General features: G+C 70.2%; 54 protein-coding genes and 4 tRNA genes (2 of these 58 cut by a window edge). 49 read left to right on the top strand and 9 right to left on the bottom strand.

Going from position 1 to position 56,423, the window contains the following annotated elements; genetic code table 11:
- The 3 genes from aztC to htpG form a co-directional block, all read left to right on the top strand.
- A protein-coding gene (gene aztC, locus LY12_RS24190) for a zinc ABC transporter substrate-binding protein AztC (RefSeq protein ID WP_253859774.1) crosses the window boundary here: on the top strand, positions 1-185 show its 3' end. Its footprint begins 751 nt before the window's first position; 185 of the gene's 936 nt are visible here — the last part of the coding sequence; its start codon lies off the left edge, out of view; the stop codon is at positions 183-185.
- Positions 186-252: 67 nt separating this feature from the next.
- Complete coding sequence (aztD, locus tag LY12_RS24185; RefSeq protein WP_253859773.1) at positions 253-1,446, top strand: zinc metallochaperone AztD; 1,194 nt, start codon at positions 253-255, stop codon at positions 1,444-1,446.
- Positions 1,447-1,652: 206 nt separating this feature from the next.
- Positions 1,653-3,605: a molecular chaperone HtpG gene (gene htpG / locus LY12_RS24180; protein WP_253859772.1), complete on the top strand. Its 1,953-nt coding sequence runs from the start codon at positions 1,653-1,655 to the stop codon at positions 3,603-3,605.
- Positions 3,606-3,702: 97 nt separating this feature from the next.
- Here the strand turns inward: htpG and LY12_RS24175 are convergent, their stop codons facing one another.
- On the bottom strand, positions 3,703-4,878 hold the full coding sequence (locus tag LY12_RS24175) for an ROK family transcriptional regulator (RefSeq protein ID WP_253859771.1): 1,176 nt from the start codon (positions 4,876-4,878) through the stop codon (positions 3,703-3,705).
- 150 nt (positions 4,879-5,028) lie between these two features.
- On the opposite strand from LY12_RS24175, the gene LY12_RS24170 reads away from it, so the two are divergent.
- From LY12_RS24170 to LY12_RS24070, 22 genes are all read left to right on the top strand, one after another.
- On the top strand, positions 5,029-6,567 hold the full coding sequence (locus LY12_RS24170) for a sugar ABC transporter ATP-binding protein (RefSeq protein WP_253859770.1): 1,539 nt from the start codon (positions 5,029-5,031) through the stop codon (positions 6,565-6,567).
- A 181-nt stretch (positions 6,568-6,748) separates the two neighbouring features.
- On the top strand, positions 6,749-7,708 hold the full coding sequence (locus tag LY12_RS24165) for an ABC transporter permease (protein ID WP_253859815.1): 960 nt from the start codon (positions 6,749-6,751) through the stop codon (positions 7,706-7,708).
- 55 nt (positions 7,709-7,763) lie between these two features.
- Positions 7,764-8,807 (top strand): substrate-binding domain-containing protein, encoded by a 1,044-nt coding sequence (locus tag LY12_RS24160; protein ID WP_253859769.1) that lies wholly within the window; start codon positions 7,764-7,766, stop codon positions 8,805-8,807.
- A gap of 38 nt (positions 8,808-8,845) precedes the next feature.
- Positions 8,846-10,033 (top strand): Gfo/Idh/MocA family protein, encoded by a 1,188-nt coding sequence (locus LY12_RS24155; protein WP_253859768.1) that lies wholly within the window; start codon positions 8,846-8,848, stop codon positions 10,031-10,033.
- Complete coding sequence (locus LY12_RS24150; protein WP_253859767.1) at positions 10,033-11,034, top strand: sugar phosphate isomerase/epimerase family protein; 1,002 nt, start codon at positions 10,033-10,035, stop codon at positions 11,032-11,034. Before LY12_RS24155 ends, LY12_RS24150 begins: the two co-directional genes overlap by 1 nt.
- Before the next feature lie 87 nt (positions 11,035-11,121).
- Positions 11,122-12,081, top strand: a complete 960-nt coding sequence (locus tag LY12_RS24145) for a sugar phosphate isomerase/epimerase family protein (protein ID WP_253859766.1) — start codon at positions 11,122-11,124, stop codon at positions 12,079-12,081.
- A gap of 110 nt (positions 12,082-12,191) precedes the next feature.
- Positions 12,192-14,312 carry a PQQ-dependent sugar dehydrogenase gene (locus LY12_RS24140; RefSeq protein WP_253859765.1) on the top strand — a complete coding sequence of 707 codons (2,121 nt, stop codon included), beginning with the start codon at positions 12,192-12,194 and terminating at the stop codon, positions 14,310-14,312.
- 99 nt (positions 14,313-14,411) lie between these two features.
- Entirely contained in the window at positions 14,412-15,566 is a 1,155-nt protein-coding gene (locus LY12_RS24135; RefSeq protein WP_253859764.1) for an inositol-3-phosphate synthase, read from the top strand.
- Positions 15,563-16,444 carry an SCO3242 family prenyltransferase gene (locus LY12_RS24130; protein WP_253859763.1) on the top strand — a complete coding sequence of 294 codons (882 nt, stop codon included), beginning with the start codon at positions 15,563-15,565 and terminating at the stop codon, positions 16,442-16,444. Before LY12_RS24135 ends, LY12_RS24130 begins: the two co-directional genes overlap by 4 nt.
- Complete coding sequence (locus tag LY12_RS26190; protein ID WP_308292168.1) at positions 16,441-17,301, top strand: sugar phosphate isomerase/epimerase family protein; 861 nt, start codon at positions 16,441-16,443, stop codon at positions 17,299-17,301. The genes LY12_RS24130 and LY12_RS26190 overlap by 4 nt, the downstream gene beginning before the upstream one ends.
- Entirely contained in the window at positions 17,298-17,981 is a 684-nt protein-coding gene (locus LY12_RS26185) for an EboA domain-containing protein (protein ID WP_308292167.1), read from the top strand. Before LY12_RS26190 ends, LY12_RS26185 begins: the two co-directional genes overlap by 4 nt.
- Positions 17,981-18,841 carry a TatD family hydrolase gene (locus LY12_RS24120; RefSeq protein WP_253859762.1) on the top strand — a complete coding sequence of 287 codons (861 nt, stop codon included), beginning with the start codon at positions 17,981-17,983 and terminating at the stop codon, positions 18,839-18,841. The genes LY12_RS26185 and LY12_RS24120 overlap by 1 nt, the downstream gene beginning before the upstream one ends.
- A gap of 9 nt (positions 18,842-18,850) precedes the next feature.
- On the top strand, positions 18,851-20,017 hold the full coding sequence (gene eboE / locus LY12_RS24115; protein ID WP_253859761.1) for a metabolite traffic protein EboE: 1,167 nt from the start codon (positions 18,851-18,853) through the stop codon (positions 20,015-20,017).
- The gene (locus LY12_RS24110; protein ID WP_253859760.1) at positions 20,014-21,393 is read left to right on the top strand and encodes an alkaline phosphatase family protein; all 1,380 of its coding nucleotides are present in this window, start codon (positions 20,014-20,016) and stop codon (positions 21,391-21,393) included. The genes eboE and LY12_RS24110 overlap by 4 nt, the downstream gene beginning before the upstream one ends.
- 289 nt (positions 21,394-21,682) lie before the next feature.
- Positions 21,683-22,138, top strand: coding sequence for a hypothetical protein (locus tag LY12_RS24105; RefSeq protein WP_253859759.1), 456 nt, complete (start codon positions 21,683-21,685; stop codon positions 22,136-22,138).
- Complete coding sequence (locus LY12_RS24100) at positions 22,138-23,733, top strand: putative T7SS-secreted protein (RefSeq protein WP_253859758.1); 1,596 nt, start codon at positions 22,138-22,140, stop codon at positions 23,731-23,733. The genes LY12_RS24105 and LY12_RS24100 overlap by 1 nt, the downstream gene beginning before the upstream one ends.
- Positions 23,734-23,772: 39 nt before the next feature.
- Entirely contained in the window at positions 23,773-24,303 is a 531-nt protein-coding gene (locus tag LY12_RS24095; RefSeq protein ID WP_253859757.1) for a hypothetical protein, read from the top strand.
- Complete coding sequence (locus LY12_RS24090; RefSeq protein ID WP_253859756.1) at positions 24,300-24,800, top strand: YbaB/EbfC family nucleoid-associated protein; 501 nt, start codon at positions 24,300-24,302, stop codon at positions 24,798-24,800. Before LY12_RS24095 ends, LY12_RS24090 begins: the two co-directional genes overlap by 4 nt.
- A gap of 85 nt (positions 24,801-24,885) precedes the next feature.
- A complete protein-coding gene (locus tag LY12_RS24085; protein WP_253859755.1) occupies positions 24,886-25,596 on the top strand; it encodes a hypothetical protein in 711 nt (236 codons plus the stop codon).
- Positions 25,597-25,770: 174 nt separating this feature from the next.
- Positions 25,771-26,781, top strand: coding sequence for a YdcF family protein (locus LY12_RS24080; RefSeq protein WP_253859754.1), 1,011 nt, complete (start codon positions 25,771-25,773; stop codon positions 26,779-26,781).
- Between the two features lie 121 nt (positions 26,782-26,902).
- Positions 26,903-28,246, top strand: coding sequence for an NADP-specific glutamate dehydrogenase (gdhA, locus tag LY12_RS24075; protein ID WP_253859753.1), 1,344 nt, complete (start codon positions 26,903-26,905; stop codon positions 28,244-28,246).
- 257 nt (positions 28,247-28,503) lie between these two features.
- Positions 28,504-29,118: a class I SAM-dependent methyltransferase gene (locus LY12_RS24070; RefSeq protein ID WP_253859752.1), complete on the top strand. Its 615-nt coding sequence runs from the start codon at positions 28,504-28,506 to the stop codon at positions 29,116-29,118.
- Positions 29,119-29,311: 193 nt separating this feature from the next.
- On the opposite strand, the gene LY12_RS24065 is transcribed toward LY12_RS24070, so the two are convergent.
- The 4 genes from LY12_RS24065 to LY12_RS24050 all read right to left on the bottom strand — a co-directional run bounded on the left by LY12_RS24065 (position 29,312) and on the right by LY12_RS24050 (position 30,165).
- Positions 29,312-29,386, bottom strand: a tRNA-Val gene (locus LY12_RS24065).
- 1 nt (position 29,387) lies between these two features.
- Positions 29,388-29,459: transfer RNA gene (locus LY12_RS24060), tRNA-Cys, on the bottom strand.
- Positions 29,460-29,513: 54 nt separating this feature from the next.
- Positions 29,514-29,586: transfer RNA gene (locus tag LY12_RS24055), tRNA-Gly, on the bottom strand.
- A 153-nt stretch (positions 29,587-29,739) separates the two neighbouring features.
- On the bottom strand, positions 29,740-30,165 hold the full coding sequence (locus tag LY12_RS24050) for an SsgA family sporulation/cell division regulator (protein ID WP_253859751.1): 426 nt from the start codon (positions 30,163-30,165) through the stop codon (positions 29,740-29,742).
- Between the two features lie 451 nt (positions 30,166-30,616).
- Here LY12_RS24050 and LY12_RS24045 point away from each other — a divergent pair.
- The 4 genes from LY12_RS24045 (at position 30,617) to LY12_RS24030 (ending at position 34,413) form a co-directional block, all read left to right on the top strand.
- Positions 30,617-30,688: transfer RNA gene (locus tag LY12_RS24045), tRNA-Val, on the top strand.
- 399 nt (positions 30,689-31,087) lie between these two features.
- The gene (locus LY12_RS24040; RefSeq protein ID WP_253859750.1) at positions 31,088-31,699 is read left to right on the top strand and encodes a malonic semialdehyde reductase; all 612 of its coding nucleotides are present in this window, start codon (positions 31,088-31,090) and stop codon (positions 31,697-31,699) included.
- Between the two features lie 100 nt (positions 31,700-31,799).
- A complete protein-coding gene (gene thrS, locus LY12_RS24035) occupies positions 31,800-33,839 on the top strand; it encodes a threonine--tRNA ligase (protein ID WP_253859749.1) in 2,040 nt (679 codons plus the stop codon).
- Positions 33,829-34,413: an HIT family protein gene (locus LY12_RS24030; RefSeq protein WP_372493624.1), complete on the top strand. Its 585-nt coding sequence runs from the start codon at positions 33,829-33,831 to the stop codon at positions 34,411-34,413. Before thrS ends, LY12_RS24030 begins: the two co-directional genes overlap by 11 nt.
- Positions 34,414-34,486: 73 nt before the next feature.
- Here LY12_RS24030 and LY12_RS24025 read toward each other — a convergent pair whose 3' ends face one another.
- The gene (locus tag LY12_RS24025; RefSeq protein ID WP_253859748.1) at positions 34,487-35,494 is read right to left on the bottom strand and encodes a LacI family DNA-binding transcriptional regulator; all 1,008 of its coding nucleotides are present in this window, start codon (positions 35,492-35,494) and stop codon (positions 34,487-34,489) included.
- A 140-nt stretch (positions 35,495-35,634) separates the two neighbouring features.
- Between LY12_RS24025 and LY12_RS24020 the strand changes: the two genes are divergently transcribed.
- From LY12_RS24020 to LY12_RS23990, 7 genes are read left to right on the top strand one after another with little or no spacing between them, the layout of a single operon-like run.
- Positions 35,635-36,636: a zinc-dependent alcohol dehydrogenase gene (locus LY12_RS24020; protein ID WP_253859747.1), complete on the top strand. Its 1,002-nt coding sequence runs from the start codon at positions 35,635-35,637 to the stop codon at positions 36,634-36,636.
- Positions 36,629-37,147, top strand: a complete 519-nt coding sequence (locus LY12_RS24015) for a TRAP transporter small permease (protein WP_253859746.1) — start codon at positions 36,629-36,631, stop codon at positions 37,145-37,147. Before LY12_RS24020 ends, LY12_RS24015 begins: the two co-directional genes overlap by 8 nt.
- On the top strand, positions 37,144-38,418 hold the full coding sequence (locus LY12_RS24010; RefSeq protein WP_253859745.1) for a TRAP transporter large permease: 1,275 nt from the start codon (positions 37,144-37,146) through the stop codon (positions 38,416-38,418). The genes LY12_RS24015 and LY12_RS24010 overlap by 4 nt, the downstream gene beginning before the upstream one ends.
- Before the next feature lie 31 nt (positions 38,419-38,449).
- Complete coding sequence (locus LY12_RS24005) at positions 38,450-39,472, top strand: DctP family TRAP transporter solute-binding subunit (protein ID WP_253859744.1); 1,023 nt, start codon at positions 38,450-38,452, stop codon at positions 39,470-39,472.
- Positions 39,473-39,523: 51 nt separating this feature from the next.
- Entirely contained in the window at positions 39,524-39,949 is a 426-nt protein-coding gene (gene aroQ, locus LY12_RS24000; RefSeq protein WP_253859743.1) for a type II 3-dehydroquinate dehydratase, read from the top strand.
- Positions 39,946-40,977: a Gfo/Idh/MocA family protein gene (locus LY12_RS23995; protein ID WP_253859742.1), complete on the top strand. Its 1,032-nt coding sequence runs from the start codon at positions 39,946-39,948 to the stop codon at positions 40,975-40,977. Before aroQ ends, LY12_RS23995 begins: the two co-directional genes overlap by 4 nt.
- Before the next feature lie 14 nt (positions 40,978-40,991).
- On the top strand, positions 40,992-42,824 hold the full coding sequence (locus LY12_RS23990; protein ID WP_253859741.1) for a bifunctional sugar phosphate isomerase/epimerase/4-hydroxyphenylpyruvate dioxygenase family protein: 1,833 nt from the start codon (positions 40,992-40,994) through the stop codon (positions 42,822-42,824).
- A gap of 236 nt (positions 42,825-43,060) precedes the next feature.
- Here the strand turns inward: LY12_RS23990 and LY12_RS23985 are convergent, their stop codons facing one another.
- A complete protein-coding gene (locus LY12_RS23985) occupies positions 43,061-43,606 on the bottom strand; it encodes a YceI family protein (protein ID WP_253859740.1) in 546 nt (181 codons plus the stop codon).
- A 245-nt stretch (positions 43,607-43,851) separates the two neighbouring features.
- Here LY12_RS23985 and LY12_RS23980 point away from each other — a divergent pair, with 245 nt between their 5' ends.
- The 6 genes from LY12_RS23980 (at position 43,852) to LY12_RS23955 (ending at position 48,450) form a co-directional block, all read left to right on the top strand.
- Complete coding sequence (locus tag LY12_RS23980; protein WP_253859739.1) at positions 43,852-44,412, top strand: MarR family winged helix-turn-helix transcriptional regulator; 561 nt, start codon at positions 43,852-43,854, stop codon at positions 44,410-44,412.
- A 201-nt stretch (positions 44,413-44,613) separates the two neighbouring features.
- Positions 44,614-45,222: a phosphatidylinositol phosphate synthase gene (gene pgsA, locus LY12_RS23975; protein WP_253859738.1), complete on the top strand. Its 609-nt coding sequence runs from the start codon at positions 44,614-44,616 to the stop codon at positions 45,220-45,222.
- Complete coding sequence (locus LY12_RS23970; protein ID WP_253859737.1) at positions 45,219-46,145, top strand: phosphatidylinositol mannoside acyltransferase; 927 nt, start codon at positions 45,219-45,221, stop codon at positions 46,143-46,145. Before pgsA ends, LY12_RS23970 begins: the two co-directional genes overlap by 4 nt.
- 5 nt (positions 46,146-46,150) lie before the next feature.
- Entirely contained in the window at positions 46,151-47,293 is a 1,143-nt protein-coding gene (locus LY12_RS23965) for a glycosyltransferase family 4 protein (RefSeq protein WP_253859736.1), read from the top strand.
- The gene (locus tag LY12_RS23960; RefSeq protein ID WP_253859735.1) at positions 47,290-47,820 is read left to right on the top strand and encodes an NUDIX hydrolase; all 531 of its coding nucleotides are present in this window, start codon (positions 47,290-47,292) and stop codon (positions 47,818-47,820) included. The genes LY12_RS23965 and LY12_RS23960 overlap by 4 nt, the downstream gene beginning before the upstream one ends.
- Positions 47,821-47,850: 30 nt before the next feature.
- Complete coding sequence (locus tag LY12_RS23955; protein ID WP_253859734.1) at positions 47,851-48,450, top strand: XdhC family protein; 600 nt, start codon at positions 47,851-47,853, stop codon at positions 48,448-48,450.
- A 6-nt stretch (positions 48,451-48,456) separates the two neighbouring features.
- Here LY12_RS23955 and LY12_RS23950 read toward each other — a convergent pair whose 3' ends face one another.
- On the bottom strand, positions 48,457-50,580 hold the full coding sequence (locus LY12_RS23950) for an elongation factor G-like protein EF-G2 (RefSeq protein WP_253859733.1): 2,124 nt from the start codon (positions 50,578-50,580) through the stop codon (positions 48,457-48,459).
- A gap of 187 nt (positions 50,581-50,767) precedes the next feature.
- Here LY12_RS23950 and pdxS point away from each other — a divergent pair, with 187 nt between their 5' ends.
- Positions 50,768-51,685, top strand: a complete 918-nt coding sequence (gene pdxS, locus LY12_RS23945; RefSeq protein ID WP_308292166.1) for a pyridoxal 5'-phosphate synthase lyase subunit PdxS — start codon at positions 50,768-50,770, stop codon at positions 51,683-51,685.
- Positions 51,686-52,168: 483 nt separating this feature from the next.
- Positions 52,169-52,597, top strand: a complete 429-nt coding sequence (locus LY12_RS23940; protein WP_253859732.1) for a type II toxin-antitoxin system VapC family toxin — start codon at positions 52,169-52,171, stop codon at positions 52,595-52,597.
- A 42-nt stretch (positions 52,598-52,639) separates the two neighbouring features.
- Here LY12_RS23940 and LY12_RS23935 read toward each other — a convergent pair whose 3' ends face one another.
- Positions 52,640-53,176 (bottom strand): helix-turn-helix domain-containing protein, encoded by a 537-nt coding sequence (locus LY12_RS23935; protein WP_253859812.1) that lies wholly within the window; start codon positions 53,174-53,176, stop codon positions 52,640-52,642.
- Positions 53,177-53,402: 226 nt separating this feature from the next.
- On the opposite strand from LY12_RS23935, the gene LY12_RS23930 reads away from it, so the two are divergent.
- The 5 genes from LY12_RS23930 to LY12_RS23910 form a co-directional block, all read left to right on the top strand.
- On the top strand, positions 53,403-54,140 hold the full coding sequence (locus LY12_RS23930) for an AzlC family ABC transporter permease (RefSeq protein WP_253859731.1): 738 nt from the start codon (positions 53,403-53,405) through the stop codon (positions 54,138-54,140).
- On the top strand, positions 54,137-54,460 hold the full coding sequence (locus LY12_RS23925) for an AzlD domain-containing protein (RefSeq protein WP_253859730.1): 324 nt from the start codon (positions 54,137-54,139) through the stop codon (positions 54,458-54,460). Before LY12_RS23930 ends, LY12_RS23925 begins: the two co-directional genes overlap by 4 nt.
- A gap of 211 nt (positions 54,461-54,671) precedes the next feature.
- Positions 54,672-55,307, top strand: coding sequence for a pyridoxal 5'-phosphate synthase glutaminase subunit PdxT (gene pdxT, locus LY12_RS23920; protein ID WP_253859729.1), 636 nt, complete (start codon positions 54,672-54,674; stop codon positions 55,305-55,307).
- The gene (locus LY12_RS23915) at positions 55,304-56,056 is read left to right on the top strand and encodes a YebC/PmpR family DNA-binding transcriptional regulator (protein ID WP_253859728.1); all 753 of its coding nucleotides are present in this window, start codon (positions 55,304-55,306) and stop codon (positions 56,054-56,056) included. The genes pdxT and LY12_RS23915 overlap by 4 nt, the downstream gene beginning before the upstream one ends.
- A 183-nt stretch (positions 56,057-56,239) precedes the next feature.
- A protein-coding gene (locus LY12_RS23910; RefSeq protein ID WP_253859727.1) for a DUF4262 domain-containing protein crosses the window boundary here: on the top strand, positions 56,240-56,423 show its start. 353 nt of this gene lie beyond the right edge of the window; only the first 184 of its 537 coding nucleotides appear in the window; the start codon lies at positions 56,240-56,242; its stop codon lies beyond the right edge, outside the window.

The following is a 56,423-nucleotide window of genomic DNA, read 5'->3' as shown; positions in this document are numbered from 1 at the left end:
TCTTCGCGGATTCGTCGCAGCCGGACCGGCTCGCGCAGGTGCTCGCCGACCGTGCCGGCGTCGACGTGCAGGTGCGGTCGTTGTACTCGGAATCGCTCACCGGTTCCGACGGGGGCGCACCGACCTACCTCGCCATGATGCGCGCCAACACCGAGGCCATCGTCGACGGCCTCACCGGCGCATGACCCTGCGCGGCGCATCGAGCGGCGCCGCGGCCACGAACCCCGGTTTTTCACACCAGAAGGAGAGAAGATGAGGAACACGGCCCGGACCAGGAGAATCGCCGCGGCGTCGGCGGCGGCCGCGATGTTCGCGGTGAGCGCCTGCGGCACGGACCAGCAAGCGGGCCAAGGCGGGGGAGCCGGCGGTCAGCAGAGCGGCGGCGGCGACATCGCCGAGCCCGTGGTCACCACCTACGACGGGGGTATCTACGTCCTCGACGGCGAGACGCTCGAGGTGAAGGCCGACATCCCGCTGGAGGGGTTCAACCGGATCAACCCCGCGGGCGACGACCGGCACGTCATGGTGTCCACATCGGAGGGTTTCCAGGTGCTCGACGCGGTGGGCGGGCAGCTCACCGACGTCACGTTCGGCGGGGCCGAACCCGGCCACGTCGTCCGGCACGCGGGCCGCACGGTCCTGTTCACCGACGGCACGGGGCAGGTGCGCAGCTTCGACCCGCACGACCTCGGCGACGGCAAGCCGTCGACGGAGGAGTACACGACCGAGGAACCGCACCACGGCGTGGCGGTCGAACTCGACAACGGCGGCATGCTCGTCACGCTCGGCAACGAGGAGGAACGCAACGGCATCGCGATCCTCGACGAGTCCCGTTCCGAGGTCACGCGCAACGAGAACTGCCCCGGGGTGCACGGCGAGTCGGCGGCCCAGGGCGGGGCCATCGCGGTCGGCTGTGAGGACGGCGTGCTGATCTACCGTGACGGGAAGATCACGAAGGTGGACAGCCCGACCGACTACGGCCGGATCGGCAACCAGGCGGGATCGCCGGAGTCGCCGATCCTCCTCGGCGACTACAAGAAGGACGAGGACGCCGAACTGGAGCGGCCGGAGCAGATCTCGCTCGTCGACACGGAGAACGCGAAGCTCCAGCGGGTCGACCTGCCCTCGAGTTACACCTTCCGCTCGCTCGCGCGGGGCCCGGAGGGCGAGGCGCTGGTGCTCGGCACGGACGGCAAGATCCACGTCGTCGACCCCGACAGCGGTGAGCTGACCGAGTCGATCCCCGTCCTCGACGAGGAATGGTCCGAGCCGCTCGAGTGGCAGGAACCGCGGCCTGCGATCTTCGTCAGGGGCGGCACCGCGTACGTGTCGGACCCGGAGGAGAAACAGCTCCACGCCGTGGACCTCGAATCCGGTGAGACGACCGCGACGGCCGACCTGGAGGCCGCCCCGAACGAGCTGAGCGGGGTGGTGCACGCGCACTGACGGTGCGCCGACCTCCGCCCTTCCCCGGGAGGGGCCTCGCGCGGAACCCGGCGGGCACCGACCGCCGGGTTCCGCTGTGTCGGTTCCGTCGCGTGGGAAGACCAGGGGCGTCGTCGGTGCGATTCCCCCGTCGGTGATGATGGAGGCGGCACATTCGCCAACGTCACATCACGAGTCATGTCATCACCCAAGGGGGTCCATCGCCGATGGCGGAGCAGGCAGTGGAGTCGGAGCAGGCCGAGACGCACGAGTTCCAGGCCGAGGCGCGGCAGCTGCTGCGACTGATGGTGCATTCGATCTATTCGGACAAGGACGTGTTCCTGCGGGAGCTGCTGTCCAACGCGTCGGACGCGCTGGACAAGGTGCGGCTCGAGTCGATGGTCGACAAGGATCTGGAGGTCGACACCGACGACCTGCACATCCAGCTGGAACGCGACCCGGCCGCGCGGACGCTGACCGTGCGCGACAACGGCATCGGGATGTCGCGCGACGAGGTCGTCGGCCTCATCGGCACGATCGCCCGGTCCGGCACGGCCGAGTTGCTCGAGAAACTCAAGTCCGCCCAGGAGGCGCAGGGCAGCGACCTCATCGGGCAGTTCGGTGTCGGCTTCTACTCGGCGTTCATGGTCGCCGACAAGGTCACGGTCGTGACCCGCAAGGCGGGCGAGACCGTCGGCACCCGGTGGGAGTCCGAGGGCGAGGCGACCTACACGATCGCCGACGTGCCCGACGCCCCGCAGGGCACCGCCGTGACCCTGCACCTCAAGCCCGTCGACACCGACGACGGCATGCACGACTACACCGACACCGGCGTGCTGCGGCGGATCGTCACCCGCTACTCGGACTTCCTGGCCTGGCCGATCCGCATGGAGGTCGAGCGGGTCCAGCAGAGCGAGGACGGCGAGTCCGAGGAGACCGTCGTCGAGCCGGAGACGCTCAACTCGATGAAGGCGCTGTGGGCCCGGCCGCGCAGCGAGGTCACCGACGCCGAGTACAACGAGTTCTACAAGCACATCAGCCACGACTGGGCGGACCCGCTCGAGACGATGCGGCTGCACGCCGAGGGCACGTTCGAGTACCAGGCGCTGCTGTTCCTGCCCTCGCGTGCGCCGATGGACCTGTTCACCCGCGAGGCGAAGCGCGGCGTGCAGCTCTACGTCAAGCGCGTGTTCATCATGGACGACTGCGAAGAGCTGATGCCCGAGTACCTGCGCTTCGTCAAGGGCGTCGTCGACGCGCAGGACCTGTCGCTGAACGTCTCGCGGGAGATCCTGCAGCAGGACCGGCAGATCCGCGCGATGCGGCGCAGGCTCGCCAAGAAGGTGCTGTCCACCGTGGCCGGTCTGGTCAAGTCCGAGGAGTCCGAGGACAGGGACAAGTACCGCACGTTCTGGAGCCAGTTCGGCACGTGCGTGAAGGAAGGGCTGGTCACCGACCCGGACAGCAGGCAGGACATCCTCGAGATCGCCTCGTTCGACTCGACCCGCTCGGCCGACGAGCAGACCACTCTCGCCGAGTACGTCGAGCGCATGCCCGAGGGCCAGGAACACATCTACTACCTGACCGGCAAATCCCGCGAGATGGTGGAGAAGTCGCCGCACATGGAGGCCTTCACCAGCAAGGGTGTCGAGGTGCTGATCCTCACCGACCAGGTCGACGAGATGTGGGTCGACTCGGGTGCCGAGTTCCAGGGCAAGACGTTCCGGTCGATCGCCAAGGGCGAGGTCGACCTCGACGGCAACGACGAGGCCGACGACTCGGCCGACGAGGCCACGAAGGAGCAGTTCGCGGGCCTGCTGGAGTGGCTGCGCGAGACTCTCTCGGACGAGGTCAAGGACGTGCGCCTGTCGTCGCGGCTGACGACCTCGCCCGCCTGCATCGTCGGCGACGAGGGCGACTTGAGCCCGGAACTGGTCCGCATCTACCGCCAGTTGGGTCAGCCGCTGCCGGACGTCAAGCGCATCCTGGAGATCAACCCGGAGCATGCGCTCGTGACCGGGCTGCGCGAGTCGCACGCGAAGAACGCCGACGACCCGTCGTTGCCAGAGGTGGCGCAGCTGCTGTACGGCACCACCCTGCTGGCCGAAGGGGAGGAGCTGCCGGACCCGCACAAGTTCGCGCAGCTGCTCGCGGGCAGGCTGGCCTCCGGGCTCGGCTGACCGCGGCCGCGGCCGAACACCGTACGCACCGCACGAAGGGCGGGCCGGGGACTTCCCGGCCCGCCCTTCCGACGAGGGTGCCCGTGCGCCGCGGCGCTCACTGCGTGAGCAGCGACTCCACCTGGCCGGCTGCGAGGGCATGATCGATCACCATGAACGCCGCACCGGATACGCCGGCCTCGTCGCCGGAGTGCAACGGCACGATGCGCAGATTCTGCGTCGCCAGCGGTAGGGAACGTTGGTAGACGGCTTCCCGTACTCCGGCGATCAGGTGTTCGCCCGCCAGCGAGAGCGCGCCGCCGACCGCGAGTACGGACGGGTTGAACAGGCTGACCGCCGTCGCGAGTACCTCTCCGATGTCGCGGCCGGCTTGCCGGATGTGCTGCAACGCGGGCACGGAGCCGTTGCGGGCCAGCGTGACGACGTCGGCGCTGTTCGTCGCGGGGACACCCGCCTCGGTCAGCTTCGCGGCGATCGCCGCACCGCTGGCGACGGCTTCCAGGCATCCGACATTGCCACAGCGGCAGCGGACGTCGGTGTCGTGCGGCACCCGGACGTGCCCCATGTCGCCTGCCGCACCCTGCGATCCCCGGTGCAGCCGGCCGTAGCTGATCAGGCCGCTGCCGATGCCGGTGGCGACCTTCACGAAGATCATGTGGTCGTACTCCGCCCAGTGGGCGCGGTACTCGCCGAGCGCCATGATGTTGACGTCGTTGTCCACCAATGTCGGCGCGCCGAGCTCCGCGCGCACGAACGCGGGGACGTCGAACCCGTCCCAGCCGGGCATGATCGGCGGATTGGTCGGCTTCCCCGACAGGTGCTCGACCGGCCCGGGAAGTCCGATGCCGACGCCGAGCAAATCGCATTCGTCCCGCCCGGCCTGGGTGAGCAGCGCGCGCCCGCGGTCGCACACTTCCCGGAGCACGATCTCGGGGCCCGCGGCGATGTCGAGCACCTTGTCCTCCTCCACCAGTACGCCGCCCGCGAGGTCGGTGACCGCGAGCTTGGCGTGTGTCGCGCCGATGTCGGCGGCGAGCACCACCCTGGCCGCCGGGTTGAAGGCGACCGTCGTCGGTGGACGGCCGCCGGTGGAGTTGGCCTTGTCGCTGAACTTCAGCAGACCTGAGCTGAGCAGGGTGTCGATGCGCTCGGCGACGGTCGAGCGCGCCAGGCCGGTCTCGGCGGACAACTCGGCGCGGGTGCGTGGCCGCCCGTCGCGCAGGAACTGGAACAGCGCCGCCGTGCCTGCCGGTGACAGCTCGCCCCGAGTCATGTGATCGCCTTCCTTCCCCTCAGCAGCAGAATGCGCTACTTCGACACTAGAACACCCCCGACTTCTCACGTCGGACATACGGCCATTTGGATGTAAATCAGTGAACTTCTGATTGACGGTCATGCAAAAGTGCGCCTAGAGTCCACCGTCATGAGCTCAAGGGAGAGCGAGATCACAGCCGAGGTGGGGCAGGAACCCCTGCTGCGGATGAGCGGCATCGTCAAGCACTTTCCCGGTGTGAAAGCGCTGGACGGCATCGACCTCGAGGTGCGGGCGGGCGACGTTCATTGCCTGCTGGGTCAGAACGGCGCAGGTAAGTCGACGTTGATCAAGGTGCTCGCCGGGGCGCACCAGCCGGACGGCGGCACGATCCGCTGGCAGGGCGAAGACATCCGCATCGTCAACCCGCAGGCCGCGATCGACCACGGGATCGCCACGATCTACCAGGAGCTCGACCTGGTCGACGGGCTGACCGTGGCGGAGAACATCTACCTCGGGCACGAGCGCGCGCGATGGGGAGTCGTCGCGCGCACCGACGCGAACCGCTCAGCTGCTGAGCTGTTGCGTCGTCTCGGTCATCCCGAGGTGGCCCCCGATGTCGAGGTGGGGCGACTGCCGGCGGCGGGAAAGCAGATCGTGAGCATGGCCCGTGCGCTGTCGCACGAGGCGGAGCTGATCGTGATGGACGAGCCGTCCGCCGTGCTGGACCAGGAAGAGGTCGCACGGCTGTTCGGCGTGATCCGCGAGCTGGCGGCGCAGGGTGTGGCGATCGTCTACATCTCGCACCGGCTGGAGGAGATCCGCGAGATCGGCGACCGCGTCACGGTGCTCAAGGACGGGCGTACCGCCGCCACCGGACTCGCGGCGGCGGAGACGCCGACGTCGGAGATCATCCGGCTGATGACCGGCCGGTCGATCGAGTACGTCTTCCCGGAGCGGCCGGAGCGGCAGCTGGGCGACACCGTGCTCGAGGTGTCGGGGCTGAGCAGGCCGGGGGAGTTCCACGACGTGTCGTTCACCGTGGCCGCCGGGGAGGTCGTCGGCCTCGCGGGGCTGGTCGGCTCCGGCCGCTCGGAGATCCTGGAGACGATCTACGGCGCGCGCAAAGCCCAGGAGGGCACGGTGTCCGTCGCAGGACGCCGGTTGCGCGCGGGCCGGGTCGGCGCCGCGGTGGCCGCGGGCGTCGGTCTGTGCCCCGAGGAACGCAAGAGTCAGGCACTCGTGCTGCACGAGTCGGTGGCGCGCAACATCTCGCTCGCCAGTCTCGGCCGCTTCGCCCGAGGCGGTTTCGTCAAGCGTCGTGACGAGCGGCGAGCGGCCGACGACCAGGTTCGCGCTCTTGATGTGCGGCCGGCTGACGTGGAGCGGCACGCGGGCACGCTCTCCGGCGGTAATCAGCAGAAGGTCGTGCTGGCGCGCTGGCTGCTGCGGCAGTGCCGGGTGCTGGCGTTGGACGAACCGACACGCGGTGTCGACGTCGGCGCGCGGTCGGAGATCTACGCGCTGATCAGGGACCTGGCGGCCGGCGGCATCGCGGTCGTCGTCGTCTCCAGCGAGATCGAGGAGGTGATCGGGCTGTCCGACCGGGTCCTGGTGATCTCCGACGGCGCCCTGCTCCACGACGGTCCCGCCGATGAGATCGACGAGCACCAGGTGCTCGACATGGTGATGGAAGGAGACGCGGCATGAGGACGGTTCACAGGTCCGAATCGTCGGGCGCCATGCCGCCCCGGGCCGAATTGCCCGGGGCCGAGTTGCCGGTGCAACGCACGTGGCGAGGGAGGGCGGCATGACGACCGCGTCCGACGAGAGAACCGGCGCCGGCACGCCCGGCGGGCACACCGAAGGGCCGTTGAGCCGGGTCACCGCGATGTTCTCCGGTCCTGCCGGGCGCAACCTGGGTCTGGTGTTTGCGCTGCTGCTGCTGTGCATCGTCGGTGTGATCACCGCGGGCGATCGGTTCGTCAGCTTCGACAACATGATGACGATCCTGCGTCTCGCGTCGGTGATCGGCGTGGTGAGCGTCGGTATGACGTTCGTGATCACCGGCGGCGGTATCGACCTGTCGGTCGGTGCGATCGTGGCGCTGTCGTCGGTGTGGGCGTCGACCCTCGCCACGCAGACGCTCGCCGAGGACACCCACTGGATCGTCATGGTCACCACGGCGTTGCTGGTCGGTGGGGGCTGCGGCCTCGTGAACGGGATACTCATCGCCTACGGCAGGATGGCCGCGTTCATCGTGACGCTGGCGATGATGGCCGGGGCGCGCGGTCTCGCGGAGATCATCGCGCAGAAGCGCACGCAGGTCGTCACGGTCAGCGACTTCGTCGACGTCATCGGCGGCAGGGTGTTCGGCATCCCGGTGCTCGTCATCATCTTCGCGGTGGTCGCCGTCGCGGGCTGGATTCTGCTCAACCGCACCACCTTCGGCCGCCGGACCCTCGCCGTCGGCGGCAACCCGGAGGCCGCGCGGCTGGCGGGCATCAACGTCAAGCGCCACACCACGCTGCTGTACGTCCTCGTCGGTGTCGCCTGTGGACTCGCGGCGGTGATGCTGCTGGCGCGCACCACGGCGGGCACGTCGACGCACGGCATGCTCATGGAGCTCGACGCCATCGCGGCCGTCGTCATCGGCGGGACGCTGCTGTCCGGTGGTCGCGGCACCATCGTCGGCACCGTCTTCGGTGTGCTGATCTTCACCACGCTCACCAACGTCTTCACGCTCAACAACCTCGACACGTCCACCCAGGCCGTCGCGAAGGGCGTGATCATCGTCGTCGCGGTGCTGCTCCAACAGCGCGTCGCGGCCCGCAACGGCTCCCCGCCGTGAACCGCGCGACTCCCTACGCGAAACCCAACCGGAACCCACTCCCGAGGAGAGAACCATGCCGCACCGCAGCAGCAGACTCCTTCGTGCCACCGGCGCCGTCGCGGCGCTCGCCCTGCTCTCCACCGCCTGTACGAGCAACGAACCGGCGTCGCAGGAGACCAACACCGATCCGAGGGCGGTCAGCTCGAACGACGACCCCGGCAAGGAAGTCGTCATCGGATTCTCCGGCCCGGAGGCGGACCACGGCTGGCTGGGTGCGATCAACTCGACCGCCGTCGCCGAGGGCAAGAAGTACGAGGACGTCACGCTCCGGGTCGCGGAAGGCACCGACGACCCGAGCGTGCAGATCAGCCACATCGAGACGTTCATCAACGACGGCGTCGACGCGATCGTGCTGCTGCCGACGGACGGCGCGGCGCTGACCAAGGTCGCCACGCAGGCGATGGACGCGGGCATCCCGGTCGTCAACGTCGACCGCGAGTTCTCCAGTGAGTTCGCCGCCCGCACCACGATCCTCGGTGACAACTACGGCATGGGCGTCTCGGCCGGCACCTACGCCTGCAACCTGGTCAAGGAGAACGACCTCGGCGGCGACGCGGTCGTGACCGAGATCGCGGGCACCGACTCGCTGCCACTGACCCAGGACCGCTCCGCCGGGTTCAAGGACGCACTGAAGGAGTGCGACCAGAACGTCGACCACCGGGTCGCGGCGGATTTCACCGTGCAGTCCGGTGAGCAGGCGGCATCCAACCTGCTGCAGGCCGTGCCGGAGATCGACATCATCTGGAACCACGACGACGACCAGGGCGTGGGTGTCAAGGCCGCGTTCGACAACGCCAGCCGTGACGAGTTCTTCTTCATCGGTGGTGCCGGCTCGAAGAACGCGATGCGCTGGATCCAGCAGGGCGAGATGGAAGCCACCGTGCTCTACCCGCCGACACAGGCCGCCGACGGTGTCCGCCTCGCGCGGCTGCTCGCCCAGGACAAGGGCATGTCCGACCTGGTGCAGCACGAGGTGCCGCGCCGGATCGTGCTGAACGCGCCCGTCGTCACGAAGGAGAACGTCGAGGAGTACCTCCCGCTCGGGTTCGAGTCCTGAGATCGCACCACACCCACGAACCGCCCCAGGGAGGGCTGATGACGCACGCGGACAGCGCACCGATCGGGATCGGCATGATCGGCTACGCCTTCATGGGGATGGCGCATTCCCAGGGGTGGCGGGGCGCCAAGAGCTTCTTCGACCCGAAGCTCGAACCACGGCTGGTCGCGCTCGGCGGGCGCGACCGCGCCAAGGCCGAGGAGATGGCCCGCCGGTTCGACTGGCAGAGCGTGGAAACCGATTGGCGCGCACTGATCGCGAGGGAGGATGTCGGCCTCGTCGACATCTGCACCCCCGGTGACACGCACGCCGAGATCGCGATCGCCGCGCTCGCGGCGGGCAAGCACGTGCTCTGCGAGAAGCCGCTCGCCAACTCGGTCGACGAAGCCGAGCAGATGGCCAAGGCCGCCGAACAGGCCCACGCCGAGGGCGTCCGGGCGATGGTCGGATTCACGTACCGGCGCGTTCCCGCACTCGCGCTTGCCAGAAAACTCGTGCGCGACGGCCGGATCGGCGCGCTGCGCCACGTCAGGGCGCAGTACCTGCAGGACTGGCTCACCGACCCGGCCGCGCCGTACTCCTGGCGGCTCGACGCCACCAGGGCGGGCTCCGGCGCGCTCGGTGACATCGGCGCTCACGTGATCGACCTGACCCAGTTCCTCACCGATGAGCACATCACCGGGGTCAGCGCCGCGCTGGACACCTTCGTCACCGAACGCCCGCGACCCGACGGGGACGGCACCGGGCAGGTCACCGTGGACGATGTGGCGGTGTTCCTCGGCCGGTTCAGCGGCGGCGCGATGGCCACCTTCGAGGCCACCCGCTACGCCGCAGGCCGCAAGAACGCCATTCGCATCGAGCTGAACGGGACCGAGGGCAGCCTCGCGTTCGACTTCGAGGACATGAACACCCTGTGGTTCTACGACGCCTCGGCGCCGGCGGAGACGCAGGGCTTCACCCGGATCCTCGTCACCGAGCCGACGCACCCGTACCTGGGTGCGTGGTGGCCGCCCGGCCACCTGCTCGGCTACGAACACGGCTTCTCGCACCAGGCCGCCGATCTGCTCACCGCCATCGCGGACGGCACCGACCCCGAGCCGTCGTTCGCCGACGGGCTGCGGGTACAGCGGGTGGTCGCCGCGGTACAGGCCAGTGCGGCGGCCGGCAGTCAGTGGGTCGCCGTGGATGAATCGAAGGCAGCAGGCACGACGAGAGAGGTGGCGTGATGGCACGACCGGTCACTCTGTTCACCGGGCAGTGGGCGGACCTGCCGTTCGAGGAGGTCGCGAAGCTGGCCTCGGAGTGGGGCTACGACGGACTGGAGATCGCCTGCTGGGGTGATCATCTCGACGTCTGGCGCGCGGTGGAGGACGAGTCGTATCTCCGGTCCAGGTTGGACATCCTGGACAAGTACGGGCTCGGCGTGTGGGCGATCTCCAACCACCTCAAGGGACAGGCGGTCTGCGACGACCCGATCGACGCGCGCCACAAGGCGATCCTGCCCGAGCGGATCTGGGGCGACGGCGAGCCGGAGGGAATCCGGCAACGTGCGGCCGAGGAGATGAAACACACCGCGCGGGTCGCCGCCCGGCTCGGCGTGAACACCGTCGTCGGCTTCACGGGTTCGGCGAGCTGGAAGTACGTGGCGATGTTCCCGCCGGTACCCGCCGAGCTGATCGAGGCCGGATATCAGGACTTCGCCGACCGGTGGAACCCGATCATGGACGTCTTCGAGGCAGAGGGCGTGCGGTTCGCGCTCGAGGTGCACCCGTCGGAGATCGCCTACGACTACTGGTCCACCGTGGCCACCCTCGACGCGATCGGGCGCCGGGAGTCGTTCGGCCTGAACTGGGATCCGAGCCACATGGTGTGGCAGGACATCGACCCCGCCGGGTTCCTCGTCGACTTCGCGGACCGGATCTTCCACGTCGACTGCAAGGACACCAAGCGCAACACCGGAAACGGCCGCAACGGCAGGCTCGGCTCGCACCTGCCGTGGGGGGATCCCCGGCGTGGCTGGGATTTCGTGTCCACCGGACGCGGCGACGTGCCGTGGGAGGCGTGTTTCCGCGTGCTGAACTCCATCGGCTACGACGGTCCGATCTCGATCGAGTGGGAGGACGCGGGCATGGACCGGCTGCGGGGCGCTCCCGAGTCGCTGCGCTACGTGCGCGAGCAGCTGTTCGACCCGCCGGACGCCGCGTTCGACGCGGCGTTCAGTTCCTGAACCTCGACACCGCCGCGCGCCTCGCCTCGCGTGCGGCTGCACCCAATCCTGACGTCTCCAACGAAGTAGTACGGAAAAGGAGGGTTCATGTGTTACGGATTCGATGGTGAGAGCGCGGTCCGCCGCGCGCTCGGTGAGCGCGGCCTCAGCAGACGAGGTGCGTTGCGGACCGCACTCGGCGGTGCGGTCGGTGCCGGCCTGCTCGCCGCCGGCGTCGCCGCACCCGCGGCGCAGGCCACCGTCAAGGGCACCGGCCGGCATCGGGTGCCGCCGGGGTTGATCAGCATGCAGCTGTATACCGTGCGTTCCGCCCTGCAGGGTGAGCCGGGCTTCGACGCGACGTTGCGGATGCTGGCCGACACCGGTTACCCGAAGGTGGAGCAGGCGCTCGGCTACTTCGGCCGCACCGCGCGGGAGCTGCGCGCGTTCTACGACAGCATCGGCGTCTCGGCGACGTCCGGCCACGACGGCATCAGCGACAGTGAGCAGGCCCTGCACACCAAGATCGACAACGCGCTCACGCTCGGCCAGTCGTACATGGTGGTGCCCTACCTGAACTCGTCCGACAAGGCCGACTGGCAGCGGTGGGCCGAGCGGATGAACCACGAGGCCGACGTGGCCCGGTCGGCCGGCCTGCACTACGGCTACCACAACCATGCGCACGAGTTCACGATCGACCTCGGTGGCGGCGTCACGCCGTGGCAGGTGCTGACGTCCGAACTGGACCCGAAGCTCGTGCACCTCGAGATCGACATCTACTGGGTGGTCCGCGGCGGCATCGAGAGCGGCGACGGGGCGCGCGACCCCGAAGGCTTCGCCATCGACACGATGCGGGCGGCGCCGCAGCAGGTGCTGCAGTACCACGTCAAGGACCGGCACGCCCACGACGGCGACATGGCCGACCTGGGCACCGGCCACATCGACTTCGCCCGCATTTTCCGCGCGCACTCCGTGCGGGAGTACATCGTCGAGAACGACACCCCGGACGTGAGCGTCCCCCGGACCTCCGAGGTCGGCTACTCCTACCTGCGCAACCTGCGCTTCTGATTCCCCTTTTCCGTTGATCGGCCGGTCGTCACCGGCGCCGATCCGATCCCAGTGGCGTGCGGTCACCTCAGCCGCGCGTCTGGTCTCCACCTATCCGAGGAGAGTTCGTCATGCGCAAAACTCTCGTCGCGGCGGTCGTGACCGCCGTGACAACCGCGTTACTGACAGCGCCAGGACTGTCCACGGCGGAGGAAGCTCCACCGCCGCCGCCGGACTCGGAGTTCCAGAAGGTCGTCCTCGACGACACCCCGGGCGAGCCGATGGATCTCGCCGTGCTGCCGGACGGCAGAGTGCTGCACACCACGCGGCCGGGCGAGGTGCGGATGCACAACCCGGACACCGGCCGCAACATCGTCGCCGCCGACGTCGACGTCTACGAACACGACGAGGAGGGGCTGCAGAGCATCGCCATCGACCCCGGCTTCAACGGCACGACGAACCGCTGGGTCTACCTCTACTACTCGCCGCCGATGGACACCCCGGTTGACGATCCGTCCACACCGGACGTCAATGAAGGCGATGCGCCCGAGTTCGGGGCACCGGAGGACTTCGCCCCGTTCGAGGGCGTGATCAAGCTGTCGAGGTTCCAGCTCAACGGCGACACCCTGGACCTGTCGAGCGAGCAGCAGATCCTCGACGTCCCTGTCGATCGGGGTATCTGCTGTCATGTCGGCGGCGACATCGCGTTCGACAGCGACGGAAACCTCTACCTCGCCACCGGCGACGACAGCAACCCGTTCTCCTCGGACGGCTACGCGCCGCTCGACGAGCGGGACGGCCGCAACCCGGCCTACGACGCGCAGCGCAGCTCGGCCAACACCAACGACCTGCGCGGCAAGGTGTTGCGGATCGATGTCGGCGCGGGCGGCTCGTACACCGTCCCGGACGGCAACCTCTTCGAGCAGGGCACACCGAAGACGCGTCCGGAGATCTACCTGATGGGGCTGCGGAACCCGTTCCGCATCGACGTCGATCCCCGGACGGACGCGCTCTACGTCGGCGACTACTCGCCGGATGCGGCCACCGCCGACCCGGACCGCGGCCCCGCAGGGACCGGCAAGTGGTTCGTCGCGACCGAGCCTGGCAACTACGGCTGGCCGTACTGCGCCACCGCCGAGCTGCCCTATGTGGACTACGACTTCGCCACCGGCGAGTCCGGCGACGCCTTCGACTGCGCGGCGCCGGTGAACGAGTCGCCACACAACACCGGGCTCACGGAGCTCCCGCCGGTGGAGCAGCCGCAGGTCTGGTACGACTACGAGCAGTCGTCGCAGTTCCCCGAGCTCGGCACCGGCGGCATCGGGCCGATGGCCGGTCCCGCGTACGACTTCGACCACAAGAACCGCCGTGGCCGCGCGCCGGTCGGCTGGCCGAAGCACTACGACGGCATGCCGCTGTTCTTCGAGTGGACCCGCGACTACCTCAAGGGATTCCACCTCGACGACTCCGGCGCGGTGAGCGGCATGGAGGACGTGACGCCGTCCATCCCGCTGTCCGGACCGATGGCGATGGAGTTCGGCCCGAACGGTGCGCTCTACATGCTCGAGTACGGCAAGGGCTACTTCGGAGAACTCCCGGGGGCGGCGCTGTCGCGGATCGACTACATCGGACCGAACGGCAACCACAGCCCGGAGGCGGCGGCCACGGCCGACGTCGACAACGGGCAGGTGCCGCTGACGGTGTCGTTCTCCAGCGACGGCACCGAGGACGCCGACGGCGACCGGCTGCGCTACGCCTGGGACTTCGACGCCGACGGCGAGGTCGACTCGCGGGAGCCGAACCCGACGCACACCTACACCGAGAACGGGGTCTACAACGCCTCGTTGCAGGTGACCGACGTCGGTGGCAAGCACCGGGGCAAGACCGGCGTCGCCGAAGTGGAGATCGTGGTCGGCAACCAGGAGCCGGTGGTGGAGTTCGGCACGCCGGTCGACGGGCAGCAGTTCTCCTTCGGCGACGTCGTCGAGTACGAGGTCAGCGTGACCGACGACCAGCCGGTGGACTGCTCGCAGGTCGAGGTGACCTACATCCTCGGCCACGACGATCACGGCCATCCGCAGACAACCGCGTCCGGTTGCTCCGGCTCGATCGAGACCAGCCAGCCGGAGGGTCACGACCCTGAGCACGACGAGTTGCACGGCGTGTTCAACGCGACCTACAGCGACCCGGGCGCCGACGGTCTGCCGTCGCTGACCGGCAGTGACGAGGTCGTGCTCGAACCGGCGGAGTAAGCGCGCACCGCTCCTGGCGGAACGTGAGTCGTTGTGGTCGCTGCGACGGCCACAACGACTCACGTTCCCAGAACCCAACCACCCCAGGGAGGCCGGAGGATGGCACCGAAGACCGGACTGTGGTTCATCGGCGCGCGCGGGTCGGTGGCCACCACCGCTACCGTCGGCGCGCTCGCGCTGACAGCGGGGCTGACGCGGCGCACCGGGTGCGTCACCGACCTCGCCGAGGTGGCGGCCGCCCGGCCGCCCGCCGTGGCCGACCTGCTGATCGGCGGCCACGACGTCGCCTGCGACACGCTGCCGAAACGCGCCGAGGCGCTGGCCGGCGGCGGGGTGTTCGGCATCGAGCTCGCGCGGGCGGTGCACGACGGGCTGACCCAGGTGGACTCCCGCATCCGGCACGGCGTCACCGGCGAGGAAGAGACCCAGCGGGACGCCATCGAGCGCGTCAGCCGCGACCTGGCCGGGTTCCGTGCGGCGCACGCGTTGGACCACGTGATCGTCATCGACGTCGCCACGACGGAACCGCCGATCGAGCTCACCCCCGAACTGTCCGATCTGGACACCCTGGAACGGGCGTTGGCGGCGGGCGAATCGCCGTTGCCGCTCAGCTCGCTCTACGCCTATGCGGCGCTGCGGGCGGGGTGCCCGGTCGTCGCGTTCACGCCGAGCCCCGGCCCCCGGCTTCCCGCGCTGGCTCAACTGGCCGAGCGGGTGGGGCTGCCGTGGGCGGGTTCGGACGGCAAGACCGGTGAGACGCTGGTCAAATCGGCGCTCGCGCCGATGTTCGCGACCCGCGCGCTCCGGGTGCGCTCCTGGGCGTCGTACAACCTGCTCGGCGGGGGAGACGGTCGGGCACTGGCCGATCCGGTGACGGCGACGAGCAAGACGGCGTCCAAGGGCAAGGGGCTGACCGAGATGCTGGGCGAGCCGGTGGACGGCCCGCTGCACATCGACTACGTCGACGATCTCGGTGACTGGAAGACGGCATGGGACATGGTGTCGTTCGAAGGATTCCTCGGCACGAAGATGTCGATGCAGTTCACCTGGCAGGGCTGCGATTCCGCGCTCGCCGCGCCGCTGGTGCTCGACCTCGCCCGGCTGGTGGCACGCGCCCGGCAGGTCGGGGAATCCGGTCCGTTGGGCGCGCTCGGCTTCTTCTTCAAGGATCCCGCCGGGGGCGGCGGGCACGACCTGGCCGGCCAATGGCGTGCCCTCGTCGAGTGGTGCCAGCGAATCGGAGGTGACCGATGAAGACCCGGGACGCGGTCGAGTTGGTACGGCTGCCGGCCGTACTGACCATCCCCGGTGACAGCCTTGCCGGCGGGGCGGCGGCGGGCTGGCCGTACGGTAAGCGTGGCTGGGCGATGCCGGCCGCCTCGGCGTGCTTCTACCTGGCGGGCATGGCGCTCAACGACTACGCCGACCGCTCGCTCGACGCCGTGGAACGCCCCGAGCGCCCGATCCCGTCCGGCAGGGTGCGTCCCGGCGAGGCACTCGCGCTGGCGGCCGGGTTGACCGGGGCGGGCCTGGGCATCGCCACTGCCGTGGGCGGCCGCGCCGCCGTGCGGGTCGCGGTGCCGGTCGCCGCCGCGGCGTGGACGTACGACCTCGCCGCGAAAGACACCCCGGCCGGACCCGCCGTGATGGCGGCCGCGCGGGGGTTGGACGTGTTGCTCGGAGCTGGGGGTCGACCGCGGAGGGCGGCACTGCCGGCCTCCGCGGTCGCCGGGCACACGCTCGGTGTCACCAGCCTGAGTAGGGGTGAGGTGCACGGTGGATCGCGGCGCACCGGCCTGGCGGCACTCGCCACGACGGCGTCGGCGGCCGGTGCGGCTGCGGCCGCCGCGCTACCTCGACGTCGCGGCCGGCGCGCCCACGACACGCGACGCGCCGTCGCCGGCGCCGCGTTCGCCGCCACGTACGCGGGCACCGTCGGCCGTGCGCAGGCCCGCGCCGCGCGCAACCCGGACGCCGCCACGGTACGCACCGCGACCGGCGCAGGCGTGCGAGGCGTTATCGGATTGCATGCCGCTCTCGTGGCGGGGACCGGGGCGATCGGGCTCGCCGCGGGACTCCTGGCCGCTGGACCGATCGCGCGGCTGGCCTCGAAGGTGGTGTCGCCGACATGACCCTGCGCTTCGGCTACGGCACCAACGGATTCGCCGGACACCGCCTGGACGACGCCCTCGGCGTGATCGCCGATCTCGGCTACGACGGTGTCGCGCTCACCCTCGACCATCCGCATCTCGACCCGTTCGCGCCCGACCTCGCCGCCCGCACCGACGACGTGCGCCGCCGGCTTGCCGCGTACGGGCTCGCCGTCGTCATCGAGACGGGCGCCCGCTACGTCATGGACCCGTGGCGCAAACACGAACCGACGCTGGTGTCCGACGTCGGCCGCGAGCGCCGGATCGACTACCTGCATCGCGCGATCCGCGTCGCCGCCGATCTCGGCGCGGAGGCGGTGTCGTTCTGGTCGGGGACATTGCCCGAGGGCGCCGGCGCTCTACAGGGCTGGCACCGGCTCACCAGCGGCGTCGAGCAGGTGCTGGCCGAGGCCGAACGCCGGGACGTGCGGTGCGCGTTCGAACCGGAGCCGGGCATGTTCGTCGACACCCTCGACGGGGTGTTGGACCTGCGCCGCAGGCTCGGCGAACCCGAACACCTCACGGTGACCGTCGACGTCGGACACTGCGTCTGCAACGAACCCGCCCCGCCGCAGGACCGCATCCGTGACGTCGGGCCGCTGCTGGGCAACGTGCAGATCGACGACATGCGACCCGGGGTGCACGAACACCTGGAGTTCGGCGACGGCGACGTCGACCTGCCCGCCACGCTCCGCGCGCTGCTCGCCGTCGGTTATCAGGGCCTGGTCAGCGTGGAGCTGCCCCGGCATTCCCACGCTGCACCGGCCGTGGCCGCGCGTTCGCTCGACGCGTTGCGCACCGCGCAGGCGGCGGCCCTCGCGGCGGAGGTGACGCCGTGACCGACCTGCTGGACGACGTGCTCGGCACCGAGGGCAGGGCCAGGCTGACCGAGCTGACCGGCGAGGTGACGTCCACCCCGGCGCGGATCGCGGTGCTGTTCCCCGCCGTGGCGCGCGCCGTCGGCAGGGGACCGGCCGACCCGGACGACCCCGACGGCATGGTCACGCCTCGGATCGAGGACCAGGCCAGGGTCGCGTTGCTTCGTGCCGCGGCGCAGGCCTGGAATCGGGATGCCCTCGTGACGGAGATCGGCGCGCTGTACCGGCATGGCGACGCCGACGAGAAACGCGCCGTGCTGAGGGCTGTGGACCACCTCGACGTGGGGAACGCCGCGCTCGACCTGGTAGGGGACGCCCTCCGTGGCAACGACACCCGGCTCATCGCGGCGGCCCTCGGGCCGTACGCGGCCAAGCACCTCGACCCGCACAACTGGCGGCACGGCGTGCTGAAGTGCCTGTTCACCGGCGTTCCGCTGGCGGCGGTGTCCGGCTTCGCGGAGCGTGGCGACGCCGAGTTGGCCCGGATGGTTGAAGGCTTCGCCGCCGAGCGTCGTGCGGCGGGCCGTGACGTCCCGGCCGACGCGACCTGCCTGCTCAACCGGTTGACCTCGAAACGCCCGGACCTCGATGGGGGAACTGTCCCCGACCAGCAACGCGTGCGGCACGACCAGGAGGACTGATGCGCATCTTCGACCCCCACATCCACATGACCTCCCGCACCACCGACGACTACGAAGCCATGTACGCCGCCGGGGTCCGCGCCGTCACCGAACCGGCTTTCTGGCTCGGCCAGCCGCGCAGCAGCGCCGCGTCGTTCTACGACTACTTCGACGCGCTCGTCGGCTGGGAACGGTTCCGTGCCGCCCAGTTCGGCATCCGCCACCACTGCACGATCGCGCTCAACCCGAAGGAGGCCAACGACCCCCGGTGCGCCGAGGTGCTGGACGCGCTGCCGCGCTACCTCGCCAAGGACGGCGTGGTGGCGGTAGGCGAAGTCGGGTTCGACTCGATGACCGACGACGAGGAGAAGGCGTTCGTCCGGCAGCTCGACCTCGCCGGGGAGCACGACCTGCCGGTGCTGGTGCACACCCCGCACCGCGACAAGGTCGAGGGCACCCGCCGCACCCTGGAACTGGTCGCGGCGTCCGGGCTGCCACCGGAACGGGTGCTGGTCGATCACCTGAACGAGGTCACCGTCGACATGGTGGCCGGGTCCGGCTGCTGGCTCGGGTTCTCCATCTACCCGGACACCAAAATGGACGAACGTCGCATGGTCCGGATCCTCGCCGACCACGGCCTGGACCGAATGATCGTCAACTCCGCCGCCGACTGGGGCCGCAGTGACCCGCTGAAGACCGCCAAGACCGGGCAGGCGATGCGCGGCGCCGGGTTCAGCGAGGACGACGTCGACCGCGTGCTGTGGCGCAACCCCGTCGCGTTCTACGGCCAGAGTGGACGGCTGCTCCTCGACCCGGTCGATATCGATCAGACCGCGACGTTCGAGGGCAACTCGGTGCTGCGCGGCCAGCGTCCGGCGTGAGGGGGCGGCATGCGCTTCGCTCACCCTGATGGCCGCCGCGTCCATCTCGCGTACTGCACCAACGTCCATCCCGCCGAGGACATCGACGGCCTGTTGCGACAGCTCCAGGTGTTCGGCGGCGGCATCCGCGCGGAACTCGACGTCGACCGGCTCGGCGTCGGACTGTGGCTGCCCGCGCCGCTGGCCGCGCATCTGGCCGACCATCCGGATCTGGACCGGCTCCGGGCCACTCTGGACGACCACGGCCTCGAGGTCGTCACGCTGAACGCCTTTCCGTACCAGGGGTTCCACGACCCGGTGGTGAAGAAGGCGGTGTACAGCCCCGATTGGGTGGAGACGCGGCGGCTGGAGTACACCCTGACGTGCGCACGGGTGCTGGCGCGGCTGCTTCCGGACGACGCCGCGCGCGGGAGCATCTCGACGGTGCCGCTGGCGTGGCGGGCGCCGTGGTACTCCGACCGGCGCCTGCGGGCACGCGAGCTGCTGGACCGGCTGGCGGAAGGGCTCGCCAAGCAAACCGCCGAGACCGGCAGGCCGATCCGGGTCGGGCTGGAACCCGAGCCCGGCTGCGTGGTGGAGACGGTCGACGACGCGATCGAACAGCTCTCCGGCATCGACACCGACCACATCGGACTGTGCCTGGACGCCTGCCACCTCGCGGTGGCGTTCGAGGACCCGGCGTCGGCGGTGCGGCGGCTCACCGATGCCGGACTGCCGATCGTGAAGACCCAGGCCTCGGCGGCGCTGCACGCCGCGACACCGGGTGACGTAGCCACCCGGCAGGCGTTGTCGTCGTACGCCGAGGACCGATTCCTGCACCAGGTGCGCGAACGCGGGCCGTCGCGGGTGGCCGAACGCGACGACCTGCCGGAAGCCGTCGACGGTCGCCGCGCGTTGCGAGGCACCGGGCCGTGGCGCGTGCACTTCCACGTGCCGATCCATCGACGTCCCGAACCACCGCTGGAGTCCACACAGCACGAACTCGGCGAGACGTTGGACGCCCTGCTCGGCGGGCCGGCCGCGCTGACCGACCACGTCGAGATGGAGACCTACACCTGGTCGGTGCTGCCGGAGGCGCAGCGCCCGAACACCGACGCCGAGCTGGTCTCCGGGCTCGCCGCCGAACTGCGCTGGGTCGCCGACCGGATGCGGCGAGCCGGATTGGAGACCACATGAGTACGAACAAGGTTTTGCTGCTCAACATCGTCGGACTGACACCACGGCTGCTCGCGCACGCGCCACGCCTGCGCGCGCTCGCCGCGGACGGCTGGCAGGCGCAGCTCGACACCGTGCTGCCCGCCGTCACGTGCTCGGCGCAATCCACGATGCTCACCGGACGTCCGCCGCGCGAGCACGGCATCGTCGGCAACGGCTGGTACTTCCGCGATCTCGGCGAGGTCTACCTGTGGCGCCAGCACAACCGGCTGGTGCAGGGCGAGAAGGTGTGGGAGACCGCCCGGCGCGCCGATCCCGGCTACCGCGCGGCCAACGTGTGCTGGTGGTACGCGATGGGCGCCAGCACCGACTGGACCATCACGCCGCGCCCGGTCTATCACGCCGACGGCCGCAAGTCGCCGGACTGCTATGCGCGCCCGCCGGAGCTGCACGACGAGCTCACCGAGGAGCTGGGCACGTTCCCGCTGTTCAATTACTGGGGCCCGACGGCGTCGTTGCGTTCCAGCGAATGGGTGGTCGGGGCGTCCCGGCGGCTGCTGCCGGACGCGGACCTGACGCTGGCGTACGTCCCCCACCTGGATTACGACCTGCAACGCCACGGCCCGGACAGTCCGCAGGCGCTCGCCGCCGTGCGCGACGTCGACCGCACCGTCGCGCCGCTGCTCGACGACGCGCGGGCGTCCGGCGCGACGGTCGTGGTGGTGAGCGAGTACGGCATCACGCCCGCGTCCCGGCCCGTCGACGTCAACCGGATGCTGCGGCAGTCCGGACTGTTGGAGGTCTACACCCAGGAGGGCATGGAGTACCTGGACCCGTGGACGTCGCGGGCGTTCGCGGTGGCCGACCACCAGGTCGCGCACGTCTACGTCGCGAACCCGGCCGACGTCGCGTCGGTGGCGAAGCTGTGCCAGGACCTGCCCGGTGTGGACCTCGTGCTGGACCGCGAGGCGCAGGCGGACTACGGCATCGACCACGAGCGCGCGGGCGAGTTGGTGTTGGTCGCGGAGCAGGGCGCGTGGTTCACGTACTACTACTGGCTGGACGACGCCCGCGCCCCGGACTTCGCCCGCGGCGTCGACATCCACCGCAAGCCCGGTTACGACCCGGCGGAGCTGTTCCTGGACCCGGCCGATCCCACGGTGAAGGCACGGGCGTTGCTCGGGCTGGCGAGGAAGAAGCTGGGCCTGCGGTACACGATGAACGTCGTGCCGATGGACGGGCGCTGGGTGAAGGGCACGCATGGCCGGCTGCCCGACGACCCTGCCGAGGGCCCGTTGTTGTTGTGCAGCGACCCGGCAACGCAGCGCGACCGCATCGCGGCCGCGGACGTCCGGGATCTGGTGCTGGAGTTGGCCGGGGTGACGGAAGCGACGTGACGAGACTTCCTACCTGCTGAGACTGCACGCCGGCCGGCTCGGACTCGGACCGCGGCTCGCCGAACCGCCGGGTGCGGGCCCGCGGGCCGGTCGGGGAGGCGGGCCGGGGACATCCCGGCCCGCCCTTCGTGTGTGCAGCAGGGAGTGGTTTGCCCGAGTTGGCGGAAATTTACCTGTGGACGGGAACCGGGCGGTGCCGTGCCGCGTCATGGGTTACGTACGAGCGGTGGCGAGCGCGGCCCGTGCGGCTGCCGGCGGCGCCACCGAACAGGTGAAGGAGTTGGGGACCATGACAGGCTTCGATGCCGTTCCTGACGAACTGCGCGGGACCGCGGGACGGATCGGTGAGACCGCAGGGGGCGCGGCCGGACTGGTCTGGCAGGGACCGAGCGGCGACTACGGGAACGACGCGGTGCAGCAGGCGTGGCAGCTCTACATCGAGAGCATGCGCAAGCGTGTCGAGACGTTGAAGGGCAAGGCCGAGGAACTGGGGGGCCAGCTCGGGTCGGCCGCCGCCCAGTACCTCGAATCCGATGACGACACCCGGTCGTCGCTGGACACGCTGGGCAACGCGGTCGAGAGCGCCGCGGGCGGTATGGCGGCAGGCGGAGCCGTGGGCGGCGCGGTCGGCGGTGCCGTGGGCGGTATCGCGGGCGGCCTCGGCGGCGCCGTGGGAGGCGCGGCCGCGGGGGGCATCAGCGCCGTCCTCGACGGCGGTGCCGGTAGCGAGGGACAGGAGCGGTGATGGCGGAACTGGGGCAGACCGACGACCCGAAGGCGCTCATTCCCGGCGAACCCGAGGTGATCTCGTCCGATCTCGGCTCGTTGGTCGATCCGATCAACGTCGCCGACGAGATCGGTTCGACGCTCGGCACGATCGACCCGGCCGGCTGGGTCGGGGACGCGGCGACGACGTTCCGGTCGGTCTTCGCCGAGGAACCGCCCAAGTGGGGGCAGGCCGCCGAGGCCGTCGGGCAGGGCGGCGAGCAGTTGGCGAACTACGCCGACATCCTGACCTGGGGGCAGGGCGAGGCGCAGCGTGCGATCGAGCTGTACCACCAGGCGAGGGCGGCCAGCCGGGCGGCGAAGGCGCAGTACGACGCGCAACGTGCGCTGGGCCCGATGGTGGGCGGCCCGATGGTACCGTTCGAGGACCCGGGCGGGCCCGCCATGGCGGAGGCGCAGCAGATCCTCGACGCTGCGAGGAAGGCCGTCGCCGCGGAAGGCGGCGTCGTGGCCATGGCGCTCGGCATGACCCACGACGAGGAGGGCCGGTTCCAGCACAAGTTCGGGGAGCAGGAGTTCGGCGCCGACAACCGGCAGACGCAGCGGCAGTTCAACCCGGAGACCGGCCAGTGGGAGGACGTCGACACCGGCGGCTGGCAGACGGATCAGAACGGCAACAGCAGCTACCAGAACACGGTCGGCGACGAACCGGCCGACAAGCTCATGCACGACGGCGCCAGGGAGCTGTTCGACAGCCTGGGCATCGACCTGCCAGGCCCCGGCATGCTCGGCATCGACCCCGTGCGCCACGAGGTCGGTGACGACGTCGAGGTCGCGGGCGGCGAGTTCGACGTGGGTGCCGAGTACGGCGACATGTCGGCGGGTGCTTCCGGTTCGGGTTCGGTGCTCGGTGCCGGCGCCGGGGCGTACGCCGAGGTCACCGAGGACGGTTTCGCCGCCGGCGCGAACGCCGAGGCCTACCTGGCGAAGGGCGAGGTGGAAGGCGAGTTCGACACCGGGATGGGCGTGTCGGGCAGCGGCAGCGCCAGCGGGTTCGTGGGCGGCGACGCCAATGCCGAGGCGAGTGTCGACGCGCTCGGCGCGCAGGCCAGTGCCGAGGCGTTCGTCGGTGCCAGGGGCGATGTCGAAGGTGAGATGAACTTCGGCGACCACGCCAGTGTGTCGGCCAGCGGCGAGGCCATGGCGGGCGCCGAGGCGTCGGCCGACGCCAGTGTCGGTCTCACCGGTGCCGACGTCAGCGCCGAGGCGTTCGCCGGTGCCAAGGCCAGCGGTGACGTCGGCGGCGAGGTCGCCGGTGTCGGGGCCGGTGTGAACGGCGAGGCGTGGGCCGGTGTCGGGGCGTCCGCCGACGCTCAGTTCGGCATGGGTGACGACGGTAAGTTCCACATCGGCGCGTCCGCCGGCGCGGCACTCGGCGTGGGCGGCAAGGTCGGCTTCGACGTGTCGGTCGACCCGGGCGGTGTGGTCGACGCGGCGACGAGTGCCGGCGATGCCGTGAGCGACGCGGGCCAGGCCGTGGGTGACGCGGTCGGCGGTGCCAAGGACAAGGCAGGCGACGCGATCAGTAGCGTGGGCAATGCGCTCGGCTTCTGAGAGCGGTGACGGTCGGTCGACGAGGAAGAAGGCGTGAGCATGGCAACGACGATCCCGGTGCCGATCGAGTTCTCCCTGCCGGAGGGCTGGGTGTCGGTGTCGCCGGACGAGATCGGTACGCCGAACGCGGCGTTCGTGGCGCTGCGGCCCGACACGGGCGGGGACGGTTTCACCGCGAACATCACGATCACCGGAGAGGTGCGCGACGGCGACGTGCGACTGTCCGATGTGGCCGCCGAGGCGGCGGAACGGCTGCGCGGCGGTGCGCACGAGGTGAAGGTGGGCAACACGCAGGCCACCGGCACCGCCGAGAACCCGGTGTACACCCAGCCGCTGCGGATCGACGCCGACGTGGCGGGCCGTCGCCGGTATCTGGTGCAGTACCAGGTGTTCATGGGCTTCACCGACACGGCCGATCCGTCGCGGCGTGCGGTGATCCAGATCGTGCTCAGCTCCACTCCGGAGACGTTTCAACCCGTGTTCGCCGATTTCGAGGAGTTCCTCGGCACCATCCGGCCCGAGCAGGGCGGTGGCGGCAGCGGGTCCGGGAACACGGGAGGTACGGCATGAACGAGACGGCCAAGCACCTGGTGCAGCGAATCCAGGCGGTCGACGACGCGGCGGCGGCGAACCGCAACCGTGCGGAGACCTACCGGGCCATGACCGAGCAGTTGTCCGAGGTCACCGGCACGGCGAGCTCGCCGGACGGGGTGGTGACCGTGGAGGCGGGGCCGGACGGCTCGGTCGAGAAGGTCACGTTCTCCGACGCGGTCCGCAGCGGCGTGGATCCGGCCGAGCTGTCAGCCAGGGTGCAGCACACGATCGCGCTCGCCCGGGTGGCCGCCACCCGGGCGCAGGCCGAGGTGGTGCAGCGCGGACTCGGTTCCAGTGACCTGCTGGAGAAGGTGCTCCAGGAGGACAGGAAGCTGTTCGGTGACTCGGAGCCGGTGGACCCGGGGCCGGACCCGCTCGGGGACGGCCCGGGGCCGACGGTCGGGCGCACCGGTCGTGAACGGCTCAGCGACGACGAGGCATTCGAGAGTTTCCGCGTGTTGCGGCGCAGCTGAAGCCGCGGGCGAAACCGGGTGGCCGGGGCAGCCGCGCGCCCGGGTTCGTGCGTCCGCCGACCGTGCGATGTGGAGGGTGTGACGGATGAGTGTGGGCGCGATCCTCGCGATCGTGTTGGGTGGTGTGCTGCTGCTCGCCGCGGGGGTGATCGCGCTGATCGTCCTGGTGCGGCGGGCGGGCAGGGCCCGTGCGGCCATGTCGGCACCGGAGGCGCGGGCGGCGGTCGAGTCCAGCGGCTGGACCTTCGCCGAGCGGGACGACTCGTACGTGCCGCTGTACGACCGGCAGTACGACCGCACGGGGTGGGCCGAGCCTTTCCACCGGCCGCCCCGCGCGACGGGAGCGACGGGCGTCATCACCGGCACGCATCGCGGCAGGCCGTTCGTCGCGGCCACGTTCGAGACCGTCCACGACGGCGAGCATCGGCCGGAACGCGCGATCTGGGTCGCCGCGCCTGCCGCGCACCCCATGCTGAGCGCGACACGGATCGTCGGGCCGCAGAACACGATCAATCGCACCATCGGTATGGGTGGGCTGCAGCTCGGGGACGAGGAGTTCGACCGGAGCTTCGAGGTGCACTGCGACGACGAGGCGTTCGCCCGCGCCGTGTTCGGCCCTGAACTGAGAGCCCTGCTGCTGCACGACTCCCGCTCGTTCCGGGGTTTCGTGCTGCGCGGGGAGTACCTCGACGTGTTCGACCCGGTCGGCGATTACCGCGATCCGGACCAGCTCGTGGCCGCCCTCGACCTGCGCTGCGACATGCTCGACCGGATTCCCGCCTGGTCCCGCGGCTGACCGTAGTACCGGTGCCTGCGCGGTGTCGTCGCGCGGCCGGGCGGTACACCGCTCACTGTGGTCTAATCCCGTCCATGGTGGAGAGTCGAGCCGTGTCCGACATCGTGGGCGGCTGATGGCCGTCGGGTTCGGGCGCCGCGTTCCGGCCACAACGGCGTCGATGCGGGAGTTGCCGTGAGTGTGGCACCGGTCGCGTTCGTCCCTGCCGCAGTGTTCTTCACGGCGTTCCTCGTCAGCTTCCTGCGCGACCGGCGCAAACTGCGCAACGGGGTGTACCTGTTCCTCGCACTCGCGTCCCTGGCCGCGGCGATGCTGCTGGTGGTGGGCACGGTCTCCGAGGACGCGGCGCAGATACTGCTGCTGATCGGCGTGCTGCTGATCCCGCTGTCGGTCCTGGCGTTCGGGGTCTTCCTGATCGTCAGTGGGGTCACGATGCTCCGGCGGGAGGGCCGGCGACCGGCGAACCTGGTGTCGCTGCTGGCGGGCATCGGCATCGTGGCCTACGTCCCGGCCCAGCTCGTCGTGGGCATGATCGACTGGAAGCCGCTGACGGTGACGGCCACGGCGATTACGGGCGTGCTGTTCTACGTGTCCTTCCTGTTCGTGTGTTTCCTGCTGTACTCGGTGGTGTACGGCAGGATCCGCTCCCGCCGTCCCGTCGACTACATCGTGGTGCTGGGCGCGGGCCTGCTGGACGGGCGACGGGTGCCGCCGCTGCTGGCGAGCCGCCTCGGCCGCGGCCGAGCGGTGTTCGACGAGCAGCGCGCCGACGGCGCGGACCCGCTGCTCGTCACCTCCGGCGGGCAGGGGCCGGACGAGGATGTCCCTGAGGCCCACGCCATGCGTGACCACCTGGTGTCCCGCGGCGTGCCCGCCGACCGGGTGCTCGTCGAGGATCGGTCCACGACGACCTGGGAGAACCTGACGTTCAGCGCCGAACTCATGCGGGCCCGCACGGCCGACTACCGGTGTGTCGTCGTGACCAACAACTTCCACGTCCTGCGGGCCGCGCTGCTCACACGGAAGGCGAAGCTCGACGGACAGGTCGTCGGTGCACCGACGGCGTGGTACTTCTGGTCGAGCGCCGTCGTGCGGGAGTTCATCGCGGTCCTGGTGGCCCACCGGGTGTTCAACGGTGTCCTGTGCGGCCTGATCGTCTTGTCACAGGTGCTGGGCGCGTTGTAGGTGGCCGGCACGGTGTGTCCTTCGTCATGTTGATCGAACCGCGGTCGCCGGATGGAGTGGATGGATCGCGTTCCGATCCGAGGTCACGCGGCGGTCCGGTGTGCCGGTGGAAGGAGTCCAGGTGGTTCTGCACGAGCGTCTCGAGCCCGTCTACGCGAACGTGGTGGAGCGCAACCGCGGTGAGAACGAGTTCCACCAGGCTGTCCACGAGGTACTGGAGAGCATCGGGCCGGTCATCGAGAAGCACCCGGAGTACGCCGAACAGAAGATCATCGAGCGGATCTGCGAGCCGGAGCGGCAGATCACCTTCCGGGTCCCCTGGGAGGACGACCGGGGCGAGGTCCACATCAATCGTGGCTTCCGCGTCGAGTTCAACAGCGCCCTCGGGCCCTACAAGGGCGGACTGCGGTTCCATCCCTCGGTCTACCAGGGGACCGTCAAGTTCCTCGGGTTCGAGCAGATCTTCAAGAACGCGCTCACCGGGCTGCCGATCGGTGGCGGCAAGGGCGGCGCCGACTTCGACCCGAAAGGTCGTTCGGACCGCGAGGTCATGCGGTTCTGCCAGAGCTTCATGACCGAGCTGCACCGGCACCTGGGCGAGTACACCGACGTGCCCGCCGGCGACATCGGCGTGGGCGGCCGGGAGATCGGCTACCTGTTCGGCCAGTACAAGCGGATCACGAACCGGTACGAATCGGGTGTACTGACCGGCAAGCACCTCTCCTTCGGCGGTGCCCGTGTCCGCACGGAGGCCACCGGATACGGCTGCGCGTACTTCGTGCGGGAGATGCTGGCGGCCCGCGGACGGTCGTTCAACGGAATGCAGGTCGTGGTCTCCGGGTCGGGCAACGTCGCCTGCTACGCCATGGAGAAGGTGCACCAGCTCGGCGGCACCGTCGTGGCCTGCTCGGACTCGTCCGGCTACGTCTACGACGAGAACGGGATCGACGTCGAGTTGGTCAAGCGGCTCAAAGAGGTGGAGCGGGCGCGGATCGGCGACTACGTCGAGCACCGGCCCGCGGCGAAGTTCGTCGCGGACCGCAGCATCTGGGAGGTGCCGTGCCAGGTGGCGCTGCCGTCCGCGACGCAGAACGAGCTCGACGCGGCCGATGCGGCCCAGCTGATCGCGAGCGGCTGCATCGCGGTCGGTGAAGGCGCGAACATGCCGACGACTCCGGACGCGGTACGGATGTTCCAGGAGGCGGGCGTCGCGTTCGGGCCGGGCAAGGCGGCCAACGCGGCCGGCGTGGCGACATCGGCACTGGAGATGCAGCAGAACGCCTCCCGCGACAGCTGGAGCTTCGAGTTCACCGAGCAGCGGCTCGAGCAGATCATGAAGGACATCCACGCCCGCTGCTACGCCACCGCGGACGAGTACGGGATGGCCGGCAACTACGTGGCCGGTGCCAACATCAACGGTTTCACCAACGTCGCCGACGCGATGCTGCGCCTCGGTCTCATCTGAGCGAGGGTGCACCGCGGGGACGCGCGGTCGTCACCGGCCTCGGTTCGCGATGCCCGACGTCGACGGCGTCCTGGCGAGTGTCCCCGGCGGTACGTACGTCCTGAACGGACAGACGGCGCCGTTCCTGTGGGGTGATCGCGCGGCCCGGCGGTCGGTGACAGGGCGCCGGGCCGGGTGCGCCTGCGGGGAGCCGTATTCGAAGGGCGCGCCGAGGGGCATGGACAATGGCGACCATGCCGAGGTGGTGGGGAGTGCGGATGTCGAGGATGGATCACGACGGTGCGACGGTTGCGCGCAGCCGGCAGGAGCGGACTCTCTTCGCCGGTGAGTTCTTCCGCCACCCGATACGTGCCGGTGCCGTCACGGAGACGGCGGCCGACTGTGTGGGCGGTTTCCTCGACGAGGTGCGGATGGCCGGTGCCCGCACGGTGGTCGAGCTCGGCGCGGGGTCCGGTGCGATCACTGCGGAGCTCGCGACGCGGTTGCCGGATTCGTCGCGGCTGCTGGCCGTGGAGGTCAGCGCCGCGTTGACGGATCGGCTCCGGACCCGCTGCCCCGAGGTGGACGTGGCCTGCGCGTCGGCGTTCGATCTGCCGGAGCTGGTGCGTGAGCGTGGGCTCCCGCCGGTGGATCTCGTCGTGTGTTCGGTGCCCTGGACGCTGCTGGGGGAGGAACGGGACCGTTTTCTGGGCGCCGTGCGCGCGACGTTGAGCGATGACGGAGCGTTCAGCACGTTGCTGGTGGCGCACCGTGCTCGCGAAGGCGGTGTCGCGGCGAACCGGGTCGGCTGCCACTTCGCGGACGTCAGGGCAGGGCGCGTGCTGTGGGGGAATCTCCCGCCGTTGCGTGGCCTGCACGCCGACGCCGGCTGACGCGACGGCCACCGGAGACGCGCCCTGGAGACACGACTCCAGGGCGCCGGACGCCCACGCGGGACGCCAGATCAGCCCTCGGCGGTGACAATAGCGGCGACGCCACAGGGGGCATGAAAAGTCGCAGCGGCCATGAAAAGTCACGGCGGCCATGAAAAACCCCCACCCCGGTTGCCCGGGATGGGGGTTGCAGTGGTGCGCGATACTGGGATCGAACCAGTGACCTCTACCGTGTCAAGGTAGCGCTCTCCCGCTGAGCTAATCGCGCGAGGCGGCGGCGGGAATCGAACCCGCGTACAGGGCTTTGCAGGCCCTTGCCTGAACCACTCGGCCACGCCGCCGCGGTTGTGAATCAGGCTTACACCCGATTCAACTGCGGGTAGCCGCCGCAGTCGAGCGGACGACGGGACTCGAACCCGCGACCCTCACCTTGGCAAGGTGATGCGCTACCAGCTGCGCTACGTCCGCATTTTCCCGGCTGGAAAGTCACTCTCCGTGGAGGAATGACTTCCCGGGGTTGCCCCCGCTGCCGTGGTGTGTGAAGAACTCTACTGGACGCCCGCACGGCCGCTTGCACGGGGGGTCACTTTGTGTCGCCGCCGGGCTGTGCGGGCGCCGTGATCAGCCAAGATCGTTGGGGATCAGCCGGGTGAGCGCCTCGTCGACGTCGACCCAGAGGTGCTCGTTGCCCGGCAGGACGACGTCGTAGGTCCGGTCGAGGAAGTCGGCGAGCTCCTCGGCCGAGCATTCGAACATCGCATGGCCGGACGGCGAGGTCAGTTCGATCAGCACCGACTCGGGGTCCTCGGTCGACGGGCGGATGTGGACGTCGCCGTCGCCGGCGTCCGCCAACAGTCCGTCGGCGATGAGGTCGCGCGCGAAGACCCACTCGACCCAGCCCGCGCGCCCCGTACGGAAGGCGGCGACGACGGCGTACGGATCGCGCGTGTCGTAGCGCAGCTCCACCTTCACCGGAACGGGAGGCGTTTTCGGTGCCAGCAGGTCGAAGACCGCGTTGGACCGGAGCGTCACGTGATCGTTTCGCATGGTCGTACCCTTCTGCTCCCTTCCCGGCCGGTTCGGCCGAGGCTTGACGGTGAGACGCAGCCGAAGCCCAATTCGCTCGCCGTAATCGCCGAGACCACTCGGACGAGTTAAGCCCTGTTGTGCGCGTCACTTCCGGTCGAACCCCGGCCGCGCTCCGGCGGCCGTACGGCACGTGTGTGGCACACGCGCCGCCCATACTGGCGGGTTTACCCCGTCGGCGATAGGACTCGTCCCTCCCGTGTTGTCCACGACATACCCGGTCACGGCCGGACGGGCGCTCCGACGCCCGTCGTATCCAGCCGCTTCTACGGAGTGTTTCCGCATGTATGCGCACCGTGCGGACTCAAGGACCACCCGTTTGTCGGCCCCCGAACGGCGTCCGCTACAGTTGATCGCACAACAGCACAGAGCGCGAAACGCACGGAGCGTACGACTCCACGCGGGACGCCAGGCGCGATTAGCTCAGCGGGAGAGCGCTTCGTTCACACCGAAGAGGTCACTGGTTCGATCCCAGTATCGCGCACCGATACTCCGGTATCGCACTCGCTCGAAGGCGCATTCTGCTCGGCAGGATGCGCCTTCGCTGTGTTTCGATCCTCATCGATCCTTGGGGCTGTCGATCGTTGTGGGCTGCAGTCCGCAGGCCCCGTACGGGAAGCCCGGGACGTCGTCGCGGCTGTTCCGTGTTCGCCCGGATGCCGCAGTGCACGGTGGCCCGCCTGCGCCGTGGCCCGACTGCACAATGGCCCCGACGCTGATTGTTGCACTTTCAACGATGTGCCCGCCGGGTTCCGGCCGTCGACCGAACGTGATGTGCGGCATAGCCGTGACGGGAAGTGGTCAAGGGTTCAACTATGTTGTCGTGGGTAGGAGCGACGCCGACCGACGTCGTTCGAGCATCCGACGAATGGGGAGAACCTCGATGACGACCAGCGCGACCACGCAGAACCTCGAGCTGTCCACCGACGCGCAGGATCTGCTGTTCCGCGACGCGCGCACGGCCAACACGTTCGGTTCCGAGCCCGTCACCGACGAGCAGCTGCGTGCGATCTACGAGCTCGTGAAGTGGGCGCCGACCTCCATGAACAACCAGCCCCTCCGTGCGCTCGTCGTCCGCAGCGACGACGGCAGGCAGCGGCTGCTCAAGCATATGGCCGACGGCAACCGTGCCAAGACCGAGACCGCCCCCGTCACCGTCGTGCTCGCCGCCGACGCGGACTTCCACGAGCAGCTGCCGACGGTCTTCCCGCACGCGCCGGGAGTCAAGGACCTGTTCTCCGACCCGGCGGGCCGGGAGCCGGTGGCCAAGCTGAACGCCTCGCTGCAGGTCGGCTACTTCATCCTCGGTGTCCGTGCGGCCGGTCTCGCGGCGGGCCCGATGACCGGGTTCGACGGCGCGGGCGTCGACGCCGAGTTCTTCGCCGACAAGCCGTGGAAGTCGCTCGTTGTGGTGAACATCGGCAAGCCGGGGGAGAACGCATGGCAGGAGCGCCTGCCGCGGCTCGGCTACGACGAGGTCGTCGCCGAGGCCTGAGTCTCGCGTCGACCCGGCGGGCGGCGAACCGGCGGCCGAGGTCCGGTGGCTAGCATTGACACGGCAAGTACCTGTGTTAATGCGTCGCAAGGAGTTCACCGTGTCCCAGCCGTCGTTCGCCGCCTCCGAAGCCACCGAACGCGTGGTGGTGCCGGCGGGCACTACGGCGGGTTCCGCGGTGCGCGAAGCGGGACTGCCGAGCAAGGGCCCCGACGCCGTCGTCGTCGTGCGCGACGCCGACGGCGCACTGCGCGACCTCGCCTGGGCGCCCGAGTCGGACGTCGAGGTAGAACCCGTCGCGGCCAGTACCGACGACGGGCGCAGCGTCATCCGCCACTCGGCGGCCCACGTGCTCGCCCAGGCCGTGCAGCAGCAGTTCCCCGGGGCCAAGCTCGGCATCGGCCCGCCGGTCAAGGACGGCTTCTACTACGACTTCGCCGTCGACACCCCGTTCACGCCCGAGGACCTGCAGGCGCTCGAGAAGCGCATGAAGCAGATCATCAAAGGCTCGCAGCAGTTCTCCCGCCGCGTCGTCGACTCGGTCGACGACGCGAAGGCCGAGCTCGCCGACGAGCCGTTCAAGCTCGAACTCGTCGACCTGAAGTCCGGCAAGGACACAGTGGATACCGACGAAATCATGGAGGTCGGCGGCGGCGAGCTGACGATCTACGACAACCTGGACCCGCGCAGCAAGGAGCGCGTCTGGGGCGACCTGTGCCGCGGGCCGCACGTGCCCACGACGAAGTTCATCCCCGCGTTCAAGCTCACCCGTAGCGCCGCCGCGTACTGGCGCGGTGACGAGAACAACCGGCAGCTGCAGCGGATCTACGGCACCGCATGGGAATCGGCCGAGGCGCAGGACGAGTACCTCGAGCGCATGGCCGAGGCCGAACGGCGCGACCACCGCAAGCTGGGCGCCGAGCTCGACCTGTTCTCGTTCCCCGAGGATATCGGCTCCGGCCTGCCGGTGTTCCACCCGAAGGGCGGCATCATCCGGCGGGAGCTGGAGAACTACTCGCGCCGTCGTCACGAGGAGGCGGGCTACGAGTTCGTCAACACCCCACACATCACCAAGGGTGAGCTGTTCGAGACCTCGGGGCACCTGCCGTACTACGCGGACACGATGTTCCCGCCGCTGAAGTTCGACGACGAGGACTATTACCTCAAGGCGATGAACTGCCCCATGCACAACCTCGTCTTCCGCTCCCGCGGACGCTCGTACCGCGAGTTGCCGCTGCGGTTGTTCGAGTTCGGCACGGTGTACCGCTACGAGAAGTCGGGTGTCGTGCACGGCCTGACGCGGGTGCGCGGGTTGACGATGGACGATTCGCACATCTACTGCACCAAGGAGCAGATGCCCGGCGAACTGCGTTCGCTGCTGCGGTTCGTGCTGGATCTGCTCGCCGACTACGGCCTTTCGGACTTCTACCTCGAGCTGTCCACGCGTGGCGACTCGGACAAGTTCATCGGTGAGGACTGGGAATGGGAGGAGGCCACCGAGACGCTGCGGGAGGCCGCCGAGGAGTCCGGCCTCGAGCTGGTTCCCGACCCCGGTGGCGCCGCGTTCTACGGACCGAAGATCTCGGTTCAGGCCAAGGACGCGATCGGGCGCACCTGGCAGATGTCGACCATCCAGCTGGACTTCAACCAGAACAAGCGGTTCGGGCTCGAATACACCGCACCGGACGGCAGCAGGCAGCGGCCGATCATGATCCACCGCGCGCTGTTCGGGTCGATCGAGCGGTTCTTCGGTGTGCTCACCGAGCACTACGCGGGAGCCTTCCCCGCGTGGCTGTCGCCGGTGCAGGTCATGGGGATCCCGATCGCCGACGAGCACGTCGAGCACCTGCGTGGCGTCGAGAAGGCGTTGCGTGCCAAGGGAATCCGCGTCGACATCGACACCAGCGACGACCGGATGCAGAAGAAGATCCGCACCCACACCACGCAGAAGGTGCCGTTCCTGCTGCTTGCGGGCGGCAAGGACGTCGATGCGGGCGCCGTGTCGTTCCGATTCCGCGACGGCAGCCAGATCAACGGCGTTCCGGTGGACCGTGCGGTGGAGGCGATCGGCGACTGGGTGACCCGGCGCGAGAACGCCTCGCCGACGGCCGAGGCACTGGAGGCCCTTGTTGGCCGGTGACGGGTCCGGTGGTCACGGGGCGGGTTCGGCCGACACCGGCGAACCCGCCCTCGAAGCCCAGGACGGTGTCGGGGTCCGGGACGAACTGCAACGGCTCTGGACCCCGCACCGCATGGCGTACATCCAGGGTGAGAACAAGCCTGCCGGGGACCACGCCGACGGGTGCCCGTTCTGCCGGATCGCCGGTGCCGACGACGAGGAGGCATTGATCCTCGCGCGCGGTTCCGAGGTGTACGCGGTGCTGAACCTGTACCCGTACAACCCGGGGCACCTCATGGTCGTGCCGTACCGGCACGTCGCCGACTACACCGAACTCACCACCGGCGAGACCCGTGAGCTCGCGGAGTTCACCCAGCACGCCATGAGGGTCATCCGCACCGTCTCGGCAGCCCACGGCTTCAACATCGGCATGAACCAGGGTGTGATCGCGGGTGCAGGGATCGCCGCGCACCTGCATCAGCACGTCGTGCCCCGGTGGGGTGGCGACTCCAACTTCATGCCGGTCGTCGGCCAGACGAAGGTACTGCCGCAGTTGCTGGGCGAGACGCGGCAGCTGCTCGCCGACGCCTGGTGACCCACCGGCCGTCGCTCCAGTGGGTGGGTCGCGACGCCGGTCCGCGGCCGCGTCCGGATGGTGCGGTGCCGCGTCAGGACGGTGCGGTGCCGGTCGAACCGCGGACGACGAGGTGCGACGGCAGCACCACCTGGTTGTCGGCCTGCGGTGGCCGGGTTCCGTCTCGTGCACCGAGGAGCAGATCGATCGCGAGTCTGCCCGCCTCGTCGAACTGGCCCGCGAGGGTCGTCAGCGGAGGGGAACAGAAGTCGGCGCCGAAGATGTCGTCGTAGCCGACGACGCTGATGTCATTCGGGACGTGCACTCCGCGGTCGGTGAAGCGCCGCAACATCCCGATGGCGAGTAGGTCGTTGTGGGCGATGACCGCCGTCGCTCCCTGCCCGAGGGCGGCATCGGCGGCGGCCGCCCCGCCCTGTACGGCGGGAGGGAACGGCCCCAGTCTGGTCGCGCTGAGGCCGAGCTTGCGGGAGACGGCCCTGACGGCGTGCCATCGTTTCGCCGCCAACCAGGAGCGCCGCGGGCCCGCCGCGTAGACGACGGAACGGTGCCCGAGTGAGGCGAGGTGCTCGATGATCTGCCGGGTGCCGTCCTCGTGGTCGACGATCGCGCTCGGTACACCACCGACCTGGCGGCTGATGAGCGTGAGCCGGTGACGGCCGGTGAGCTCGCCGATCTGCTGGTCGGACATCCGGCTCGCCGCGATCACGAAACCGTCCACCGACCCGCTGAGCCGCTCGATGTGCGCGGCCTCAAGATCGGGCGATTCCTCGGTGTCGGCCAGGATGAGCGTGCAGCCCGCGGCGCGGGTCTGCTGCTCGGCACCGCGGATGATGCCGAAGAAGTGCGGGTTGGTGATGTCGGAGACGAACAGGGCCACCGTCCGGGTTCGCCCTGAAGGCAGCGCCCTTGCCAGGGCGTTCGTCCGGTAGCCGAGCCGTTCGGCGACCTCGACCACGCGGTCGCGGGTCCTTTCGTTGACGCGGCCGGGATTGGTGAGCGCTCGCGACACCGTGGACGTCGCGACGCCCGCTTCCCTGGCCACGTCGTAGATCGTCGGCCGTTTGCCGTCGGTCGGCTCCATCAGCAGTGCCTCGTCTCGTCGAACACGCGGCGATCCTAGGCAGTTTTGGCAAAGTTTGGCAACCGCTTGCAGTCGTTTTTGCCACCCGCTTATGGTCGGTCCCCACTTCCCGGATTTCACTCTTCGAGAGGACACCGCCGATGAGGGCAATCGTCCTGACCGCTCCCGGCAGGGTCGACGTCGTGCAGGACCGGCCTGATCCGCAGCCGGGCGCGGACGAGGTCGTCGTCGGTATCCGCGCCGTCGGGCTGTGCGGCTCCGACCTCGGGGTGTACGAAGGCCATCGGCAGGTTCCCGCCATGCCATGGGTGATGGGGCACGAGGGCGGCGGCACGATCGTCGCGGTGGGCGCCGGCGTGACCGACCGCCAGGTGGGCCAGCGTGTCGTGGTCGAGCCGAACTATCCGTGTCTCACGTGCGGGGCGTGCTGCAGCGGCCGGACGTCCGCGTGCCCGAACCGCGGCATCGTCGGCATGAACGTCCCGGGTCTGCTCGCCGAACGGGTGGCGGTTCCGGCACGCTTCGCCCGCCCGGTACCGGAGTCGATCTCCGACGAGGCACTCGCGTGCCTGGAGCCGCTCGCCGTCGCACGAGCGGCCGTCCGGCGTGCCGGTGTCGGGGCCGGCGACGAATGTCTGGTCCTCGGTGCGGGGTCACAGGGGCTGCTGCTCTGCCAGGCACTGCTGGCGCAGGGTGCACGTGCGTTCGTGACCGAGCCGCATCCAGGGCGGCTCGCGCTCGCCGAACAACTCGGCGCGAAACGGCTTGTCCCGGAGGATGCGCACGGCTTTCCGTTCGTGATCGACACCGCAGGCAACTCCCACACCTGGGACATCGCGCTCCGCGCGGTCGGTGCGGGGGGATCGATCGTGATGATCGGGATGGGCGGGGATCCGGCTTCACTGTCCACAACGGAGCTCGCGCGCAGACAGCTCGTCATCCGCGGCTCGTTGATCTACGACCACCCCGGCGACTTCGCCGACACGATCGCGGCAGTGGCCGACGGCACCGTCGTGCCGGGGGAGGTGCTGCAGTACGCGGCGCGACCGGAACAGGCGGCGCAGGCCTTCGCACAGGCCCGTTCCGCGCCGGGCAAGTCCTGGATCGACCTGACCGGATGGCAGGAGGACCGGCATGCGTGAACCGGACGAGACGGCAACCCGCTCACGTCGGGGTCCGTTGCGCTGGCTGTCGACCGCGGAGGTGGTCGTCGGCGGGCTGCTGCTGAGCACGATTCTGATTCTGATGCTCGGCCAGGCCGTGGGGCGGTATCTGCCCACCGGCGGCTGGGTGGGCTCGGGTGAGCTGGCCCGCTTCAGCCTCGTCTGGCTGACCTTCGCCATGGCGGGCTATCTGATGGAGCGCGACGCGCACGTCGCGCTGAAGCTCGTCGACACCGTGGCGACGGGCCTCACCCGCCGTCTGGTGTTCGTGTTCGCCAGCATCATGGTCGCGATCGTCTGCGTGAACCTGGCCTACGAGGCGTTCGTGCTGGTGACCGACGAGAGTTCGCAGGTCTCACCCGCGCTCGGCATTCCGATGCGCTGGTTCTACGTCATTCCCCTCGTCGGGCTCGTGTTCACCGCCGTGCGATCGGCCGTGGCCGTCTTCCTTCCCCCGCCCGGCATCGGAGAAGAGGAGTCCTCGGCATGAGCATGCTGCTGCTGGCCACGGGAATCGCCGTCCTGCTCGCGCTGCGCGTACCCGTGGCGTTCGCGCTCCTCGGGCCGTGCCTGACCTACGTGACCTTCAACGGGCAGTCGGTCGGCCTGAGCACCCGTGAACTGACCGGTGCCATCGACAGCTTCCCGTTGCTCGCGGTGCCGCTGTTCATCCTGCTCGGTGTGATCGCCAACCACGCGGGGATCGCGGACCGGATGTTCGATTTCGCCCTCGCGCTCATCGGCCGGGTCAAAGGCAGCCTCGGCTACGTCAACATCGGCGTGAGTCTCGGCTTCTCCTGGATGAGCGGCTCCGCGCTGGCGGATGCGGCCGGACTCGGCAAGGTCGAGGTCCCCGCCATGGTCCGAAAAGGATACTCGAAGCGGTTCTCCGTGGGCATCACCGCGGCTTCCAGCCTGATCGGCCCGGTGATGCCGCCCAGCATCCCTGCCGTGATCTATTCCTCGATCGCCGCCGTCTCCACCGGTGCGTTGTTCGCCGCGTCGGTGCTGCCGGCGTTCCTCCTGGCCGCCGGGCTGGCGATCGCGGTGTTCGTGTGGGCTCGTCGGCAGCACGACCTGCAGTCCCAGCCGTTCGACTGGGCGACGCTGCGCCGCGCGACGGTCCGGGTGCTGGCCCCGTTGCTGTGCCCGGTGATCATTCTCGGCGGCATTCTCGCTGGGTTCTTCACCCCGACCGAGGCCGCGGCCGTCGGCGCGACGTACGTACTCGCGCTCGGCGTGTGCTACCGCGCGGTGCGGTTGCGGGATCTCGGTGGGATCCTCCGCGACAGCGCGGCGACCACTGCGTCGATCACGCTGATCATCGGCGCCTCCGGGCTGCTGGCATGGATTCTGGCCAGGGAGCAGGTGCCCGCGGCGGTCGCCGACTGGATGCTTGGATTCACCGACAGCCAGGTCGTCTTCCTGCTCATGGTCAACGTCCTGCTCATCGTGCTCGGCGCAGTACTCGAAGGCACCTCGGTGCTGGTCATCACCGTGCCGATCCTGCTGCCGATCGCCGTCGAATTCGGCGTGGACCCGCTGCACTTCGGCGTGCTCACGATCGTCAACCTGATGATCGGCCTGTTGACCCCGCCCATCGGCGCCGTGCTCTACGTCCTCAGTCCCGTCACGAAGATGCCCGTGCACGAGGTGTTCCGAGGCACCGCGCCGTTCCTCGTCCCGTTGGTCGCCGTGCTCCTGCTGCTCACGTTCGTGCCCTCGGTGGCCACGTTCCTGCCGCAGGTGCTCGGTCTCTGACTCGTCAACGAAACACACCCAGGAGGCAATGATGCCGACAAGGTCCACCACGTACCGCCGCACCGGCGCGCTGGCGCTCGTCGCGGTACTCGCAACCGGTTGTACGGCCATGGGCGGCGGTGGCGACGGCGGTGAGGACGGCACCGTCACGTTGTCGTTCGCCAACAGCTACGCCACCCAGCATCCGCACACCCGGTGCGGCATCCAGGCCGTCGCCGACAGGATCAACGGGCAGGACAGTGGACTCACCATCGAGACCTTCCCGAACAGCCAGCTCGGTGACGACACCGAGCGCTTCAACTCCGTGAAGGCCGGCGACGTGGACATGGACGTGCAGGGTTCGTCCGCGCTCGCCGCCAGCTACCCGCCGATCGGCGTGCTCGACATGGCGTACGCGTTCGACGGCCCTGACCAGTTGTTCGAGTTCCTCGACAGCGACGACGGCCAGCAGTTGAAGGACGACTTCGCGGAGGCCACCGGTAGCCGCATCCTCGACGGCTGGTTCTTCGGGATGCGCCACTTCTCGGCGAACCGCCCGATCCGCGAGCCCGCCGACCTGGAAGGGCTGCGTATGCGTTACGCGGACTCGCCGATCTACCTGGAGAACGCGAAGGCCGTGGGAGCGAAGGCGACCACGGTCGCGTTCGAGGAGATCTACGTCGGGTTGCAGCAGGGCATCATCGACGGCCAGGAGAACCCGATCCCGACGATCGCCGAGAAGAGCTTCGACGAGGTGCAGAGCCACGTCTCGCTGTCGGGACACCAGACCGGTTCGCAGCTGATCGTCGTGAACGAGGAGAGCTGGCAGCGACTCTCGGCCGAGCAGCAGGAAGCGGTCGAGACGGCCGTGCACGAGACCCGCGCGAAGAACCGCACGTGCATCGAGAACCAGGAACAGGAGATTCTCGACCAGTGGAAGTCCGAGGGCACCGTGACGGTCGTGGAGGACGTGGACCGCGACGCGTTCGCCGAGCGGGCGCAGCGGTACTTCGAACGCACACTCTCCGGTGAGCAGGCGAAGCTCTACGCGCAGGTGCGGGGCTCGGCCGGGTAACCGGTGCGCTGCAGCGGCGAGCGGGCAACATCCACCGGAGAAGGGACGGACATGCAGGTTCGGGTGCTCAACGGACCCAACCTCGGGCGGCTCGGCCGCCGCGAGCCCGAGAAGTACGGCACGACCGGCTATGAGGAGCTGGTCACCTCGTGCCGGACGTGGGCGGCCGAGCTCGGCCTCGACGTGGCGGTGCGGCAGACCGACGCCGAGCACGAGATGCTCGGCTGGGTGCACGAGGCGGTCGACGCCGGTGCGGCGGTCGTGCTCAATCCCGGCGGGTGGACCCACACCTCGGTCGCGCTGCGGGACGCGTGCGCGATGCTCGAGGCGCCGCTCGTCGAGGTGCACCTGACGAACGTCCACGCGCGTGAGCGGTTCCGGGCGCATTCGTACATCAGCCCGGTGGCGACCGCCTCGATCATCGGGTGCGGTGTGGACGGTTACGCGCTCGCGCTCCGCTGGCTGGCCACCCGATGAGCCCGGTGCGCATCGCGGTCGTCGGCGCGGGCCTCATCGGACGGCGGCACATCGCGCTGGTCCGTGCCGACCCCGGCAGTGAGCTCGTGTCCGTCGTGGACCCGCACCCGGCGGCGCGGGACGGGCACGAGGTGCCGGGCTACGCCGGGGTTGCGGACATGTTGGCGGCTGTCCGGCCCGATGCGGTCATCGTGGCATCGCCGAACCGCCACCACGCCGAGCACGTGATGCAGTGCGTCGATGCGCGTGTTCCGGTGCTCGTCGAGAAGCCAATCGCCGATGCGCCCGCCGATGCCGCGTCCATGGTGGAGGCGGCCGAGGCGGCGGGCGTACCGCTGCTTGTCGGGCACCACCGGCGGCACAGTCCCATCGTGGCGGCGGCGACCGAGGCCCTCCGGGACGGCTTGCTCGGCAGGCTCGTCGCCGTCAGGGGGAGTGCGTTGTTCCGCAAGCCGGACGGCTACTTCGAGGACGCGCCGTGGCGGAAAGCGGCGGGCGGCGGGCCGATCCTGATCAACCTCATCCACGAGATCGACAACCTGCGCGCGCTGTGCGGGGAGATCACCGAGGTGCAGGCCGTGGCGTCGAACGCGGTCCGAGGCTTCGCCGTCGAGGACACCGCCGCGGTCACACTCCGGTTCGACACGGGTGCGCTCGGGGTGTTCCTGCTCTCCGACACCGCCGCCGCACCGCACAGCTGGGAGCAGACCTCCGCGGAGGACCCCGCCTACCCCCACCACGCCGACGAGGACTGTTACGTGCTGGCCGGCACCGACGGCTCGCTCGGCATCCCCACCATGCGGCTACGGGTCTACACCGGTGAACGTTCCTGGTGGGAACCGTTCCGTACCTCCGTGGTGGACCGCTCCGGGGCGGATCCGCTCGCGGAGCAGCTGGCGCATTTCCGGGCCGTGGCGCGCGACGAGGCCGCGCCGCTGGTGGACGGCCGCGAAGGGCTGCGGACGCTGCGGGCGACACATGCGGTGGCCGAGGCGGCGCGCACCGGCACGACGGTGTCCATTTCCTGACGGAGGTCGAAGTCATGCACAAAGGGATAGCCACGGTGTGCCTGTCGGGCACGCTCGAGGACAAGCTGGACGCGGCCGCCGCGGCGGGCTTCAGCGGGGTCGAGATCTTCGAGAACGACCTGATCGCCTCAGCCTGGTCCCCGGAGCAGGTGCGCGCGCACTGCGACCGGCTGGGCCTCTCGATCGACCTGTACCAGCCGTTCCGGGACTTCGACTCCTCGGACAGCGACACGTTCCGGCGCAACCTGCGGCGTGCGGACCGCAAATTCGACCTCATGCGGCGGCTCGGGACCGACACAGTCCTGGTGTGCTCGTCGGCGTCGGCCGATGCGGTCGACGACGACGAGGTGCTCGCCGAGCAGTTGCGGACCCTTGGCGACCGCGCGGCCGAACACGGCATGCGGGTGGCCTACGAAGCCCTTGCGTGGGGGCGCGTGGTCGACACCTGGGAACACTCCTGGGAGATCGTCCGGCGCGCCGACCACCCCGCGCTGGGGCTGTGCCTGGACAGCTTTCACGTGCTCTCACGCGCGCAGGGCGGTGGCACGAGCATCGACGGCATCGCCCGGATCCCCGCCGGCAAACTGTTCTTCCTCCAACTCGCCGACGCCCCGCACCTGAACATGGACGTGCTGCAGTGGAGCAGACATCATCGGCTGTTTCCCGGCCAGGGCTCGTTCGACCTGAGCGCCTTCACCGGGGCGGTACTGGCCACGGGCTACGACGGGCCGCTGTCGCTGGAAGTGTTCAACGACGTGTATCGGCAGGCCGAACCGGGGCGTGCGGCTGTCGACGCGATGCGGTCATTGATCGCGTTGGAGGAATCACTCGGTCGGGAACCCGCGCCGCCGCGTCCGCCGGAGCTGACCGGCTACGCGTTCACGGAACTGGCCGTCGACTCCCCCTCGGAGCACCAGCTGTCACGGGCACTCGCCGCGATGGGGTTCGCGCACGTCGGCCAGCACCGGTCCAAACCGGTTCAGCTGTGGCAACAGGGTGACGCCCGTGTCCTGCTCAACTCCGGCACCGAACAGGCCACCACCGTCAGCGCACTCGCGGTGGACACGGTCGACCCGGTGGCGTCGGCCGCGCGGGCCGAGGCCCTGCTCGCCCCGCCCGTTCCCCGCACCCGTGGCGCGGCCGAGGCGGATCTGAGCGTCGTCGCCGCACCCGACGGCACGTCCCTGTTCTTCTGCCGGACGGAAGCGGCCGAGGACGGCTGGATGTCCGACTTCATCCTCACCGGGGCGGGTTCGGACGCGCCAGCCGGACTCCGTCACATCGATCACGTCGCGCTGGCGCAGCCGTTCGACTACTTCGACGAAGCCACTCTGTTCTACCGCGCGGTGCTGGGCCTGACTCCCCGGCACGACGCCGAGTTCGCCGCACCGTTCGGGCTCGTGCGCAACCGCGCTGTGGTGGATGCACCCGGTCGCGTCCGGATCGCACTGCACGGGACCGTGCTGCGGCGCGGCGACTGGGCACCCGGAGTACCCGACCCGCAGCACATCGCGTTCGCCAGCGACGACATCTTCGCCAGCGCGCGGGCCATGCGGGAGCGTGGTGCGCCGTTGTTGCCGGTACCCGAGAACTACTACGACGATCTCGATGCTCGGACGGAACTCTCCCCGGATCTGCTGGCGGCGCTCCGCGAGTGCCGGGTGCTCTACGACCGCGACGCCGGGGGAGAGTTCTTCCACTTCCACACGGAGGTCTTGGGAGGCAGGGTGTTCTTCGAGGTGGTGCAACGGGTCGGTGCCTATGGCGGCTACGGCGTCGCGAACGCCCCGGTGCGGATGGCCGCACACCGGGCCGCGCGGCTGCCGGCCCGTGGTTCCGGTCGGTGATCGGACGGTATCGCGCTGCCGGAGCACGACCCGGGGAAACCGTCTCGTTGCGCGGCGAGCGAGTGATCGTCGGGACGGGTGTCACCCCGGTGTCCCGAGTGCGGAACACGCGTGCCCGAGTGCAGGACATGCGAAGGGCTCGCCTGCTCGGGGGTCGGAGCAAGCGAGCCCTTCGCCGGTGAGCCGTACCGAGCGCGCGGAACGGGCGGTTGCCGCTCGCGCCCCGGTCGCGGGGCTCAGTTGTCGAGGACGGCCTCGATGTCGAGCTCGATCTTGACCTTGTCGGCGACGACGGCGGTCGGGAACTGCGACGCCACGCCGAAGTCGCTGCGGTTGATCTCGGTCCTGGCCTCGACACCCACGACCTTGCTGCCTTCGGCCATGCCGTCGCCGAATCCGCCCAGGTCGGCCTCGAGCGAGACCGGTTTGGTCACGCCGTGCAGCGTGAGCTCACCGTCGATGACGTAGCCGTCACCGGTGGCGCGGATGCCGGTGGAACGGAACGACAGCGTGGGGAAGCGCTCGACGTCGAGGAACTCGTCGCTCTTGACGTGTGCGTCGCGCTGGTCGTTCTTCGTGTGGATGCTGCCGGCCTGAATCGTGGCCTCGACCGTGGAGCCGCTGATGTCCTCGCCGGTCACGATCGTGCCCTCGAAGTCCGTGAACTGGCCGCGGACCTTGGACACGCCGAGGTGCCGGGTGATGAACGTGACCTCGGAGTGGACGGGGTCGATGGTCCAGGTGCCCGCGATGTAGCCGGGGATCTGTGTCGCTGCGCTCATGGGTGGTGTCCTCCACGTGTGTTGTCTGTTTCGCCTGCCTGCGGAGCCCTGCCCGGTGCCGACACCGTGTCGCGGGTCCGCGTGGCAGGACAGGTCGCTCGCGCCCCTTCGGCTTCCTCGGTACCCGCACTCTCCGTACCACGGATTCGTGGTGCCGGCGCGGAGACGGAAGCCATCTTGTTGAGCGCTCAACTATAACTGTAACGCATGTTGGTTGAGGGTTCAACCAGAGTATGATGGTGGACATGGACGAAGCGCGACGGCACGAACCGCGATGGCTGAGCGACGACGAACAGCGCGTGTGGCGCGCCTTCCGGGAGGCCGTCGGCATGCTCAACGCGCACACCGAGACCCAGCTCCAGCACGACGCGGGGATGCCGCAGGCCTACTACGAAGTGCTGGTCGAGCTCTCGGAATCGCCGGATCAGGTGATGCGCATGAGTGACCTCGCCGTGGCCACGCGCTCGTCCCGCAGCCGTCTCTCGCACGCCGTCGCGAGGATGGAGGCGAAGGGGTGGGTACGCAGGGAGGCGTGTCCCACGGACAAGCGCGGCGCCTTCGCCCACCTGACGCCCGCCGGTTTCGAGGCGATCAAAGCCGCGGCACCGGGCCACGTGGAGGCGGTCCGCACCGCGGTGTTCGACCAGTTGACCGCCGAACAGGTGCGCATGCTCGGTGAGATCAGCGACGCGATCCGGGGTGGCCTGCGGCCGCGGTGTCCCGAGGTGGAACGGCGGCTCGCCGCCGAGGACGGGGACACGGCGGACGGCGACGGTGACGGCGACGACACCGGCAGAGCCGCATAGGTTCGGACCAGCGTCCTCGCGGGTGCCGGGCCGTCGCACGGGTGGCCGTCCCGGCGGCCGGTGCGGGAAGTCGATAGGGTTTCCGGCGGATGCGCCAGTCCGCCGGAGGTCACCCGACCACGTGACACCCGGCAGGCGGTCGCCGTCCCGCACAGCCCCGACCGACGTCCCCCGACCGACCTGCACGCCTCGTAGGACCAGATGCTGAACATCTTCGCGCGCGCCTCGGTATCCCGCGTCACCGATCCGATCGGTGCCGCGCTGGTGCGTGCCGGGCTCACGCCCAACGCCATGACGCTCATCGGCACCGCCGGTGCGCTCGGCTGCGCCCTGGTCTTCTTCCCGTCCGGAATGCTGCTGTGGGGCACGTTCACGGTGTGGGGCTTCGTCATGCTGGACCTGCTCGACGGCGCGATGGCGCGGGCGCGAGGCAGTACGCCGTTCGGGGCCGTGCTCGACGCGACGTGCGACCGGCTGGTGGACGGCGCGTTGTTCGGGGCCATCGCCTGGTGGGCGTTCGTCACCGATCAGGAGCGCATCGCCGTCGCCGCCCTGCTCTCGCTGGTTCTCGCGCAGGTGATCTCCTACGTCAAGGCGCGCGCCGAGGCGTCCGGGTTCACCTCGGCCGACGGCGGGTTGATCGAACGCGCCGAACGGTTGATCATCGCCCTCGTCGGCACCGGCCTGCAAGGACTCGGCGTGCCCGTGGCCGTCGAGGTGTCCCAGTGGCTGCTCGCGGTGCTGTCGGTGATCACCCTGGTCCAACGGATCGTCGGGGTGGCACGTTCGGCCACGGAGGGCCACCCGTGACGGGGCTGGCCGGGCGGCTCACCGACGCCGGCTTCGCCACGGGCTGGCGCCTCGTGCCGAAGCTGCCGAAGGCCCTCGCCGGGGTCGCCTTCTGGGGAGTGGCCGACCTCGCGGCGCGCCGCGGTGGCGGCGGCGTACGGCAGCTGCGCGCCAACCTCCGCCGCGTGGTCCCACGGGCGGGCGAGACCGAACTGGACGAGCTGACACGCCGGGCGATGCACTCCTACGCCCGCTACTGGCACGAGGCGTTCCGGCTCCCCTCGGCCGATCCCGCGACCGTGCTGGCCGATGTGGACATCAGCGGTACCGAGTACCTCGAGGCGGCGCTGGCCGAGGGCAACGGTGCGGTCGTGGCCCTGCCGCACACGGGCAACTGGGACGTCGCCGGCCTGTGGGCGGTACAGCAGATCGGCCGGCTCACGACGGTCGCGGAACGCCTCGAACCGGAATCGCTGTACCGCCGGTTCGTCGAGTACCGCGAATCGCTCGGCTTCGAGGTCGTGCCCGCCGACGGCAGCGTGCCGTTCCGCCTCCTGCTGGAACGACTGCGGGAGAATCGCGTCGTGTGCCTCGTCGGCGACCGGGACCTGACCAACACGGGAACCCCGGTGACCTTCTTCGGCGAACCGGCGCGGTTCCCCGCAGGCCCGGCACGGCTCGCCGCGAGCACCGGTGCGGCGCTGCTGCCCGTCGGATCCTGGTTCACCGACGGCGGTTGGGGGCTGCGCATCCACCCGCGCATCCGGGTCGCCAACCGGGCCGAGGCACCGGCCGCCACCCAGGCCCTCGCCGACGTCTTCGCAGGCGACATCGCCGCCCACCCCACCGATTGGCACATGCTGCAGCCGTTCTGGCCCGCCGACCGTGACGACCCGGCCGCCGACGGCACCGCAGGCGAGGAATCCGCCGCGGACGCGGGGTGACCGGCATGCGGATCGGGATCGTCTGCCCCTACTCGTTCGACGTACCCGGTGGTGTGCAGGGACACGTCGTCGACCTCGCCAAGGCACTCCGCTCCCGCGGGCACACCGTGTCCGTGTTGGCGCCCGCGGACGAGGACGCCGACCTGCCCGAGTTCGTCCACCCGGCCGGCCGGTCGCTGGCCATCCCCTACAACGGTTCGGTCGCCCGGCTGCAGTTCGGCCCGGTGTCGTACGCCCGGGTGCGGCGGTGGTTGCGGGACAACCGGTTCGACGTGCTGCACCTGCACGAGCCGGCGGCGCCGAGCCTGTCGCTGCTGGCGTTGAAGGTCGCCGACGGGCCGATCGTGGCGACGTTCCACACCTCCACGCCGCGCTCCCGCACCCTGTCGGCGTTCCAACCGGTGCTGCGGCCGCTGTTGGAGAAGATCACCGCCCGGATCGCGGTGTCGGCGCTCGCCCGCCGGGTTCAGGTCGAGCATCTCGGCGGCGACGCCGTGGAGATCCCGAACGGCGTCGACGTGCCGTCGTTCGCCGGGGCGAAGCCGCTGGACGGCTATCCCCGTGCGGGCGGCACCGTCGGGTTCGTCGGCCGCTACACCGAACCGCGTAAAGGAATGGGCGTGCTGTTGGAGGCGCTGCGCGGCATCGTGGCCGAGCTGCCCGAGGTGCGGCTGCTCGTCGCGGGCAGGGGAGAGGCCGAGACGCTGCGCAAGCAGGCCGGTCCGGAGCTGGACGGCCACCTGGAGCTGCTCGGCCAGGTGGACGACGAGATCAAGGCCCGCGCGCTGCGCAGCGTCGACGTCTACTGCGCACCGAACACCGGTGGCGAGAGCTTCGGCATGATCCTCACCGAGGCGATGGCCGCCGGCGCGCCCGTGCTGGCCAGCGACCTCGACTCGTTCCGGCGCGTCCTCGACGACGGCCGCGCCGGGGTACTGACACCGACCGGGGACGCGGTCGCGCTGGGCCGTGCGTTGCGGGAACTGCTCACCGACCCGGATCGGCGCGCCCGGCTGTCGGCGGCGGCGACCGACCGCGTCGCGCTGTACGACTGGCGCACGGTCGTCACGCAGGTGCTGCGCGTCTACGAGACCGCCATCGCCGCCGACCCGCGCAAGGTCGGCCCCGACCGGGACGTGGGCACATGACGGTGTTCGTGGTGATCGCGGCACTGGCCGTGCTCGTGGTCGCGCTCGGACTGTTCCTGCTGGCGACGGCGAACCGGCTCGACCGGCTGCACGTGCGCATGGACGCCGGACGGGCGGCACTCGACGCGGCACTCGCACGGCGCGCCGTCGTCGCGCGGACCGTGGCGGCCTCGGCCGCTGCGCCCGCGCTCGGGCGGATCGACGGCGCCGAGCTGGCGGCGGCGGCGCGCACCGCCGAACAGGTGTCGTGGGCCGACCGCGAGCCCGCCGAGAACGAGCTCACCCGGCTGCTCGGCGCCCTCGACCGGTCGGCGCTGCCCGGGCCGCTCGCCGCCGAACTCGCCGATGCCGAGCACCGCATGGTGATCGCGCGCCGGGTCTACAACGACGCGGTGCGGGACACGCTGACCCTGCGCAGGCGGCGCAAGGTCCGCTACTTCAAACTCGCGGGCACCGCGCCGCAGCCCGAGTACTTCGACATCGCCGAACCCGAACCGGCGACCACGCCGCCGGCGCGCGATTCCTGATCCCGCGGCCGTGGCTGTCACACTGGCGGCATGGCAACGACACCGGAAGCGCCGGGCACGTCCGACAAGCCGGAGGTGCCCGCGACGTCGCAGCCCGACGCGGAAGCCGCGGCCCGAACCGAGACGGCCGCCGAGCCGGATGCGTGCGAGGTCGCCCACGGGGAACGCGACGTGCGTCGCGACACCCGTACCCTCGTCGCCGTGTTCGCCACGCCGGTCGCGGACTACCTGCTGCGCTACGCCGCGGACGCCGGATTCAGGGCGCTGCTCGTGGAACCCGACGCCAAGCGCGTCGCCGACGCGCCCACGGAGATCCCAGACCTGTCGGATGTCCCGGACACGGCCGACATCGTCGTCACCGACCATCATCGCGACGAACTCGGCGTGGTGCTGCGGGACGCGCTCGCACAGCCCGCGCGGTGGATCGGTGTCATGGGCAATCCCCGGCACGAGGGGCCGCACATCGCCGCGCTGCGGCAGCTCGGCGCGAGTGAGGACGACATCGCGCGCGTGCACCGGCCGATCGGGCTGAACATCGGCTCCCGGACACCGCCGGAGATCGCGATCGCGACGCTCGCCGGCCTGCTCGCCGACCGCAACGAGCGGCCCGGTGGCTTCTCGTTCGGCTGACGCCGGTCACCGCACGGCCGTGGCGTGGTCGGGGGCCGGGTCGTAGCGCACGTGACGGCGGCTGAACGTCGCCGTTCCGGACGTGATCGACCGCAGATCGACGGCGTAGCGGAGCAGTTCGGTGGCAGGTACCTCGGCGCGCACCACGGTCGTGCCGCCTCCCGGTGCCTCGGTGCCGAGCACGCGGCCCCTGCGGGACGACAGGTCGCCGAGGACGGCGCCGAGGTAGTTGTCGGGCAGCCGGACCTCGACCTCGTCGAACGGTTCGAGGGCCGTCAGCCCCGCGGTGGCGGCGTCCTTGATCGCCAGCGCGCCCGCGGTCTGGAACGCCGCGTCGGAGGAGTCGACGCTGTGTGCCTTGCCGTCGACGAGCGTGACGCGCACATCGACGATCGGGCGGCCCTCGGTGAGGCCCGCCGCGAGCTGGGCCCGCACGCCCTTCTCGACGCTGGGGATGAACTGGTGCGGCACGGCGCCACCGACGACGCGGTCGGCGAACTCGACGCCTGTGCCGCGGGGCAGCGGTGCGACCTCGATGTCGCACACCGCGTACTGGCCGTGTCCGCCCGACTGTTTGACGTGCTTGCCGTGGCCGGTCGTCGCGCGCGTGAACGTCTCCCGTAGCGGGATGCGCACCGGCTCGGTGGTCACGTCGGCGCCGCCGTCGCACAGCCGTGCCAGCACCACGTCGGCGTGCGCCTCACCGGTGCACCACACGACCAGCTGGCCGGTCTCGGCGCGACGTTCGAGCCGCAGTGTCGGATCGGCCGCCACGAGCCTGCCGAGGTTGCGTGCCATCGCGTCCTCGTCGCTGCGGCCTGCCGCGACGACCGCCATCGGCAGTTGCGGTTCGGGCATGTCCCACGGTGCGATCAGCAACGGATCGTCCGGTGTGGACAGCGTGTCGCCGGTCTCGGCCGACGAGATCTTGGTGAGGGCGCAGATGTCGCCCGCGACCGCGAACGGGATCTCGCGGAGTGCGGCGCCGAACGGGCTGTACAGGTGGGCGAGCCGTTCGTCCTCGTCGTGATCGGCGTGTCCGCGGTCGGCCAGTCCGTGGCCGGAGACGTGCACGGCGCGGTCGGGCTGCAGCCTTCCCGAGAACACGCGCGCCAGCGACACGCGGCCGACGAACGAGTCGACGGTGGTGCGGATGACCTCGGCGGCCAGCGGGCCTTCCGGATCGGGTGCCAGACGTGGATGCGGAAGGCCCTCGGGGGAGGCGGCGAAGGGGACGGCGCGTTCCAGCGGTGAGGGACATGCGGCCGCGATGCCGTCGAGCACCTCGGCGAGCCCGACCCCCGTCTCGGCGCACACCGGGATCACGGGATGGAACGCCCCGCGGCACACGGCCGTCTCGAGGTCGGCGATGAGCGTCTCCTCGGGAATGTCCTCGCCGGCCAGGTAGCGGTCCATGAGGGACTCGTCCTCGCTCTCGGCGATGATCCCCTCGATGAGCTCACCGCGGGCCGAGGACAGGCGGTCCAGATCGGCCGGGTCGGGGTCGCCGACGACCGGTGGGTGCCCTGCCGCGTAGTCGTACCGGCGTCCGGTGATGAGGCCGATCAGCGCCGTGCCCTCGCTCGCGGGCAGGTAGAGCGGCAGCACGCCGTCGCCGAACTCCTCGGCGCACGCGGCGATCTCCCCGTCGACATCGGCTCGGGCGTGGTCGAGGCGGGAGACCAGCACCGCGCGCGGCATGCCGATCCGCGCGCACTCCTGCCACAACGTCACCGTGGCGGCGTCCACCCCGTGTCCAGCTGAGACGACGAACAGGGCGGCGTCGGCGGCGCGCAGTCCGGCGCGCAGTTCGCCGACGAAATCGGCGTAGCCGGGGGTGTCGATCAGGTTGATCTTGACGTCGCCGTGGGTGGCGCTGCGGTGCAGCACGGGTGCGACCGCGAGGCCGACCGATCGCTGCTGGCGGAGCGCAACCGGGTCGTGGTCGAACACGGTCCCGGTGTCGGTCGACGGCGTGCGCCCGCCCGTGGCGGCCGCGGCGACGAGTGCCTCGGCCAGTGTCGTCTTGCCGCCGCCCGACGGCCCGACCAGCGCGACATTGCGCAGCCGGGCCGGATCGTCCACCGTCGCGGCGACCGCATCGCCTCCCTTGCCCTGCTTCTCGGTCATCACGGCCTCCTCGCGGCTCACCGGCACCTGTGTGCTCGATCACACACCCGTCGAACGCCCTCGGCAAGGTGAGGTGACCGGCCTCGTCGAGTGGCCTGCCGAGAATGCTGCGAAATGGCCACCCTGAGGGGGCCACATGCGGCCTAGGCTGGGGTTGTTCCACCCGATCAGACGAAAGGTTCCTTCCGTGTCGACCTCGACGTCCACCGCCCAGTCGCCCACCCCCGAGACCGGCACCGCCCGCGTCAAGCGCGGCATGGCCGAGATGCTCAAAGGTGGCGTGATCATGGACGTGGTCACGCCGGAGCAGGCGAAGATCGCCGAGGACGCGGGCGCCGTCGCCGTGATGGCCCTCGAGCGCGTGCCCGCGGACATCCGCGCCCAGGGCGGCGTGGCGCGGATGAGCGACCCGGACCTGATCGGCGGCATCGTCGACGCGGTGTCGATCCCCGTGATGGCCAAGGCGCGGATCGGGCACTTCGTCGAGGCGCAGGTGCTGCAGGCGCTCGGCGTCGACTACATCGACGAGTCCGAGGTGCTCACGCCCGCCGACTACGCCAATCACATCGACAAGTGGGCGTTCACGGTGCCGTTCGTGTGCGGTGCGACCAATCTGGGCGAGGCGTTGCGGCGCATCACCGAGGGCGCCGCGATGATCCGTTCCAAGGGCGAGGCCGGCACCGGCGACGTGTCGAACGCGACCACGCACATGCGCCAGATCCGTGCCGAACTGCGCAAACTGGCGGCGCTGCCGGAGGACGAGCTGTACGTGGCGGCGAAGGAGTGGCAGGCGCCCTACGAACTGGTGCGCGAGGTCGCGGCGACCGGGAAGCTGCCCGTCGTGCTGTTCACCGCGGGCGGGATCGCGACACCGGCCGATGCCGCGATGATGATGCAGCTCGGCGCCGAGGGCGTGTTCGTGGGCTCGGGCATCTTCAAGTCGGGGGACCCGGCGCGCCGTGCCGAGGCGATCGTCAAGGCCACGACGTTCCACGACGACCCGGACATGCTGGCCAAGGTCTCGCGCGGGCTGGGCGACGCGATGGTCGGCATCAACGTCGACGACGTCCCCGAGCCGCACCGTCTCGCCGAGCGCGGCTGGTGACGGCGACGCTCGACGGCGGAAGGCCGAGTGTGTCGGCCGAGCCGTCGTCGGGCCGCGTCGTCTCGGGCGGCGTCGTGTGCCACTGGGTACGCGCCGTCGAAGCGGCCGCCCGTCCCGGAGTAGCGGGGGCGCCGAGTGATCGATCCGATCGATCGGGTTCCGGAGGGGATCGCGCAGGGGTTCTCTCCGGAAGGTGCTGAACGACGCTGATGACGTGCGTGTTCGCGGGGGAATTGTCGGTGCGGGCCGCTAACCTTGGGTCATGTCCGACAACGCAGAGGGTGCCCGCTGGCTGGGCGCATCGTCGCCGACGTCGTCCAGTGATCGGCTCGGGTTGCGTGCCTACCTCGATCGGTAGCGCGAAGAGTTCGACCGCTCGGGACCGACCGTCGCGGAGGTGCTGGCCGAGCTCGACGACGTTCGCGCCGGTGGCGTGCCCCGTGAGCTGATTGTGCCGGCCGTCCGCGAAGACCGGGACGCGTGATGTCGGTCGACGGCTACTTTGTGCTCGATGCTTCGGCGCTCGTCGAGGTCATGGCTGCGCGGGACCCGAACCCGGCGCTCATGCGCCGCGTGTTCACGGGCCGGGCCGCGGCGCCGGAACTGATCGACGTCGAAGTCCTGAACTCGGTCAGGAAACACGTGCACCGGGGAGTAATGGAGGCTGGTGTCGCCGAGCACGTCGTCGCGAAACTCGGGCAGTTCCCGGTCGAACGGTCGCCGCACCGGGCGTTGGTGCGGCGGGTGTGGGAGTTGAGACATGCCGTGACGCCGTACGACGCGACGTACATCGCTCTGGCCGAGGAACTCGACATCCCGGTGGTCACTACGGATGCCAGGCTCGGCGGGTCGAACGGGCACGCCGTTGAGGTCGAGGTGTATCTGACGTCGGATTCGGTCTCCGTCCGGTGACGGCTCTCGCGATGTGCACGCGGCCACGCGTGACCGGGCGGCTCAGGTGTGTTCCGAGACGAGGACCGCGGTCGTGCCCGGTTCGAGCGCCTCGAACACGTGCGGCAGGTCGCCGGGGTAGGCGATGTAGTCGCCCGGTGCCAGCTCGGCCGGATCGTCGCTCGGCCCCACGGTCGCGCGCCCGGTGCTGAGCACGACGTGCTCCACGACGCCGGGCATGTGGGGCTCCGATTCGCGGGCCGACCCCGGCTCCGCCGTGATCAGGTACAGGTCGCGGCGCGCGTTCGGGGGACAGGTGGACAGCACGGTCGCCAGGTAGTCCGCGCGATCGGCCGCGAACCGCGGACCCTCGCCCGCACGGACGAGCTGCACCTGCGGCCGCGCGGGCTGGACGAGCAGTGCGAACGGCACGTCGAGCGCCACGCTGAGCGCCCACAGCGTTTCCACGCTCGGGTTGCCCGCGGCGGATTCGAGCTGCGACAGCGTCGACTTCGCGACGCCGGCACGGCGTGCCAGTTCGGTCAGTGACAGCCCGGCCCGCTGCCGCTCCCGCCGGAGCGCGGACGCGATGTGGGCCAGCGGACCCGTGCCAGGGGTGGTCGTCCCGGCTGCCCCTTCGGCCTGCGGCTCCGTGCTCTGCGGGACTGTGCTCTGTGGGACTGCGCTCTGTGGGACTGTGCCCTGCTGGTCCGCGCCCGTGCCGGTGGTGTGCTGCTGCGCGGGGTCGGTCTCCGTCACGTGTTCGCTCCATCGGTCCGGCTGTTCGCCTTGACGAACGCGTCGCTTTTGTTCACCATGTCAGGTGATGCGTTCGATATGGCGAACACTAACAAGTCGGCTCGGCCCCGGCCTGCTGCGCGACATCGTGCTCGTGTGCGCGGCCGACGGGCTCGTCGGCGCCTCCTTCGGAGCGATCACGGTCGGCTCGGGCCTGCCACTGTGGCTGCCGATGCTGCTGTCGCTGGTCGTGTTCGCCGGCGCGGCGCAGTTCATGTTCGTCGGCCTGATCGCGTCGGGCGGCAACCCGATCGCCGCCGTTGTGGCCGGGCTGGTGGTCAATGCGCGGCACGTGCCGTTCGGATTCGCCATCGGCGACGTCTTCGGCCGCGGGCTCGCGCGGCGCGCCGCCGGCGCGCACCTGATGATCGACGAGACGGTCGCGTTCGCCCTGGCCCAGCGGGACTCCGACCGGCGCAGAGTCGCCTTCTGGACATGTGGCATCGGACTGTTCGTCTGCTGGAACGTCGGTGTCGTGGCGGGCGCCTTCGGCGGGACCGTCATCTCCGACACCGACGCCTTCGGGCTCGACGCCGCCTTCCCCGCGGTGCTGCTCGCGCTGGTCCTGCCGTCCCTGAAGGACCGGTCGACGCGGTTGGCCGCCGCCGTGGGCGTGGTCGTCGCACTGGCGACGTCACCGGTGCTGCCCGCGGGAGTGCCCGTGCTGCTGGCCCTCGCCGGTGTGCTCGTCGCCCGTGGCGGTACGCCGGACGGCCCACGCGACCCGGCGCCCACCCCGCAGTCCCGGTCGGAGGACGTCACATGACCAGCCCGCTCGTGCTCGTCGTCGCCACCGTCGTGTTGGGCGCCGGTACGTTCGCCTTCCGTTTCGCGGGGCCCGCGCTCCGCACTCGCGTCACCCTGTCCGGCCGCGCGGAGCACCTCATGGCGACATCCGCTGTCGTGCTGCTCGCCGCGCTCGTCGCCACGTCGGCGCTGCTGGCCGACGGCGAGTTCGCGGGCGTGGCGCGCCCTGCGGGCGTGGCCGTCGGCGGCGTACTGGCGTGGCGGAAGGCGCCGTTCGTGGTGGTCGTGCTCGCCGCCGCGGCCACCGCAGCCGGACTCCGGCTGCTCGGCGTGCCGTAGCCGCGCCCGGCCCGCAGGCGCCGGACGGCGGGGCCGGGTGGGTATCCTGGACGGATCGACCCGAGCGGCCGAACTGCAGCGTCGCCCCGTGCGCATGCTCGACCCGCGGCGCTGCCGGTTTCGCGGCGCCGCTGGCTTCGCAGTGTTGCCGGTTTCGCGGTGCTGCCGGAGTGACGTGCTCGGGAACGACGAGTTCGGAGGAAGGATCCGCGTGAACGCCCGCCCGACGATAGGCGTGCTCGCCCTGCAGGGCGACGTACGTGAGCACTCCGGTGCGCTCGAACGCGCCGGTGCGACGGCGGTGCCGGTGCGCAGGCCCGACGAGCTGGCGCGCGTGGACGGGCTCGTCCTGCCCGGTGGCGAGTCGACCACGATGTCGCGGCTGCTGGTGACCTTCGGGTTGCTCGAGCCGATCCGGGAGCGGCTGGCCGCGGGCATGCCCGCCTACGGGTCGTGCGCCGGCATGATCCTGCTGGCCCGTACCGTGCTCGACGGCAGGCCCGACCAGGAGCAGCTGGGCGCACTCGACGTGGTCGTGCGGCGCAACGCCTTCGGCAGGCAGGTCGATTCGTTCGAGGCGGACCTTGCCGTCGCCGGTGCCGGTGACCACCCGGTGCACGCCGTGTTCATCCGCGCGCCGTGGGTCGAGAAGGCGGGCGAGGACGTGGAGGTGCTGGCCAGAGTGCCGCACACCGCGGAGGCCGGCGACGCGGCCGATAGGATCGTCGCGGTCCGCCAGGGCAGGGTGCTGGCAACGGCGTTCCACCCCGAACTCACCGGGGACGACCGGGTGCACCGACTGTTCGTGGGCCTCGCGGAAGAAGACGTAGATCTGGAGGAGAGATGAGCGGCCACTCCAAGTGGGCCACCACCAAGCACAAGAAGGCCGCCCTCGACGCCAAGCGTGGCAAGCTGTTCGCGAAGCTGATCAAGAACATCGAGGTCGCTGCGCGTACGGGCGGGGGCGACCCGGACGCGAACCCGACGCTGTTCGACGCCATTCAGAAGGCGAAGAAGAACTCGGTCCCCGCCGACAACGTCGAGCGCGCGCGCAAGCGCGGCGCCGGTGAGGAAGCCGGCGGCGCGGACTGGCAGGAGATCACCTACGAGGGCTACGGCTCCAGCGGCGTCGCGGTCCTCATCGAGTGCCTCACCGACAACAAGAACCGGGCCGCGGGTGAGGTGCGCACCGCGCTCAGCCGCAACGGCGGTTCGCTGGCCGACCCCGGTTCGGTCGCCTACCTGTTCACCCGCAAGGGCATCGTGCTCATGAACAAGGGCGACAAATCCGAGGACGACGTGCTCATGGCGGTGCTGGACGCGGGCGCCGAAGAGGTCAACGACCTCGGTGAGAGCTTCGAGATCGTGTCCGAGCCGGGTGATCTGGTCGCGGTGCGCACGGCGGTGCAGGACGCGGGCTACGACTACGAGTCGGCCGAGCTGAGCTTCCAGCCGTCGGTGAACGTGCCGCTCGACGTCGAGGGCGCCAAGAAGGTGTTCAAGCTGATCGACGCGCTCGAGGACTGCGACGACGTGCAGAACGTCTACACCAACTTCGACGTCAGCGACGAGGTGATGGCCGAGGCGACCGCCTGACCGTCGCCGGCCTCGCGGAGTTCGCGAGGCCGGTGGCGATCCCGGTCGTGACAGCGCCCGGCGGTGCAGGGTTGTACCTGTGCCGCCGGGCGCCGTCGCTCGTGTGCCTCTCGTCGGTGTCACCGGAATCTCCGCCACGGTTGTGCGGCCGGGCGGTGGGATCTGGCAGGGGCATGCGGCAGAATGCACGCCGTGAGTGTCGAGACGCCGGATTCCGCGAACACCGCCGACCCCGACGACGAACTCAGGGAGTGGATCGTCGCCGAGGCCGAACGGCGTGGCAACGCGGTGATCAGCGTGGCGGCCGACGAACGCGGCGCGGGTTACGCGTTCACGGTGTGCGCGTGGGCGATGCACGGCGTGCCGG

It is taken from the genome of Prauserella alba (assembly GCF_024171735.1).
Taxonomy (GTDB): Bacteria; Actinomycetota; Actinomycetes; order Mycobacteriales; family Pseudonocardiaceae; genus Prauserella; species Prauserella alba.
Note: the sequence above shows the minus strand (reverse complement) of the source record. Positions and strands in the feature narration are given on the sequence as shown.

Bases quoted from the DNA above. Each gene is read 5' to 3' on its own strand.
- LY12_RS23940 (WP_253859732.1), top strand. From the start codon at position 52,169: ATGTCGGTCGACGGCTACTTTGTGCTCGATGCTTCGGCGCTCGTCGAG.
- LY12_RS23925 (WP_253859730.1), top strand. From the start codon at position 54,137: ATGACCAGCCCGCTCGTGCTCGTCGTCGCCACCGTCGTGTTGGGCGCC.
- LY12_RS24090 (WP_253859756.1), top strand. From the start codon at position 24,300: ATGAACGAGACGGCCAAGCACCTGGTGCAGCGAATCCAGGCGGTCGAC.
- LY12_RS23950 (WP_253859733.1), bottom strand. From the start codon at position 50,580: ATGACCGAGAAGCAGGGCAAGGGAGGCGATGCGGTCGCCGCGACGGTG.
- LY12_RS26190 (WP_308292168.1), top strand. From the start codon at position 16,441: ATGACCCTGCGCTTCGGCTACGGCACCAACGGATTCGCCGGACACCGC.
- LY12_RS23960 (WP_253859735.1), top strand. From the start codon at position 47,290: ATGACGGTGTTCGTGGTGATCGCGGCACTGGCCGTGCTCGTGGTCGCG.
- LY12_RS24020 (WP_253859747.1), top strand. From the start codon at position 35,635: ATGAGGGCAATCGTCCTGACCGCTCCCGGCAGGGTCGACGTCGTGCAG.
- pgsA (WP_253859738.1), top strand. From the start codon at position 44,614: ATGCTGAACATCTTCGCGCGCGCCTCGGTATCCCGCGTCACCGATCCG.
- aztD (WP_253859773.1), top strand. From the start codon at position 253: ATGAGGAACACGGCCCGGACCAGGAGAATCGCCGCGGCGTCGGCGGCG.
- LY12_RS24145 (WP_253859766.1), top strand. From the start codon at position 11,122: ATGTGTTACGGATTCGATGGTGAGAGCGCGGTCCGCCGCGCGCTCGGT.
- LY12_RS24095 (WP_253859757.1), top strand. From the start codon at position 23,773: ATGGCAACGACGATCCCGGTGCCGATCGAGTTCTCCCTGCCGGAGGGC.
- LY12_RS24140 (WP_253859765.1), top strand. From the start codon at position 12,192: ATGCGCAAAACTCTCGTCGCGGCGGTCGTGACCGCCGTGACAACCGCG.
- LY12_RS24155 (WP_253859768.1), top strand. From the start codon at position 8,846: ATGACGCACGCGGACAGCGCACCGATCGGGATCGGCATGATCGGCTAC.
- LY12_RS24150 (WP_253859767.1), top strand. From the start codon at position 10,033: ATGGCACGACCGGTCACTCTGTTCACCGGGCAGTGGGCGGACCTGCCG.
- eboE (WP_253859761.1), top strand. From the start codon at position 18,851: ATGCGCTTCGCTCACCCTGATGGCCGCCGCGTCCATCTCGCGTACTGC.
- LY12_RS24015 (WP_253859746.1), top strand. From the start codon at position 36,629: ATGCGTGAACCGGACGAGACGGCAACCCGCTCACGTCGGGGTCCGTTG.
- LY12_RS23995 (WP_253859742.1), top strand. From the start codon at position 39,946: ATGAGCCCGGTGCGCATCGCGGTCGTCGGCGCGGGCCTCATCGGACGG.
- htpG (WP_253859772.1), top strand. From the start codon at position 1,653: ATGGCGGAGCAGGCAGTGGAGTCGGAGCAGGCCGAGACGCACGAGTTC.
- LY12_RS24160 (WP_253859769.1), top strand. From the start codon at position 7,764: ATGCCGCACCGCAGCAGCAGACTCCTTCGTGCCACCGGCGCCGTCGCG.
- LY12_RS24135 (WP_253859764.1), top strand. From the start codon at position 14,412: ATGGCACCGAAGACCGGACTGTGGTTCATCGGCGCGCGCGGGTCGGTG.
- LY12_RS24010 (WP_253859745.1), top strand. From the start codon at position 37,144: ATGAGCATGCTGCTGCTGGCCACGGGAATCGCCGTCCTGCTCGCGCTG.
- LY12_RS24110 (WP_253859760.1), top strand. From the start codon at position 20,014: ATGAGTACGAACAAGGTTTTGCTGCTCAACATCGTCGGACTGACACCA.
- LY12_RS23990 (WP_253859741.1), top strand. From the start codon at position 40,992: ATGCACAAAGGGATAGCCACGGTGTGCCTGTCGGGCACGCTCGAGGAC.
- LY12_RS24070 (WP_253859752.1), top strand. From the start codon at position 28,504: ATGTCGAGGATGGATCACGACGGTGCGACGGTTGCGCGCAGCCGGCAG.
- LY12_RS24025 (WP_253859748.1), bottom strand. From the start codon at position 35,494: ATGGAGCCGACCGACGGCAAACGGCCGACGATCTACGACGTGGCCAGG.
- LY12_RS23980 (WP_253859739.1), top strand. From the start codon at position 43,852: ATGGACGAAGCGCGACGGCACGAACCGCGATGGCTGAGCGACGACGAA.
- LY12_RS23985 (WP_253859740.1), bottom strand. From the start codon at position 43,606: ATGAGCGCAGCGACACAGATCCCCGGCTACATCGCGGGCACCTGGACC.
- LY12_RS24105 (WP_253859759.1), top strand. From the start codon at position 21,683: ATGACAGGCTTCGATGCCGTTCCTGACGAACTGCGCGGGACCGCGGGA.
- LY12_RS24005 (WP_253859744.1), top strand. From the start codon at position 38,450: ATGCCGACAAGGTCCACCACGTACCGCCGCACCGGCGCGCTGGCGCTC.
- LY12_RS23955 (WP_253859734.1), top strand. From the start codon at position 47,851: ATGGCAACGACACCGGAAGCGCCGGGCACGTCCGACAAGCCGGAGGTG.
- LY12_RS24175 (WP_253859771.1), bottom strand. From the start codon at position 4,878: ATGACTCGGGGCGAGCTGTCACCGGCAGGCACGGCGGCGCTGTTCCAG.
- LY12_RS23930 (WP_253859731.1), top strand. From the start codon at position 53,403: ATGCGTTCGATATGGCGAACACTAACAAGTCGGCTCGGCCCCGGCCTG.
- LY12_RS24120 (WP_253859762.1), top strand. From the start codon at position 17,981: ATGCGCATCTTCGACCCCCACATCCACATGACCTCCCGCACCACCGAC.
- LY12_RS24130 (WP_253859763.1), top strand. From the start codon at position 15,563: ATGAAGACCCGGGACGCGGTCGAGTTGGTACGGCTGCCGGCCGTACTG.
- LY12_RS24085 (WP_253859755.1), top strand. From the start codon at position 24,886: ATGAGTGTGGGCGCGATCCTCGCGATCGTGTTGGGTGGTGTGCTGCTG.
- LY12_RS24040 (WP_253859750.1), top strand. From the start codon at position 31,088: ATGACGACCAGCGCGACCACGCAGAACCTCGAGCTGTCCACCGACGCG.
- LY12_RS24100 (WP_253859758.1), top strand. From the start codon at position 22,138: ATGGCGGAACTGGGGCAGACCGACGACCCGAAGGCGCTCATTCCCGGC.
- LY12_RS24165 (WP_253859815.1), top strand. From the start codon at position 6,749: ATGTTCTCCGGTCCTGCCGGGCGCAACCTGGGTCTGGTGTTTGCGCTG.
- LY12_RS23965 (WP_253859736.1), top strand. From the start codon at position 46,151: ATGCGGATCGGGATCGTCTGCCCCTACTCGTTCGACGTACCCGGTGGT.
- LY12_RS23915 (WP_253859728.1), top strand. From the start codon at position 55,304: ATGAGCGGCCACTCCAAGTGGGCCACCACCAAGCACAAGAAGGCCGCC.
- LY12_RS24170 (WP_253859770.1), top strand. From the start codon at position 5,029: ATGAGCTCAAGGGAGAGCGAGATCACAGCCGAGGTGGGGCAGGAACCC.
- LY12_RS24050 (WP_253859751.1), bottom strand. From the start codon at position 30,165: ATGCGAAACGATCACGTGACGCTCCGGTCCAACGCGGTCTTCGACCTG.
- aroQ (WP_253859743.1), top strand. From the start codon at position 39,524: ATGCAGGTTCGGGTGCTCAACGGACCCAACCTCGGGCGGCTCGGCCGC.